The sequence below is a fragment of the Blastopirellula marina genome (assembly GCF_002967765.1).
In the GTDB taxonomy this organism is placed as follows: domain Bacteria; phylum Planctomycetota; class Planctomycetia; order Pirellulales; family Pirellulaceae; genus Bremerella; species Bremerella marina_A.
Genome location: NZ_PUHY01000004.1, coordinates 576,715 through 633,897, shown reverse-complemented (window position 1 = coordinate 633,897; position 57,183 = coordinate 576,715). Strand labels below are relative to the sequence as shown.

Sequence of the window (57,183 nt, the reverse complement as noted above, 5' to 3'; positions counted from 1 at the left end):
CGCCACCACGGGGATCGGCCTTCAACCGACCGACCGGCATCCCCTGGTGTCCGATCGTCCGCTTGGCGACTCGATTCTGGAAACGGCAACCGAGAATCTCTTCCTGGTTCCTGGAAGTCGCAGCTTCGAGGATGTCGAGCGATTGGCTGGTGGTGAGAAGTCGACCTCGACCGTCCTACAAGGGCACCTCGCCTCTGGGATGAATCAGTTCGACTATGTGTTGATCGACTGCCCTCCTTCCGTAGGCGCGATCACACAGACGGCTCTGGCTGCTTCTACCGAAGTCTTGATGCCGATTCAGGCGGAGTACTTTGCGATGGAAGGTCTCACACAGATGATTCGTGTGATCCGCGACGTCATGCGAAGGCCGCCCGGCAAGCTCGAGTTCGGCGGAATCGTACTCACCATGTACGATCCAACCCTTGAACTGACTCACGAAGTCGAACAAGAGGTTCGCGAGTTCTTTGGTGACATCGTGTTCGATACAGTGGTCCCGCGAGACCACTGGGTTTCCGAGGCACCTAGCTTCGGGCAATCCGTTATTACCCACGCACCTCGCAGCCGCGGGGCACGCGCTCATATGGAATTATGCATGGAGGTTTTAGATCGTGACTAGACAAAAGCGATTGGGGCGTGGTTTGGCAGCCCTGTTAGGCGACCCGACCGATCAGGCAGCCGAAGTGGAATTGCGAGAAGACGCTCCTGATTCGGAAACAGTTCCATTCCGACCTCGCCTGGCAGAATCAGACTTCACCGAAGAAGCTGCTCAGAAGAGCGATGCTTCGCGGATCGCGCTCGACCAGATCGATCGCAACCCCTATCAACCGCGCCACAACTTTGACGACGCGGAAATCGCTTCGCTGGCCGAAAGCCTCAAGCAGCACGATATCCTGCAACCGATTGTCGTTCGCCAGGTTGGTGAACGCTTTCAATTGATCAGTGGCGAGCGTCGCCTTCGTGCGGCCGGTATCGCCGGTTGGGATTCAATTCCAGCCTTGGTTCGAGAAGCAGACGATCGCTTGGTCGCGGAACTGGCCATTGTCGAAAATTTGCAGCGGCAAGATCTTAACCCACTGGAAAAAGCGATCAGCTTCCAGCGTTACCTCGAGCAGCACAACGCAACACAGGGCGAACTGGCCGATCGGATCAAAGTCGATCGCAGTACGATCGCCAACCTGGTTCGTCTGCTCGATCTGCCAGACGCGGTCAAAGCGTCGGTCCACAGTGGCGAGCTTTCGCAAGGCCATGCTCGTGCTTTGCTGCCACTCGGTGATGAAGTGACCCAATGCGAATTTGCAACGCGGATTGTCCGTGACGGTTGGAGCGTCCGATCCACCGAACAGGCCGTGCAGGACTTCTTAAATGGCGACGAAGCAACCGACATTCCTGCTCCGGCGAAGAAAGGTGCCCGCACCAAGTCGAAGCAAGTTGTCTCTTTGGAAGAAGATCTGCGAATGGCCCTGGGCACGAAGGTCGATATCAAGCAGTCGACCAAGGGTGGCAAGATCGTTATCCACTTCAAGAATGCCGATGAGTTTGATCGGCTGAACGAGTACTTGCTCGCCGACGTTGACTCCGACCGACGAGCCGCCTAATTAGGCGTGCGATCTAAATGATTAAATCAAAACGGGAGCCGATTGGCTCCCGTTTTTTTATGGTCTACGTTCTCGCTAATTGGTCTCATACCTTCCGGATCGTCGTCAGCAATTCATCGACGCTCTGGGATAGTTTCGTCGAAAAGCTCTGCAGCTCGGTTGCCGCGGTAACTAACCTCTCGGACGATTCTCGCGTTTCGGCAACAGCTTGGGTCGTCTGATTGACCGAGTCGGACACGCTGGAAGTTTCGGTTGCCGCTTCGGTAGCACTCATGCGAATTTCCGCGGTCGCACTCGCCTGCTCTTGGACCAGTTGGAAGACCTTTTCACTGAAGTCGTTGATCTCCGATATCATCTCCCCGCACGCCGTGATCGCTCGCGCGGCTTTGGCGGACGAGTCTTGGACGCAACCAATTTCATCTTTGGCGGCGTTTGTCGCATCACGAGTTTGTTCAGCTAGTTTACGCACTTCGGCGGCAACCACGGCGAATCCGAGGCCGGCCTCCCCTGCCCTCGCCGCCTCGATCGCCGCATTTAGCGACAAGAGATTCGTTTGCTTGGCAATCTCGGCGATGGTTTCAACTACCGTTCCGATCCGGGTCGAGGATTGCTCTAAACCGACAACAATCGTATTGGCTTCTTTCGATTCGCTAACCGCACGCTGGACGACTTGGTTCGTCTCAGCAACCTGCGTGTTTACTTGGCCGATGCTGTCGGCCAGCATTTGACTTGCCTGATCGACCTGAGAGACGATGGCTTTGGTTCGGTCGGCTGATTGCGAGGTTTCGTCGGCTTGGCGGGCCGTATGCTGTGCTGTTGCCGCAAGTTGACCACTCGTACCTCGAATATCATTCGCGGACGCGGCAACCGAAGTGGCAATCTCTTTGACCGTGGCCTCGAACTGGTCGGCAATCGCAAGTCGACGAGAATCGGCGTGCGCCAGTTCGTCCGCTGCGTGCTTCATTTCCTCGGTCGACTGATTGATGATTTGCGCGGCGTGCTTGAAGGTACCGACCATACCTCGCAAGATCACTCGACGGAAGAACTTTCCTTGAGCCGTGAATCCAAGCACCGCTTTTGCTTCGCGAACGAACGCGTCTGTGTAGTCGAGCAGACCATTGATGCTGAACATCAAGCGTGCCAGATCTCCCTCAGCGTCGACATGAAGAAGGCGAGTTTCGAGATCTCCATGGGCGGCGCGAATGCAGACTTCGGTGGCCCGTTCAATCCAATGGTCGTACTGCTCGAGACGTGCCTCGACTTCCTTGACTCGGGCCGCTAGCACTTTGTTTTCCGTGTTTTCAGAGACCTGATCGATTACTTGTGACATGACTTCCGACTCCTAAACACACTGGACCAGCGAGAAAGCGAATTCGTCGTACGACATTCCAACCGATTCGAGCAGACGGCCAAGTTCAGCCTCAGCCTCTCTCATGCCTTCCCGCCAGTCAGGGTTGGAATCTTCGATCTTCTTCAGCGAAGCGTAGATCGGAACAATCTTGTCGATCGCAGTACGGTCAGGTACTCGCCGGCTGGAGTGATAGCCAACGATATGGCCCTGGGCGTTGAAACTAGGCGTGACGTGTGCCAAGACCCAGTAATGATCACCGTTTTTGCAAAGATTGACGACGTACGCGAAGATTTCATTGCCGGCGGCAATCGTCTCCCACAGAAGTTTAAACACGCATCGAGGCATGTCGGGGTGGCGGATGACGTTGTGGGGAGCACCGAGAAGTTCTTCCTCGGTGTAGCCAGCCACTTCAATAAAAGTTTGGTTGGCGTATGTGATAATCCCTTTGGGATCTGTCTTGCTGACGATTATTTCATCGTCGCCAAACGTCACTTCATGCCCGGTCGGTTGAACATGTGGTTTGATCATCGGCTTTGCCCCTCGTCCGCCGAACACAACTTGGATTCGACGTTACATGCTTCCAAATATGCTTCCCATGCGATGATCAAATATGGGAACAATCTAGAAGAAAGCGCAAAGAGCGAGGCAGTTAACCCCTGCGCCTTACCGTAGTTTAGGGAGCTTGGGCGCGGTAATCGTTACGACCGGAGCATTGAGAAAAGCATGGAAAGAGATGGTTCGCACGCGAATAAATCTATTCGCGGAGCAATTACGCCAGCGAGGGTTCGTTTCGGGAGTTGCGATTTCTTCCCTCTTGGAGAGCATCCCACCAAGCTTCGTACTTTCGAAATGTAGCCATGACGGCAGCATCCAACCGAGTGAAGTCATTCAGCGGTTTAAAGATGTAAGCATCCGCTCCCCAACGCATCGATCGCAATATGGTGTTGGTGTCAGCACGCATTGAAAGCATGATCACCGACACGCCGCCGTCTTCTTTCTTGATCTCGCGAAGCAGGGTGAGACCGTCAATCGGTTCCATTTCGATATCGGAAATGACGACCTGGCAATTGTTTTCCATGAGGGCCGCCATCACTTCACGGGGATCGGCGATCGAGATCACCTGGTACCCGAGTTCGGTGTAGTGGTCGTGCACCAGTTGACGAATCATCGCGGAATCATCGACATGCAAGATCGTTCGATTGGTAGACTGCATCGAGTCGCTTTCGTGTGTTTCGAGTGATCGATAATGCCCCACAGAGATTCTGCCAGATGAGTCGCTCGGCAGCTGCTTGGGCCTGCCGTAGTTCGGGAACATCATCCATCGAAGTATGCGACACAAAAACGAAAGAGGCAAAAACGTAACCTTCGAAGATCACGGATTCACCACTAAAATGCCACCTATGAGCGGACGGACATGTGCCAAATACTGGTAGACTTCGCACGAAACATAAATCCCCCGTGTCTGACACAAGACGCCACGTGAACCCATTCCAACGTAGCGTCCCGGCTGCCACCCTGCGTTTATTCGTACTTTGCAGGAGTTCCGTCAGCTGGCAACGATTGCTTGACGAACTCGCGAATATCGTCGTTTGCCTGACGGAGATCATCGTTGCGAAGATACATCATGTGACCACTGCGATAGCCTTTGAATTGCAGTCGATCCTTCATCTTGCCACTGGGGTCTAAGTGCCACATGGTGTACTTGGCATTGAAGTACGTAGTCGCCCCATCGTAATAGCCCGATTGAATCATCACCTGAAGGTAAGGGTTCATGGCCATCGCTTGGCGGAGGTTCTCTCCGGTCTGATCACCATCCCAATCCCAACGTCCAACGGGACCGAACATGTTGTACTTCACGTCGGTCTTGAACTTCAGCTCATTGGGGAAGTACCAGTTAATCGCCGGTGTAAACGAGTGCAGCCATGAAGCTAGTTCGGCGTTAAAATCAGGCGAGTCGCCAGCATCTTGACGATCGATCCCTTGATAGCGAGAGTCAAGGCGACCGATCGTTCGTCCTTCCCCGCGGAGGAGTTCTTTCCAATAAAATCGCGTGGGTACATCGAGGTTGTATTGCTCGACCACACTTTCGCTGAGTCCCGAATATTTAGCGAAGCCCTTGATCGCTTCCGCACGATCTTCATCACTCGCCCAGGCCCCACGGGCCATTGTCGGTAGCAGCTTGTCGATCGTAAACTTTTCGGCTTGCTCCAGAACTTCCATCAAGTCTTGCTTTTGAAGTTCCTCGGAAAGCTTTTTGTGATACCACGCTGTCGCGGCGTAATAAGGTAAACGGTTGGCGGCATCGACGGCGCCATCTCGTTCGATCCCGAGTTCCGTTGGAGAAACCAGGATCACACCGTTGAGATACATCCATTGGCTGCTTTGAAGTTCATAGGCCAGGCCAGAGACACGCGTCGTTCCGTAGCTCTCGCCGATCAGGTACTTCGGCGATTGCCAGCGATTCACCCGGCTGACGAACGTATTGATCCATTCGGCCAAGTACGAGACATCTTGATTGACACCAAAGAATTGCTTGGGATCTGCTTTCTCGTTGACGATCCGCGAGTAACCGGTGTTAACCGGATTCACGTACACAATGTCGGCGATGTCCAAAATGGTATGTGGATTTTCGCGAACACCGTAAGGCTGGACCGGGTAACCTTCTTCGTCGATGTTCAGCATGCGCGGGCCAGTGTACGCCAAGTGCATCCATACCGAGGCAGAACCTGGACCACCATTAAACGAGATCAAGAGAGGGCGACGATCGGTATCTTCGACATCGGTGCGGCGGTAGAAGGTATAGAACAGAGTAGCGAGAGGCTTACCCTTGTCGTCCCAAACCGGTTGAGTTCCTGCGGTCGCTTCGTAGGGAATCGTCTCGCCGTTGACCGTCACTTCATGCTGCGTCACGACGGACGTTTCGGTTGGGATCTCGCGCACAAACTCCTTTGGCTTTTGTGACTTCTCTTCCGTCTTGGCTTGGTCCTGCTCCGCCGATTCCTGTGCCCACCCCTCGGAAGTTGGCATGAGGCCAAATTGGCTGGCGAAAACCAGTGCGGGGACAATCAAGAAAGACCAAGCGAATGTACGCGAGCGCTGCATCGGTGGATGCTCCTTATGCCAATCGTGTTCTGTACCTGCTGGCATTATAGTTGCGCCATTTCGCACGTCTGCGTCTGCTTGCCCATTATTTGGCTATCACCCGCTACTAAATGCCGAAAACGAGCAATTCGTACTAACGCTCTCACTTCAGATGAGTTAGGTATCGCGTCAGCGACTGCATCGGCGTTGTCTGGTAAAATTCAATGCCACCTTGAAGTCTTTCCGTTACTTCCTTGCCACTTGAATCACCATCATGAAATACGTCGGGCTCATTCTCGCGCTGTTGCTGGCTCCAACCTCAGCCTGGGCAGCAGATCATCACGAAGTCTTTGCGCACCGCGGGGCGAGCGGCTACCTTCCCGAACACAGTCTGCCAGCCAAAGCGATGGCATTCGCGCAAGGCTCTGACTTCCTAGAGCAGGATGTCGTCCTCACCAAAGACAATGTTCCCCTGGTGCTGCACGATATTCACTTGGATGGAATCACCGATGTGGCAACGCAATTTCCACAGCGAAAGCGAGAAGACGGCCGGTACTATGCCATCGATTTTACACTAGCGGAAATTAAGCAATTGAATGCGACGCAACGTGTCAATTACAGGACCGGCGAAGCTGTTAATCCAGGGCGTTTTCCAATCGACGGTTACTCGTATCAACTGCACACATTGGACGAAGAGATCCGGTTTATCCAAGGAATGAATATCAGTACCGGTCGCAATGTTGGTCTCTTCACCGAGATAAAAAACCCAACATTTCACCAGCAAGAAGGCCGCGACGTAACACTGGCGGTCTACAAAGTCCTTTTCCGTCATGGCTACGGCAATAATAAAGACTCCGCATGTTGGATCCAATGTTTCGAGCAATCGACGCTTAAACGTTTGCGTGAAGAATTGGGGTGGAAAGGTCGGCTGATGATGATCTATTCCGGGAAGAAGACCGGGGCCGACGGTTCTAATTACGACCAACTTGCCACAGCAGGCGCCCTTCAAGAACTGGCAACTTACGTTGACGGAGTATTTCCGAACTTGCCACGGGTTGTAACCTGGGATGAACATGGCCAGCCGCATGCCAGCGATTTCACGACGGCCGCGCATCAAGCCAGACTGCGAGTGATTACCGGTGTTGTTCGCCAGGACGACCTTCCCAAGAATTGCCCAACGATTGATGCCTTACACGATGCGTTATTCAACGTCGCAGACGTCGACGATGTTTGCACCGACTTCCCGGACCTGAGCGTTAACTGGCTTAAGTCGCAGCAGAAATAAGGTGATAAGAACGACGACATGGTACCGAGGTAGACCGGCAATGGTGACGCGTGATCAATGATGACCTGACCGTTCGTCACGTCAAATGTTGTTCGTACCCCTTCCTGCGTCGACAAACCGAACCTCAACGCATCCGAATCGAAAGCCGAATCTTCTGCAGATCTTCCCGATAAACGCGGCATCCGCTGCTCTCACCATGAGGTGAGATCGGCATACATGTAGGACGCCAACGGAATTCCCTTCCGGAAAAAGGTCACAGCGTGATCACTCTGATTACTCCACGTTGTCTCTCCGACGCTGGCAATAACGAGATGCTTCCCGTCCGGCCCCATGAAGACCTGATGCGTCCAGTCTTCGTACGGCAGCGTCCATAAAGGACTGGCGGTACCGTAGTTCCGGTACAAACCAGATTGCGAATAATTGGTGCGGATCTCTTCCGTTTCGCCCGCCTCGAAACTGCCTCGACTTGTCTCTTCATCGATAGGAAGTGGTGAAACCATGACGAGCACGAATCGCCCGTCCTGAGATACATGCCTCCACGATGCTAGTTGAGGTAACGCGGCCGTAACGACCGTTGGCGACAATGTGCGTGAATGAGCGATTGAGGCTATCGCAAGATTCCAGGCAGACCGCACGAGCTCACCAGTCTAGATTTGAAAAGATTCAGAGAGGCCGATTCCGGTGGAATGACAATCTCGATGGTGTCGCTACGATGGGAAATAGGGGAGCAATGGGATGGCCAAATTCCCTGGTCACTTTTCCGTCGAACCGGAATACAGCTAATTCCAAGAACAACAAAAGCCTTCGTACAAGTTATTGTTGCACAAAGGCTTTTGTTTAGTCGGGGTGACAGGATTCGAACCTGCGACCCTCTGCTCCCAAAGCAGATGCGCTAGCCAGGCTGCGCTACACCCCGAAGAAGTTAGATATTACCCACACGAGTCCAATCTGACAATGCGGGTAACGCCTACCAAAACGAATTTGGCAGATAACTTTTAAGAGCGGCCCCAGTTTAAAAGGTTCACGAGCAATTTGGCATATCGTCGCGGTTTGGCCACCGAGGCGATGCCACATTAGGGCGAGTGAAGCCCCATTGTTTCGGTCAGCCGCATAAGACTTTTTTTCCACCATGCCAGCACTCGAGGCGACCAACAAACATCCTGGTCTTTCCCTGAGGTATCATTGGGGCCTAGAAAACAGAGGAATCATTGGTCTCTCTCATGAAGTTATTGAAATATCTCGTACCCCACATCCGTTTGGCCGATTTGCCAGCAATGCTTGGCGTAGCAATCGTGGGGGGCATGATCGCTGGCCTTTATGGCATCGTTCATGATCAGGTGACCTACTCAATCTCGCCAGAGTACTTTACCAAGCTGAAGTTCGATCAGTTTCGCTATGCCGATCTCGGCTTGGGTAATCGAATGTTTGCCGGGACGATCGGCTTCCTGGCGACATGGTGGGCAGGGCTCTTTGCGGCATGGCTTCTCGCACGTCGATTGATTCCGGACCAGCCGAGATCGATCGCCCATCGACAGATTGGGAGAGGCATTGCGATCATCTTTTCGTGCGTGCTGCTATTCGGGATTGGCGGTTACCTTTACGGAATCTGGCGTGGACCGACCGCAGACTATTCTGCCTGGAAACCGATACTCCGAGTTCTCCGAATTGATGAAGAATGGGCGTTTGTTCGCGTTGCCTATATCCACAACGCAGGCTATCTCGGAGTTGTCGTCGGACTGATCCTGGCATTAGTCGTGATTCGCCCAGTCCTTTCGTCGAATGGGAAACCGCCTCCCGAGCACGACGTGACGTAGTTTGCTCTAAGGTACCAGATTAGGTTGTACGATGCGTAACGATTATTCCGTTCCTCGAGCGGCCGTCAACGAATTCCTCCCATGAACACCAATCCGCGACGTAGGCTGGCGTATTGTGAGTTTCTCACCAACGCTTCATATTGAGACTAAGAGATGTGGAACTGGCTCGTTCGTGACTGGCAGTGGCCTGCCGCTGCTTTGTTTAGTTCAATGTTTTTGTTCGCAGTCGCGCCACTGATCGCTTCCTCGGCAGGGCTCGCCTTAGCGCTGGTCTATCTCCAACTTCCCGCGTACATGCTGCACCAATGGGAAGAGCATCAGGGTGATCGCTTTCGCTTGTACATCAACCGAACGATCGGCGGAGGTCGAGAAGCCCTCACTCCAGCCGCAACGTTCTGGATCAATTCATTGGGAGTATGGGCGATTGATTTGATCGCTTTCTACGCGGCGTGGTTCTACTCTCCAGTGGCAGGATTGGTCGCGGGATACCTAGCCGTTGTGAACGCCGTTCCCCACATCGGAATGACAATCAAACGCCGAGAATATAACCCCGGCGTGATCACCGCCGTGCTACTGTTCCTACCGCTAGGCGGATGGTGCGTAGCGGTCGTCGGCGCAGATGCCAGTTGGTCAGCGCACCTTATTGCGGTAGGCGTCGCCGTGGGGGTACACGTCGCGATCATTGTGCATGTCGCACGACGCCTGACTCGCCTTAATCATAAGTCCTCGGAATTTCGCCCCAGCAATTCGGCTCAACCGACGTAGTGCTGGCGTATCGATAGGCGACTAACCGACAGGAAGTATCGCTTCCAGCTTATCGAACGATCCATTCCAGCCTTGTGTCATGCTCGAACGTAGGTTGAGGAACGCTTTGACTTCGGCGGCCGTAAACTTACCGCATGGTTCCCAGTTGACATTCACGCGCGAGCCATGCGGACCTTCGTCAAAGAACCGAATCGTAGTCAGTATCGTCGATGGCCAAATTGGAAGACTGGGATGATGCCCTGGCTCGCCATGTTCGTTGCAGAACGCTTGCTCATAGACCAGGAAATCTGGCGATTGGATCGCTTGGTACGACATCTTGGCGTACATCGTTACGTCTTTATTATTCGATGTGCGGAAAAAGATACTCGAACCAGGGACGATTTCTCCTTCCAGAATCTCCATCTCAAACCCTGCTGGGGGCAACCACTTTACGAAGTGTCCTGGATCGGTCCACATCGAAAAGACGACTTCCTTCGAGGCCTCAAAGCTGCGGTTGATCACGAACAAATCTCGCGAAGAATTCTGCTTCTCGAGGAACTCGGCCAAGCGATCCCAAGTCGCGTTCCCACCCGCTTCCTTTACGAACTTGCGGGTCGCTGCTGCTTGCTCGGCAGTAGCGAGGGCCATGGTCATCTCCATGGTCGTCTTGCCATCGTTCTCTGAGAACAGCACCGTCACTCGAAATAGAGGAGCACGGTCGGCCGTGGCTCCGTGATCGTAAACCAACTTCCTGCGCGGCGTGACCTCGTGATAGACCGTTCGGTTCGGATAGTCGGTCCCATCCGGGCCGTGCATCGTGTAGTTCCAAAAACCACCCGGCCGGAGTTCTTTGCTGTGGGTCGTTAGCGTGAAGCCGCGAGGTCCCCACCACTGTGCCACCTTTTCGGTATCGGTCCAAGCATCCCACACCACGGCAATTGGGGCATCGTAGACACGGCAGATGTAGATCTCGTTGGGCTTAGGATTGTCAAACATCGTTCTTCGAATTGCCTTGGTTAGGTTGATTGACCTGTGACGTTACGCTTTTCAAATAATCATCGAGTCGATCGAAACTCGCTTCCCAGAATTCGCGATAAGTCGACATCCAGTCGGCCGCTTCCTTGAGGGCTTCGGCATTCAGATGGCAAGACCGACGTTGAGCATCTGGCGTTTTCGTTACCAAGCCCGCACGCTCCAACACCTTCAAGTGTTTGGTAACGGCCGGAAGACTCATTCGATTCAAAAAAGGCTCGGCAAGTTCCGTTACGTTGGCTTGCCCCTCTGCCAGCCGAGCGAGCATAGCCCGGCGGGTCGGATCCGCCAAAGCGGCGAAAGTCTCACTCAAAGCATCTCGCATGAAATAAACCCTCCGGTTAATTAACCACAAGGTTACATTAATGGCCGAACAGAATTTAGTCAAGCGGCAGCCAAACAAGATAGAAAAATCCGAGGCCTGCAACGGATGCTCCCGGAACATCTGGCAAACCCCGGATCAAAATGTCTTGTGACCAGTGATGATCAAATGGAGCGACAGAGGGGTGACGACTTGATCTTCTGCACTTGGGCAGGGTTCAGGCTCGGTACGCTTCGTGCTATGTCGACGCTGTACATCAAGTTGCTCGTCGCTCCGATATGTACTGGTGAGAAGGACGAAGTTAGCAGGACGTGTCCGATTTCGTGAGCCACACACCATTTGGTGCCTGCCTTAGCAACAATACAGGCGGGGCGATTCTTCAAGTGCCCACCACAGCCGTTAAGTGCTTGAGAAAATCGATCCACGAAATAGACAACAATGTCATTTGTTGGAGCGGGACTCCCGATTTTCTGAAGTTCGGCATACTCGCCGGAGTTCACTTTCCAAGTACATTGGCCGTCGATTTGCTGAAACTTAGCAGCTTCCGCCGGTGTTAAAAGCAGCGACTCTCCCGAGCCGAACTCGACCTTAATGTTGTACTGGGCGTAAACTTCCTGGGTTCCTGCCAAGATCTGATTGAACGGTAAGTCGGTCAGCGTCAGGCTACGAAAATGAAGCCGGACGCGATGCGTGTACGCTTGCCCTGTGGTCGGCATTCCAAGAGCCGCTTTGGTTTGATTCCCAGCAATTCCATCGACCAGAATTACCGCCTGCTTCTGAAACGCAATCACGGCGGCTTCGGTCTTGGCTCCGAAGATGCCATCGACGACCAAGCGTGGGTTTGGGAATAGCTGACTGTTGAGGGCGGATTGAAGCGTCTTCACTTCGGGCCCACGGCTTCCACGTCTTAAATTAGCCATTTGAATTGCTCCGACCGGTGTGATGAGTTGTCGTAATTAGGTTATGGGTCGAAACAGTGAAGTGTTGCGTTCTGTTTTTTAGATTCCTGCTGAAATCACGATGAAATCAACGTTCACCCATCGTATAGTTTGCAGGCGGCAGCCGAATGTGAATCACAAAAGGTGACTCTGACTCCTGCCGACTTTTGTGTTGGATTTTGTTGTTTCTTTCGCGAAATCCGGCACTTAGAATTTTTCCTGGTCTTGCTGTCGAATTTGCATCTCGCGAATCGACTACCCGATGAAGCCTGCGGGAATACTGCGCAGATTTTAAAAGTTGAACTCTTTTGTTAGAAGTTTTGGCGATGCTCATCACCGTACAAATTCCGTCATCGTTAAGGGCAGAATGTGGCGGCTCGGCTCAGTTGGAGGTCTCGGCAGAGAACGTTCAACAAGCCCTCGACGAACTTCAGCGGACGCAGCCGCAGCTCTATCGCAATGTGTGTGACGAAACAGGGTCGCTACGGAAACACATGAACTTGTTCGTTAACGAATCTTTACTGAACCGCCGCGACGGACCTCAAACCGAACTACGCTCCGGGGATACGCTCTTCATCATGACCGCCGTTTCAGGAGGCTAACCATGGCCGATCGAGTTGTTTTGTGTATAGGGACCAAGAAGGGGCTGTTCGTTGCTGAGGCATCGAAGTCGCGACGGAAATTTGAACTTCGCGGTCCCTTCGGCTCAGGGGTTTCGGTCTATTCCGCACTGATCGATACGCGGAAGTCGACACGTATCTACGCTTCCAGTTGCAACGCCTTCTTCGGCATGAAGGTTCTTACGTCCACCGATCTTGGTAAGAAGTTTAAGGAAACGAAATCTGCTCCCGCATTTCCGAAAGAAGATGGCCGAGCGCTTGCCAATATCTGGTCGATCGAACCGGGTGAAGATGGCAAAGACCTCTGGGCAGGTGTCGAACCTGCCGCTCTGTTTCGCAGCGAAGACGGAGGCAACTCTTGGGAGATGATTGCTGGGATCAGTAACCACAAACATTCCAAGGATTGGCATCCGGGTGCGGGCGGTCTTTGCCTGCACACAATCGTTCGCGATGGAAACAGAATTCACCTGGGCATCTCGACCGGCGGGCACTACCTGAGTGAGGACGGAGGGACAACGTTCGAGGCAGCGAACAATGGCGTCGGCGCTGGCTTCGTTCCCAATCCTTACCCAGAGTTTGGTCAATGCGTTCACAAGATCGCTCGCCATCCCGATGCCCCAGGACGGCTTTACATGCAGAATCATGGCGGTTGGCCCGACCGGCCGGGCATCGGAGTTCTACGAAGTGACGATTTCGGCCATACCTGGCAATCGATTGCGGAAGGCCTTCCTTCCGACTTTGGCTTTCCAATCGTTGTCCACCCACACGATCCCGACACCATCTATGTCGTACCGCTAGAACCAATGACACGGACATGCCCGGAAGGCCAACCGGCCATTTGGCGAAGCACCAACGGCGGCAAGAAATGGAAACGATTGACCAAAGGACTACCCAAGAAAGAGAGCTTCTTCACGGTGCTCCGAGATGGCATGACCTTCGATCATTTTGACGCGCCCGCCGTTTACTTCGGAACCACCACGGGGCAACTTTGGATGGGGCATGACGGGGGAGATGAGTGGAGTTGTTTATTCGATTCGCTTCCACCAATCAACTGCGTGAAAGCAGCGATCGTTTAGTTTTCCGCCAACTTTTTATCGTGGCGTGTCGAATCGATTAGGCGAAGAGCGACTACCTGTAAGATCCACAACCAAGCGATTCCAGGAGGTCACACTTCATGCACCGTATCACTCCCTTTCTCTGGTTCGACAATCAAGCGGAAGAAGCTGCGAACTTTTACGTTTCAATCTTTCCCGACTCCAAGATCACCAAGACCGCCTATTACGGCGAAGTTGGTCCAGGACCCGACGGCTCAGTCATGACCGTAGAATTCGAGCTCCAGGGACAGCGATTTGTCGCGTTAAACGGTGGTCCTCACTTTCAAATCAACGAAGCAATCTCGTTTGTCGTCAATTGCGAGACTGCTGACGAAGTCGACCGTTACTGGGCAGAACTCTCCGCAGGTGGCGAGGAAAGCCGATGCGGCTGGCTGAAAGATAAGTTCGGTGTCTCATGGCAAGTCGTGCCCACGCTACTGGGCGAACTCATGAGCGGAGCTGATCCTGAGAAATCTCAGATGGTCATGGCTGCCATGATGCAGATGACCAAATTGGATGTGGCCGCACTTCAGACAGCTTACAACGACGCCTAGGGCGTAAATCAATCAAATCCGAATACGACTTTCACGAAAGCAAGAGCAATGAACCAAGCTGTACCACCAGGACCTAGCGGGCTGATTCCTCACCTGGTTTGTGACCCCTGCTGCGAAGCAGTCGATTTTTACAAGAAGGCATTCGGTGCCGAAGAGAAGTTTCGCTTACCCATGGAAGGCAGCAGCAAGCTGATGCACTGCGAGATGATGGTCGATGGGCACACTTTCATGATGGCAGACGACTTTCCGGAATACTGCGAGGGGACGTCGCAGTCGCCCAAGTCACTCGGCGGTACGCCGGTTACGATTCATCGTTACGTGCCAGACTGCGATGCTGCTTTTGCCCGTGCCGTAGAGGCAGGGGCAACCGTTAAGATGCCGCCGACCGACATGTTCTGGGGAGATCGCTATGGGGTTGTCATCGATCCGTTTGGACATGCATGGTCTTTCGCGACGCCACAACGAAGAGTTTTGCCGGAAGAATTGAGCGAAGCGATGAAGAACATGCCGCCTGGCAGCTAATCTCGAAACTTCCTTCTCTAAGATTCAGCGTATATAACGAATAACTCCGAGACTTCTTGGAGTTATTCGTGTAGGTATACAAACGATGAATCATGACGGTAGTTTAATCGAATGGACGGCCCAACGTATTGCCGCGATTGGTATCGCACTTTTCGCGGTTTTACTCACTTGGCTGACAACCTCGAACATTGAGCTCACAGCGAAAAAAGGATTCGTGCTCTTGTTGCCGCTGTCAGTTATTTTCTGGCCAGAGGTAATAGAGAGAATGCATCGTAAGCAGGGATTCTATCGACTGGGAGGAGAACTCGCACCAGCGACCATCCTGCAGGTTGTTGCCTGGATCTTGCTCTTAGCACTTGGATTTTGGCACCTATTGTTGCCATGGTTTGTGCCGATCAATTAGCCCACGAACGGCTGATGTCATCCAAGCAAAGTTCAATTACAGCGTGTGCCAAGCTATACTGAGTAATCTTCCCTCCCACGTCTTTGGAAGCTCTCCTCATGCGATTCCAATTCCCATTGCTAATCTGCTTGGTCCTATTCTCTCCCACTCTATTGCCGGCTCAGTCTCCGACACCGAGCGAGACTCTTGCCGCGATGAAGACCGCGGCGGAATTTTATCGAAATGATGTCGCTTCCCACGGCGGCTACGTTTATTTCTACACCGTCGACCTGAAAGGTAGGTACGGTGAGGGCTCGGCCTCCGAAGATCAAATCTGGGTGCAACCTCCTGGAACACCAACGGTCGGCATGGCGTATCTGGTAGCTTATGACGCAACGACTGATCGCTTCTATCTCGATGCCGCGACGGAAGCTGGCGAGGCACTCATCTATGGGCAACTGAAGTCAGGCGGATGGACCAATTGCATCGATTTCAATCCAAGTGGCGATCGAGTTGCCATGTACCACAACGGTAACGGCAAAGGGAAAAACAACTCATCACTAGACGATGATCAAACCCAGTCCGCCATCCGATTTCTCATGAAGCTCGATGAGGCGCACCAGTTCCAGAATAAAAAGATTCATGAAGCAGCTCAAATGGCACTCGACGCATTGTTGGCAGCTCAATACCCGAACGGGGCATTCCCTCAAGTCTGGACAGGTCCGGTCGATCAAACGCTTGAGATCACCAAGGCAGCATTCCCCAGTTACGATTGGCGAACCGAAGGCCGCATCAAGAACTACTGGGACATGTACACACTAAACGATGGCCTCGCGGGAAGCGTGTCGGCCGTGTTGATCGACGCCCATCAGATTTACGAAGATGAGCGGTACCTGACAGCGCTGAAGAAATTCGGTGACTTTCTGATCCTGGCACAACTTCCAGAACCGCAACCGGCTTGGGCTCAGCAGTATAGTTACGAGATGATCCCTATCTGGGCCCGACGCTTCGAGCCTGCCGCCGTTGCTGGTCGCGAGTCACAAGATGCCATCGAAACGTTGCTGACGATTTACGAAGTGACGCACGAAAGGAAGTACCTGGAACCGATTCCTAAAGCGGTGAAATACCTGGAGTCTTCGCTGCTGCCCGATGGTCGCTTAGCCAGATACTACGAACTGCAAAGCAATAAACCACTTTATATGAACCGCAACGGGAAGGACTATTACTTGACCTACGACGATGCCAACCTGCCAGATCACTATGGCTGGAAGACGGATGCCAATCTCGAGGAATTGAAAGATCGTTACCGTCGCTTGGTTGGTGGCAAGACGCGCGATCCCGTGACGCCATCCCCCTCCGAAATCCGTACGATCATCGATCGTCTAGACCGTGCAGGTCGTTGGATCGAAACTTTCCAAGACCAACGCCTTGTCGGCGATCAGAAATTCCGTCCTGGGGATCAGTATATTTCCAGCGAAGTCTTCGCGGACAACCTCACGACGCTGAGCCGGTACCTTCACGCGCCTGCGAAGTAAAAAGTGTTTTCCGCATCAGGAAGTTCTGCAAGACAACACCTGAGATCGTCACTTCTTGCGGTTTTTCCACGCGAAAGCCACGTGACTCAAAGAAAGGTCGGGCCGTGATGCTGACGTGCGAGTGAAGTTCCACGAGTCCAAGCTCGCTCGCCCGGCCGTCGATAACCTCGAACAGCCGCTTGCCAATCCCCTGCCCTTGCCACTGGTGATGGACGTAAAACATGTCGACGAGTCCGTCGGCCTGAAGATCGGTGAAACCAACCAATTGCTTGTTGATGATCGCGACCCAAGGGTCGATCTGCTCCATCCGCCGAATCCAGCGGGACATCTCGATCTTGTCAGGCGCCCACACGGCGATCTGCTCGGCGGAGTAGTCACGACAATTCACATGGTGAATCGTGTCATGAAACAACGGCCAAAGCGCCGGGTATTCATCCGGCTCGGCCTTACGAACTTCCACAGACGGCATTCGGCACCTAGGAATCTAACGTCACACCGCGATAGGTGATCTTCCGCGACTTAGCATTGAATCGCTCGGCCAATTGGGGAATATCATTCGTATGTCCCAGCACGATGACGGTATCGCCACTTTCGAGAATCGTCTCACCTGGCGGGTTGAGAACGGTGCTACCGTCGGGTTTTCTCACACCAACGATCAAGAATCCATGATTGCTGCGCAGTTCGATACTGCTAATCGTCTTGCCAATTAACGCAGCTCCGTCTACCACTGTCAGTTCGTCGAACTGCAAACCGATTCGCCCCAATTCGTCCTTCATGTCGCCCTGGGCCGTCATCTGCTCGAGCATATGTTCGGCGGACGGGCGAATGATCATCTGGGCCAACTTCTTCGCTCCGATAGCCGTGGGCAAAACGACTTTATTAGCACCGCAACCGAGTAGTTTCTTTTCGGTTTTCGGATTCTCGCCCCGCGCGATGATCATGATCTCTGCATTCATCCCTCGAGCGGTCACGGCGACGAATACGTTGGTCGTGTCTTCAGATAACACGGTCGCCAACACAGCCGCTTTTTTGATCCCGGCTTGTTCCAGGACGTGTTCGTCGGTGGCATCGCCGTTGATGAAGAGGTATCCCAATTCCTGGGCAGCATGCAGCCGCCGTTCGTCCGTATCGATCACGACGAACGGCTTGCCGGACGCGGCCAGTTCGCGGGCTAGGATCGAGCCCATCCGTCCCACGCCACAGATGATCGTGTGACGGTCGAGTCGATCGATTTCTAAGGACATGCGTCGTGCTCCCAATGCTTTCTGAAGTTCACCGTCGACCACCATCTGCATGAATCCGCCGACGGTGTAAATCACCGCTCCATAGCCCGCGATAATCACCATGATGGTCAGCGCCCTGAGCGCAGGTGATTCGACCGGTTGGACCTCCCCGTACCCCACTCCGAAGATGGTAATCACCACCATGTAAATCGAATCGTCGAGCCGCCATCCATGGGCCATGTAGCCAGCCACAGCAGTGATGCAAATCGCCAGAAATAGGGACGCCCCGACCACCATCTTCCGAATTGGTCCGGACATGGGCAGCTTGGGCTTCGGTGGCGGATGGTCCGGATCGAGATGCTGGGAAACCACGCGTGGAATACCTACTCCCGAAAGAGAACCTTCGGGATAATGAGCCTGGCACTTACCTAAGCATCTACCCAATCCGCCTAAGATGGTCGATGCTCGACAGTTAACACATTGGAGTCTAGCACTGAGAGTGTTTCCACGCCATTACGAAAAATCGCATATCGCTTCTTCTGCTGAACAATTGTCTTGACAACTGTTGTTTAGACGCACACAATTCGGCTAATCGGATAAGATTCGTGACTTCGCCATGATTGAAATTTGGGGGTTGTGAATCATCAATCCGTTTTCTTTGGACGTCACCCTCGATGGGGTTTCTTACGTTGAAATCGCTCCCTCGGCTCTGGCCATTTTATGCCTGGCTTGTCGCTTTTTATGGCACTTGGCTGGCGATCGTCTCGCTAAGTGAGGCTTGGTCGACGGTTGCCGCGCATTGGCCAATCGCATTGACGATGTCGGCAGGTTCGTACGTAGCCGGTGCGACCCCCATGGGTGGCGGCACGGTCGCGTTTCCCGTTCTGGTCTTGTTATTCGAAATGCCTGGCTCACTCGGTCGCAACTTTGGCTTAGCCATTCAGTCGATTGGGATGGTGTCGGCCAGCATCTACATTCTATCCTCAGGTCGAAGCGTCGATTGGAACCTGCTTCGCCCTGCCCTGCTCGGCGTATTAGTCGGTATGCCAATTGGAGCCGCTTGGGTAGCGCCGGCCATTTCTGATTTATGGGTGAAGTTGATCTTCGCCGTGATTTGGGCCAGTTTCGGCATCATGCACTTAGTGAAGCTGCGTGAATTAGTAGCCGCCACCGGCGTTAATAGTCGCTGGCGAGCTTACGATCTTCCGATTGGTCTGCTCATCGGAATCATGGGGGGCATCGCGTCTTCGATTACAGGTGTGGGGATCGACATGTTGATCTACGCTACGTTGGTTCTGCTCTACCGAGCGGATCTCAAGCTGGCGATTCCCACGTCGGTTATCTTGATGGCGTTCACCTCGGTCGTCGGAATTGCGTCGAATTCCCTCTTGGCAGCGTGGCAGCCAAGCACCTACGGAATTGATCCCGAGGTCTTCACCAACTGGCTGGCGGCGGCCCCGATCGTTGCCTTGGGTGCCCCATTCGGAGCTCTGGTAGTGAATCTGATCAGCCGAACCCCGACGCTAATCTTTGTGTCGCTCTTGTGTATTGGCCAGTTCATTTGGACGCTGATTCACGAGCAAGTGAATGGCTTGACTTTCGTTGGAGCAATTGCTGGGGTCCTTCTGTTCAACGTCTTGTTTCATGGTCTCTACCATTTGGGTCGAGGGGAAACGCCATTTATGATCGGCAATTCCGCGGAACTGGCGACGGACGAGAACAATCGCTGAATGGCCCCTCTTTCGAAGAACGGCTCGCTTTCGCACAATGAATGGCGTCCAAATGCTTGTTCCGTAGATCTGTGCCAGGAGTTCTCCGTATGAAATCGCCAGAGACTGTTTTCGAGGGAGTTCGATTCAATATCGAACGTGTCTGGCAAGGCGAACGCCCGCGCGATGTAATGCGGCATCCCGGGGCCGCGGTGATTCTGCCGCTGGTCGATGACCAGCATGTTTGCTTAATCAAAAATTATCGCATCGCGGTAGACGAGACGTTGTTCGAGTTACCTGCCGGAACGCTGGAACCCAACGAGCCGCCAGAAATCACCGCTGGTCGTGAACTCGAAGAAGAGACTGGCTACCGAGCGGACAAGATCGAACTACTGACCGTCTACTATCCATCGCCTGGCGTGATGGACGAAAAGATGTACACCTATTTGGCGACCGGTCTCACAATGCACGCACCAGCTCGCGAAGAAGGAGAAGAAATCGAGAACCATGTGGTGTCGCTAGATGAAGCGAAAGAGATGATTCGCGATGGACGGATCGCCGACGGTAAGACCATCGCCGGCTTGCTCTTCTATTTTCAGTTCAAGTAACGGACGATGATTAGTCGTTCGACTGCGGAGGCGTCAGTTTCTCTTGCGGCTTCGACTTGGCATCCTTGTCGGATGCTTGCACAAAGCCAGCTTCAACCATGTCGACATACGACTCGGTGATCGGAATGACTTCGATCCCCATCTTGCCGAGGACGCGTGCGGCAAGTTTCGCGCGGCCTCCGGATTTGCAGTGGCAGTAGATCTTCTGTTCCGGCTCGGCTTTGATTTTCTCGGTGGCCTTGGCACTACTCTCCCGAGAATTGATCTCCGAACCGGGCACAAGGATGGCATCGGCGAAATGGGCCTTCTTCCATTCCTCTTCTTCGCGAACATCGATCAGAATTGCCTTTCCGCTTTCGACCTCCTTCTTGACCTCTTTCAGGTCGACGGCAAACGCCGACGAAACGAGGCATAGGAGAGTGGCGACAGAAAGGACGAATGGGCGAAGTTCGTATTTCATCGTTTCGATTCTTCTAGTCGATGCGTTTTTCGTAGGGGCGGACGGGTTTTCACACACCTGTGAATATAACCAGAATAAGCCCGCAATGCACTCGTCGGCATCGCTACCACGCGGAAAACCACCGACCGACCACTATGGGGCAGACAACGGGATGCTGGGATCGTAATTGGGGTCGCCCGCCTTCTTTTCCTTGAATCCTGCATCGACGAAAGCCTGATAAGGCTGCGTGATTGGGATAACCTTCGCATCGACACGATTGAACATATCGGACGCAACGACGGCGACTTTGCCCTTCTCGCTGAAGCAATAAATCTTCAGACCTGGAACTTCCAGGTAAGGAGCGATGAACTTTCGTGCTTCGATGTCGAGCGAAACTTTGGAGAATGGGCACGGAACTGCGATTTCCAGGTGAGCCTTTTTCCACTGGACTTCTTCACGCACATCGAGCAAGACCGCCTTTTCTGCCTCGATCTCTTTTTTTAGCTCCCTCAAATCGACGCCGAACGTGGTCGATACGAGGGACAGAGTCCCTAGAAGAGTCAGAACGATCAATGCACGTCGATGATCCATGATTTCGGTTTCCTCAGGGCAATCGGCGGAAAATGAGCCGATTAAAACTCGGCCCAACCAGGAGTCCGGGGGAACGGAATCACGTCTCGAATGTTCCCCATGCCAGTAATAAACTGTAGGACGCGTTCCAGGCCAAGGCCAAAACCGGAGTGAGGAACCGTGCCGTATCGACGTAAGTCTAGATACCACCAGTAGTCTTGAGCATTCAATCCTTGCTCAGCCATGCGACTTTCGAGCACATCGAGCCGCTCTTCCCGCTGGCTGCCACCAATGATTTCGCCCACTTTCGGGACGAGCACATCCATCGCGCGGACCGTTTTCCCGTCTTCATTGCACCGCATATAGAACGGTTTAATCGAACGCGGATAATCGTGCAGGATGACTGGCCGCTTGAAATGCTGCTCGGTCAGGTACCGTTCATGCTCCGACTGAAGATCCATTCCCCAACTCACTGGGTATTCAAATTGATGCCCGGACTTTTGCAAGATCTCGACGGCATCGGTGTAACTGCATCGTAGGAACTCGGTCTCGACGATGCCTTGTAAGGTATCGAGGATGCCTGGCTCGATTCGTTCGTTGAAGAACGCCATATCGTCGGCGCAATCGTTCATCACGTCGGTGAAGATTCGCTTAAGGAATGCTTCCGCTACTTCCATGTTGGCTTCGAGATCCGCGAACGCGATCTCTGGCTCCACCATCCAGAACTCCGCCAAGTGACGCGAGGTGTTCGAGTTTTCCGCGCGGAAAGTAGGACCGAAGGTGTATACTCTGCCCAACGAGGTAGCAAAGATCTCTCCTTCCAACTGGCCACTCACCGTCAGAAACGCGGGTCGCGCGAAGAAGTCCTTGCTGAAGTCGACCTTACCGTTGACCTTCGGTGGTTCTTGGACGTCAAGCGTCGTCACCCGAAACATCTCACCAGCCCCTTCGCAGTCCGAGGCGGTAATGATTGGCGTGTTGACGTACAGAAAACCCCGTTCCTGAAAGAACTGGTGAATCGAGAACGAGACCCGATTCCGAACACGAAACACCGATCCAAACGTGTTCGAGCGAGTTCGCAGGTGAGCCCATTCCCTGAGCTTCTCGAAGGTATGCCGTTTCTTCTGCAGCGGATACGTTTCCGCATCCGCCGTTCCGTAGAGAAATACTTCCGCAGCTTGAACTTCGGTCGATTGGCCCTTGCCTTGCGATTCTTTGACCTCACCAACCACACGAATCGAGCACCCAGGCGTGAGGTGTTTAATCTCGTTCTCGTAGTTGGGCAACTTATCGTCGGCGATAACCTGAATATTGGCCAGGCAGCTTCCATCGTTCAATTCGATAAAGCTGAAGCCTCCCTTGGAATCGCGACGGGTACGGACCCAACCCTCAAGGCAAACTTGCTGACCAATTGTCTCCGCACCACGAGCTTCCAGAACGGACCGTTTCTGCATGGGACCTTCCCTGTTTATCGAATTACATCCGTCGCGATCCCTGGACTTTTGTATGAACAGGGATCGCTAGGAGTGATCTGAATTACGACGCGTCAGCGACTCCTTCTTCCGCCGCAGCCTCGTCGTGAGGCGATCGGAAGAAGAATCCGCCTACAAACAGGATCAGATAGCCGACCACAACGGTCAAGACGGTGTACTTCAACGGAAGCGGTGTACCCGCTCCAGTCACCTTGTCGTAAATAGCCACACTGGAGGCAGCAATGGCCCCCACAACCGATACGAGCATCAGCACATTCCAGATTAGCCAACTAATTCCCGTTGGCTTGTCTTTCCCGAGAATTCGGGTGCTATTCATCATCATGAAAAACGTCACGTAGGCAATCGGGAGGAACATTCCCGCAAAGCTCGACGCCAAAATACTAAGCCAAGTCTTCGCGTCTCCATTCCAGACGATAAACCAGGAAGCTCCCGAAAGCCCTGCCAAAGCACAACCGATGATGTGCACAACTCCGTTCGGTTTTACATTGGCCATTTCGGTGAAAGCATATCCGTTGATCATCATCAAGATCACAATCGTCGAAAAGCCCATTCCAAACACGCCCAGTCCGAAGATCCACTTCGATAGAAACTCACCCAAGAGTGGCTTCAGTGAGTCGGCGAGGACCGCTTCGTTACGTTTGACGAGCGATGCTGCGAGCGTCTTCTCCTCTTTCGAGAGTTTGGCCATCCGATCGAGCAGTGGCGGATACTTTTCGCCCGAAGCCAGCATGTTCGCAATCAGTTTGCCGTTGTCGATGTCGCCCGTTTCTGACTTCGCCCCTTCCAAGTAAGCATCAGGAATATCCAACGGCTGCTCCTTGTCCATCAGAACGCGCGTTGCGAGTAACTTTTCAGCTCCACCGTAGATAGGGCTTGTCGCCATTACAGCGGGATCATTCGAGAGAAAGTCTTCGCCAGGATTTGCATGGAAAGCGGACGACGCAGCAATCACCACGCAACTGGTCACCAAGATGTAAGGAATCGCCATACCAGTACAAAGGTCGAAGCGTGCCAAGCCGCGGAACGGACGATCCCACCCGCGAGCCAACATCGAGTACGGCATCATGAAAGTCATGTTGATACCGACGGCCGTGGCAGCCGCACCAATCATCGCGGCACGTTGGTCGGCCACGATCTTGTCCGTCCAAAAATTACGATATGGTTCGGCAACTTGAGCCGCGATTTCAGCGAGTTGCCCCGTCGGTTTGCTCCAACCAGATAAATCAGGAATGAAACCTTGGAAGACGTCCGACCAGGAAAAAGCATCGGACATGGCCAACTTGATTACCACGCCAAAGAAGCAGAGCACGATCATGCCGATGATCGCTTTCAGCAAGATATCGAAGATTTTCGATGGCAAACCAGGTCGCATGTTTAAAACAACCATCGCCCCACCGGCCACGAACAAGAGTGCCGAGACGACAATCTGCGAAGTGAGGCCATCGGTAAAGAGCCCCATATTCTTATTGAGCACGCCATAGCAGAGCCCGAACTGCGGCATCAGGAAGATCATGTTCGCCGCAACGGTTGCCAGCACCCAGCCCCAACCCAGCACCGGATTGATGTGCGAATTGATTTCGCGGAAGGGACGCTTGCCAGTCGAAAGCGTGACATAGCTGATCGCCGAGAGCATCACCACGCCCATCACAATGGCAACCAGTTGCAGCCAAAGTAGATTGAAACCACCCAAGATCCCGAGAAATACAGCCCCGGAAAGGGAACCACCACCCAGCGTAATTGCGCTTTGAATCCAGCCAGGCCCGGACAAGCGAACCCAAGCACCAAGCGTCGCTCCAGGGCCTTTTGCTTGAGCCTCTTCCAGAATCTCGCGATCTGTTTCGACTTTGGTTGTGGTTTCCGACATAGCGAATCCTTCGCCTAGATTTGGCGTAGATAAGGGGATGATGGAGAGGTGGGACCATGAAGAAGGGGAACTGTCATAGTTCCCCTTGCTTTGCTGTTTCAGTGTGCAAATCGAACCAGCAAGGTTCTCAGTGCATCTAATGATGGTTGCATTTTTGGCTTAATGCAAGCCCTGAGAGGCCAACCATCGTTCGGCATCCAAAGCAGACATACAGCCGGTTCCGGCCGCAGTAATTGCCTGACGGTAATAGTCGTCAGCGACGTCGCCTGCGGCAAATACCCCTTCCACGCTGGTATTGGTGCGGAACGGAACCGTCCACTTCAAATAGCCAGCATCGTTCATATCCAACTTCCCTTTCAGGAAATCTGTGTTGGGCGTATGTCCGATCGCCAGGAAGAAGCCGCTTGTCTCCAGTTCCTTCTTGGAATCATCCACGGTGCTATCAAGCTTTACGCCGGTGACGCCATTCTGATCGTCACCGAGAACTTCGGTCACGACATGGTTCCAGACGATTTCGACCTTCTTGTTAGCCATGATCCGATCGACCATCGCCTGTGAGGCTCGGAACTTGTCGCGACGATGGACCAAGTACACGACCGAACTGTATTTGCTGAGGTAGTCAGCTTCTTCGATGGCCGAGTCACCACCGCCCACCACGACACATGGCTTGTTGCGGAACCGAGGCAAAGCACCATCGCACACCGCACAGGCACTCACTCCACGGTTTTTGTAGATGTTTTCCGACTCCAGACCGAGGTAATTGGCCCGTGCTCCAGTGGCGATGATCACCGAACGAGCTTGAAGCCACTGTTCCCCTTCACGTGGTTTCAACTTGAAGGGACTGGTGGAGAAGTCAACTTCGACGATATCGTCGGTCACCACTCGTGTCCCAAAGTTCTTCGCTTGTTGACGCATCAGTTCCATCAGTTCTGGGCCGCTAACACCGTGCTTCTGGTGCGGAGCCATGTACTGGCGGAGGCTATCGTCGATCGCATTATCGAGATAACCGCTCAAGTCGCCCGCCGGGAAACCAGGGAAGTTCTCGACTTCGGTCGTCATGGCCAATTGCCCTAACGGACCGCGGCCCAGGTCGTAATGCTCTTGCAGGGCAGCGCCCTCATATAACAACGGATTTAGATTCGCACGCGCTGCATAGATTGCAGCCGTCCATCCAGCAGGTCCACTTCCGACGATAATGACGTTTTCAGTCTTGTCTGACACGATCAATCTAATCCTTATGAAATCGCAGCGAGTCGGTGTGGGTCGTCTCGTTCCGAAAAAAAATTCTTCTCAGTTTTTAACCAAGCTATTCACCCCGCTGGGAGAATTCATCATTATAGGGAGAGGCGGGAATGCCCACTATCCCCGCATCCGACCCCCTCCCTCATGTCTCCTTCTCCCCTTGGATGCACGGCCTCCGACGCCGTGACAAGCATTTTCGCTTATGTCGACCTTAATTGTTGCGGTCCTTTCGTTTGTTGGTTTCATCGTTGCCTATCACACCTATGGGCGTTGGCTATCGAAGAAGATTTTCAACCTAGACGACGAGCGCGAAGTTCCCAGTAGACAGCTGCAAGACGATATCGATTTCGTCCCCACAGACCGCCAAATTGTATTCGGCCATCATTTCACGAGCATCGCAGGTACGGGGCCAATCGTCGGCCCCGCGCTCGCCGTGTTCTGGGGCTGGTTGCCTGCCCTGCTGTGGGTGGTCTTTGGTTCGATCTTCGTCGGAGCGGTCCACGATTTGGGCTCGCTCATCGTTTCGCTACGAAATCGTGGCCAAACGGTTGGTGAAATCGCAGGTCGCATGATCAACAAGCGAGCAAAGTACCTTTTTTTGCTGGTTCTCGCTTCAGCGTTGATGGTGGTGCTGGCCATTTTCGGCTTAGTGGTCGCAGTAATCTTTGCTCAATACCCACAAACGGTTTTACCCGTATGGATCAGCATGCCGATCGCGATCGCGCTGGGGCTGTACGCACGAAAGAAGGACGCCCACTTGCTGGTCCCTTCATTGGTTGCCCTGGTGATTGTTTACGCCTCGATCCTCGTTGGTGTTTACTACCTACCGATCGATCTCGCGGCAATTTTGCAGAATGTTCTCGGCGGCGAACTGGCCCAGAGCCCTTACCTCAGTGCCTTGGTCATTTGGACCGTGATCTTGCTTGCTTACTGCTTCGTCGCGTCGGTTTTACCGGTTTGGCTGCTGCTGCAACCACGTGACTATGTGAACAGCCACCAACTATTGGTCGCGCTTGGTTTGTTGTTTATCGGCTTGCTGGTGGCTAGTGTCACCGGTGCGGCTGATCTAATGGTGGCGACCCCGACGGTCGCGAATGAACTTCCGGCAGGCACGCCGCCTCTGTTTCCGTTCCTGTTTATCACGATTGCATGTGGTGCCTGTAGTGGCTTCCACTGCCTGGTGAGTAGCGGCACATCGAGCAAGCAAGTCGCCAAGGAATCCGACGCTCAGTACATCGGTTATGGTGCCATGCTGCTGGAAGGTGGCCTCGCCGTGATCGTGATCCTGGCCTGCTGTGCTGGCGTTGGGATGGGGATCTTTGAACGGAGTCCACTAGAAGATGGCGGCTTCGCTTATACCGCAGTTACTGATGCCGAGGGACTGCCGATCGTGGGTCGTGCGGCCTGGGAGACACGCTATGACATGCAGAAAGGCTGGGACGCATTCGGTCTGGCCGACTTGGTCGCGGCATTTGTCGAAGGAGGTGCCAACTTCCTGACGGCAATCGGCATTCCTCTGGAAGTCGGGATCAGCATCATCGCCGTCCTGGTGGCGAACTTTGCTGCGACAACGCTAGATACGGCAACACGCTTGCAACGTTACGTCCTGCAAGAGTTATTGGCCTCAACGCCGGTGACTCGCGCGCTATCCGGCAAGTACACTGCGACAGGCTTAGCGGTGATTTCCGCACTGGCGATCGCCGTTTTCGCTGGCCCCGTTCCCGGAGCAGGTGGCAAGATCCTTTGGCCCTTGTTTGGTGCGATGAATCAGCTTCTTGCGGGTCTGGCGATGATGGTCACGGCCTTCTACCTCTGGCGTCGCAATCAGCCAATTTGGTTTGTGGTGATTCCAATGATCGGCATGCTGATCTTCCCGGCTTGGGCGATGTACTACAACCTTTTCAACGAGCATGGCTACCTGGCCAAGCATAAAACACTGCTCAGTATTCTCGGTATCAGCGTCTTGGTACTACAGGCCTGGATGGTTGTTGAAGCGATTCTGATGTGGCCGCGAGTACGTGGCGTGCTTGAGGAGTCACTGCCCCCTCTTCCTGAGAAGACGTTGGCTTCGAACAAAACGGAAGTTCCCGTGACCTAGCACTGGAACGTATCGAACAATAAAAAAAGGCCTACGTTCAGAGGGAACGCAGGCCTTCCTATTTGATTCAAAGATTCGGAAACCGTCGTTCTTAGGTTTCCGACTTGCCACCGAGAACAACAGCAGTGGCGACCGATTCACCTTCGGTGCCGCCAGCGAGATCGGTCTCGATCACGATCTTTTCAGCGACCTTACCACCGTCGACGCCTGCGGTGAAGGTGAGTGGCAGGAAGTGCATTTTCTTGGCTTCGCTTGGCAGTTCAGCGAACTTGAAACACTCGTTGTCACACTTGACTCCGGTGATCTTGAATGGCTTATTAGCTCGCACGATCAATTTCTTTTCGGTCGACTCACCTGGCTTGAGTTCGCCCAACTGAAGGGCACCTGGGCTGACGTTCAGCGGCGATTCGACTTTACCTTCGACGTTCAAGGGAATCGAAGGTGCCCGACCGTCGTTGGTGATCAATGCCAACTGACTGGAGATGAATCCGACCGGGGCGTTTTCCTTCAAACGCACCGTCAGGTCGTAACCCACACGGCCGCCGCCACGGTTGGTTTCCAGCATCTCAACACCGAGGAAGTCATCGTTACTACGAACGTCGGTGATTGTCCAATCGCTGCGGCCAGCCTGGCTGACATGCACCTTAGCGACACCACCTTCTCCCTTTTCAACCGTGCCGAATTGAACCGAACCTGGCTCGAACACAACGTCGCCGCGGATATTGGTCGAAACGTTCAACTGGACTTCCGCGTAGAACGGTTTATCGATCGTAACCGTAACGGTCGCTGACTTATGGCCCAGGAAGCTATCGGTATTCAGCTTGGCGACGATGGCGCCCTTATCCCATGTTTTCAACGTGTCGTTCTTGATCGAGGGGCTAGTGCAGCCGCAACTCGAGCGAACGCTTGCGATATGGACATCTTCTTCGTAGATGTTTTGCAGTTCGAACTCGTAGAAAACTTTGGCCCCTTTCGCCACGTTGCCAAAATCGTGCGTACGCACTTTGAACATCTTGTTCGCCCAGTCCTGACTCATTCCCAGTGTTGCAAACATGGGTACCAGACAAACAGCGAGCCATAGCTTTCGATACACGGTTGGATCCTCCGATATTTGGCGGGTAGGTTAAAAGAGGTAGGGGGTCACGGAATCGACTTAGTCCCGTCCGCTTATCGACCATTCCACCAAAGATAGCACGTTCATGGGGGCACGTTCGAAAATATCGTTTCCGGCTGATGCCAGATTAATCGCTATAATCGTTATACTTTGTCGGCTAAATTCTATGCCCACCCCAGTATTTTTTTAAGTTCCTCGCTGCCAGCTTGGCCTTGATGCGATAGCAACCTAGTTAGTTTGCGGGAATCGAAAGAAACATTGATGTCCCTTTGCCGGTAGGCTATCTGGTATTGTACGAATACATACAGCCTTTTTCCGCTCAAATCGGTCCAATTCCATTGGAACCCCGCCCCCAAATTCGGAAGGTAACATCCATGACCACCCTGGATAATTTTTTCTTGCCGAGCTTGCGCAAGCTAGCCATAGCTGCTTTGGTGCTTTTGCTAGTTGGCTGTAGTAACTCAACCACCAACTCATTCGCCATGGCGGAAGAGCAAGAGCCTCAACCGATGGCAGGTGACGCGCAATTCGTTGCCAAGGAGATGGACAATCCGTTCAAAGTCCGGATCCCAGCACCTCCCTTCCCACGCGACATGGAATGGCTGAACACCAAAGGCCCCGTTGAGCTGAAGGACCTTAAAGGAAAGTTCGTCTTGCTCGACTTCTGGACCTACTGCTGCATCAACTGCATGCACATCCTCCCAGAACTAAAGGAGTTGGAGCACGATTATGCGAACCAATTGGTCGTCATTGGTGTTCACTCTGCGAAGTTCGAGAACGAAAAGGATGCCAAAAACATCGAGGAAGCCATCCTCCGCTACGAGATCGAGCATCCCGTGGTCAACGACAATAACTTGAAAATTTGGAACAACTACTCCGTTAGTAGTTGGCCGACGATGTACCTGATCGATCCGGAAGGAAATGTCGTTTACCTCCGCCGAGGCGAGTTCCTGGCCGACGATATTCGCGGCATCCTGGATGGGGCAATTCCTTATTACCGTGCGAATGGTTCGCTCGACGAAAAGCCGATTCAATTTGATTTACTGGCTTACAGCCAAAAGCCAACTCCGTTGCGTTTTCCGGGAAAGATCCTTGCGGACGAAAAGTCGGGACGCCTGTTCATCGCGGACTCGAATCACAATCGAATCGTAATCTCCAGCCTGGATGGCGAACTGCAAGAGGTCATCGGTACGGGCGAGATCGGCGCGGCAGACGGAGCCTATTCCGAAGCCCAATTCGATCACCCGCAGGGGATGGCGCTCGTCCAGGACACTTTGTATGTGGCCGACACCGAGAATCATTTACTGCGAAAAATCAATCTCGCAGACAAGAAAGTCGAGACGATCGCTGGTGTTGGCCGTCAAGGCAGCAGCAATGAAACGTGGCCCGGCATGGGTGAGAACGCCAGCCTCGATAATCTTCCGCCACGGTTCATAGGGACACCGAAGACAACGGCCATCAACAGTCCCTGGGCACTCTGGCCTCATGGCGATAGCCTTTACATCGCCATGGCAGGTCCTCACCAGATCTGGAAAATGAAGCTCGACGAGTCAGAAATCGGCCCTTACGCCGGTAACGGACGAGAAGATATCGTCGACGGCCCTCTGCTCCCTGCGATCCCGTACCAACAAGGGTTTTCCTCGTTCGCTCAGCCCTCGGGGCTTACCTCTGACGGGAAAACGTTGTTCGTCGCCGATAGCGAAGGTAGCTCCATTCGCGAAGTCCCCTTCAACCCACGTGGATCTGTGGGCACGTTAGTGGGAACATCCAAGCTTTCGTCAGCTCGTTTGTTTACGTTCGGCGACATCGACGGAACTGCTCGCAGGGCGAAGCTTCAACACGCTCTGGGCGTCTGCTACGTCGACGGAATCATTTACACCGCCGACACTTACAACAACAAGATCAAGTCGATCGATGCCAAAACAGGCTTCGTCAAGACGATCGCCGGAACCGGCAAGCCAGGCACAGCCGACGATCCTGCCCAATTTGACGAACCGGCAGGCTTAACTCATGCTGGAGGCAAGCTTTACATCGCGGACACCAACAATCATTTGATTCGTGTCCTCGATTTGAAGACGAACCAAGTTTCGACGCTGACCATCAATGGTCTCGAACCACTACCAGTTAAACAGCGTCCCGAAGCCCCGGCAGAAGCGGTCCAAAAATAGGCAGTTCCCGCCACCTTATGAATTTCCGCTCGGCGGATCTGACCCTCGTTATGGGGGCGATCCGCCGGAAATCGCCGCTCATCGTCCTATTACCAATTGCCAATCTGGCGTTGGGTTCGCTAGAATACGCGTTTCGACCCATCTCTCGGGAGTGGTCCGTAGATATGTTTCGCCGATAAAACGGCCAAGATATCCGGACTAAACGCGAACTTCCCCGATGAACCAGAAATCTCGACCCTAAGCGAAATTTCCTATGTTTGATTCGTTACAAGACGGCTTACGATCGGCGTTTAAGACGCTGCGCGGACAAGGCCGATTGACCGAAGCGAACATGCGGGAAGGCCTGAAGATGGTCGAGAACGCGCTGCTCGAAGCAGACGTAAGCTACACGGTCGTCAAAGATTTCATGAAAGACGTGTCCGACAAAGCAATCGGACAAGACGTTCTGAAATCGCTCAAACCCGAACAACAGCTCGTCGGTATCGTTCAGGAATCCCTGGTCGATATCCTCGGTGGCGATTCCGATCCTTCGCTGCACCTGAAACCCGATGTCACCGTGCTGATGATGTGCGGTCTGCAGGGTGCCGGTAAGACCACCACCTGCGGTAAGTTAGCTCGCTTGATCGGTCAAGAAGGCAAAAAAGCCTTGCTGGTCGCGGCCGACCTTCAGCGTCCCGCAGCTGTGCACCAGTTGCACGTTGTCGGCGAAAGTGTCGACACGCTCGTTTACAGCGAAGAGGGTGCATCCGACCCGATCGCCGTCTGCCAGAACGCGGTAAAGCATGCCCGCGATAATGGCATCGACGTGGTGATCCTTGATACGGCAGGCCGTTTGGCGATCGACGAAGAGCTGATGAACCAGCTCAAAACGATCGACCTAAAAGTTCAGCCCGACCAGGTTTACCTGGTGGTCGACGGCATGACCGGGCAAGACGCGGTCAATAGTGCTAAAGCATTTAATGATGCTTTAGAGCTGGACGGCGTGATGATGACCAAGCTTGACGGTGACGCCCGTGGTGGTGCGTTGCTTTCGGTCAAGCATGTCACCGGCGTGCCCATCAAGTTCATTGGCGTCAGCGAGCACATGGACGGTCTGGAACCGTTCCATCCTGATCGTATGGCCAGCCGCATCTTGGGGATGGGCGATATCCTCTCGATGTTTGAACTGGCCCAGCGCGAGTTCGATCAGGAACAAGTTCAAAAGACGCAGGAACGTCTCCAAAAGGGGCAGTTCACCCTGGACGACTTCCGTAAACAGCTCAATCAGATTGCCCGCCCTGGCCTGATGCAGAAGATGCTCGGCTTGATGCCCGGCATGGGGGAGCTTGGCAAGCTGTTGCAAGGTGGCGACCACGAGAAAGAGATGCGTCGCCTGGGCGGCATGATCGATTCGATGACCCCAGACGAACGATCCAATCCAAAGCTGATCGACAATAGCCGTCGTCAGCGAATCGCCAAAGGCTCAGGCGTTTCCCCTCAAGAAGTGAACGAGCTGCTCAAGCAGTTTGATTCGATGGCCACCATGATGAAGGGGATGGCCGGGGGCGGCATGGGCGGTGCAATGGATATGATGCGGAAGCTTCGCAGTGGCGAGCTCATGGATCCGACCGGCCGTGTCAAAAAACAGAAACAAAGTACCGGTAAACGGATGACCTCGAAGGACATCCAGAATCACAAGAAACTCAAAAAGAAGCTCAAAAAGCGGCGTCGTTAACCTCGTCGTTGAGCATGTTGTGCTAACAGATTTACCTTAGGAGTAACGTTAAGTGGCAGTTCGCATTCGCATGAAGAAGATGGGCCGGACTCATCGTCCGTTCTATCGTATTTGCGCCATGGATTCTCGCAGCCCGCGAGATGGTAAGGCCATCGAGTACCTCGGCACCTACGATCCTTTCATTAAAGAAAAGGATGCTCGGGTTAGCCTTAAGACCGAACGCGTCGACTATTGGATCGGCGTTGGTGCTCAGCCTTCCCCAAAGGTTGCCGTTTTGATTCGTAAGTACGGCACCAACGGCTCCCATGTGGCTGCCCAAGAAGAAGCCTTGGCTCGTATGGCGACCAAGACTGCTTACGTTCCTCCGAAAGTGGAAATCAAAGAACCCGAACCAGAAGCTCCGGCTCCTGCTGAAGGAGAAGCACCGGCCGAAGAAGGCGCCGAAGCTGCTGCTCCTGCTGAAGGCGAAGCCGTGGAAGCCGCTGCCGAAGGTAGCGAAAACAAAGAGGATGGCGCGTAAGCTGCCATGCGGTTCGATCTCCTCACCTTGTTCCCCGAGATTTTCACGGGCTACCTGGGCGAAAGCCTATTGAACAAGGCGATTGATAAGCAGCTAGTTGAGGCCCATGTCCACAATTTGCGGAACTGGGCCAACGACAAACACAATCGAGTCGACGACCGGCCCTTTGGCGGCGGACCAGGAATGGTCATTCGCGTGCAGCCGGTAGTCGAAGCGATCGAACAAATCCGGCCGCTGGCCCCTTCTCCTGGACGTTTGATTTTGCTGAGCCCCCAAGGCAAAACGCTCGATCAACCACTGGTAGAGGAACTCGCCCAAGAGCAGCGGTTGACCCTGATATGTGGGCGGTACGAAGGCTTCGATCAACGCGTGATCGACCTTCTGCACCCCGAAGAGGTTTCGCTGGGTGACTTTGTTCTCAATGGAGGCGAAGTCGCAGCCATGGCGATCATCGACAGTGTGATCCGCCTAATCCCCGGCGTCCTTGGTGACGAACAAAGTGCAGTGGACGATTCCTTCAGCGAAGGCAATCGTTTGCTCGAGTTTCCCCAGTACACGCGACCTCGTGAATATCGAGGACTCAGCGTTCCAGAGGTACTTCTCGGTGGTAATCACCAGGAAATCCTCGCTTGGCGGAAACAACAGTCGCTAGAAAAAACAAGAGTGCGTCGCGCCGATCTGCTGAACAAGCCGTCGGACGACCCCAATGAAAATAAACGTTAATTCGCTGTAGTAGAAGGAACCTGGCAATGAGCCAAGAACTAATGAAAAAGGTCGAACAGACCTATCTGAAACCTGAAGTCGACTTCTTCGAAATCGGCGACACCGTCGAGGTCCACACCAAGATTCTCGAAGGTCAAAAAGAACGTATCCAGAAATTCATCGGTACCGTGATCGCCAAGAGCGGCAGCGGCACTCGTGAAATGTTCGTCGTCCGCCGCATCGTCGCCGGCGAAGGCGTCGAAAAGAAGTTCCCAGTCCACAGCCCTCAAATCGCGAAGATCGAAGTGACTCGTCGAAGTGTCGTTCGCCGCGCCAAACTGTACTACCTCCGCGATCGCGTTGGTAAGGCAACCCGCCTGCGAGAACGTCGCGTTTAGTTCACCGCGTCGATTTCTCTCCTACAGCGAGAAAATCCAAGAAGCTCCGTGCGCTTACCAGCGACCGGAGCTTTTTTTGTTTCGAAGCGGATATCTCTGCTTGCTTTGCCGACAATGAAGTGTATACATGTACACTACTCACTCGCTGACATTGAGGCATGGCTATGATGACGCAAATGAATTGGATCATGCAGGATATGAACTCCTTCTTTGCGTCGGTCGAGCAATTTCTGCGACCGGAGCTTCGGGGTCGGCCGGTCGGTGTGGTTCCGCTGAAGTCGGAATCAACTTGCCTGATTGCGGCCAGCTATGAAGCAAAGCGGTTTGGACTTCGGACCGGCACGAAGGTATACGACGCGCGGCGTTTGTGTCCCGACGTCGTTTTAGTCCGCGCTCGACCCAACATCTACGTCCAGGTTCATCACCAACTGCTCGCAAGCGTCGATCAATGCGCGGAGGTACACCACGTTTACTCCATCGATGAGTGGACGATTCGTCTTCGCGGCCAGTATCAACAGCCCGAGCGGGCTCGCGATTTGGCGGAAGCGATTCGAAGGCAGATTCGAAACGACTTTGGGCCTTGGCTAACGAGCTCGATCGGTGTCGCCCCAACCCGGCTTCTGGCCAAGATCGCGAGCAATCTAAAGAAGCCAGATGCCGTGACCGTACTGCCGATTGATGAAGTGGCTGAGCGTTTGATGCAGGTACCTCTGGGCGATTTGCCAGGAATTGGCCGTTCGATGGAAACTCGATTAGCGAACGCAGGCATTCATGATTTTTCTCAACTGTGGGCGATCGATCGCCGCCGAGCCTTGCAAATCTGGGGCTCAGTGTCCGGGGCAAGTTGGTGGGATGGATTGCACGGCATCGATAATCCCGAACCAGCCACGCAGCGCCGTTCGCTCACGCATGGTCGCGTGCTTGACCCTCGATTTCGCAATGCGCCGGGAGCCCACTGCATCTTGGTACTCTTGGCTTGTAAATTGGCGCGAAGACTTCGGCTGACGGGCTACCATGCTCGTAGTTTGCAACTCACCCTGACCGGCAACAGCAAGCCGATCTTCTCATCCCAGATCGAATTGCCTTGCGTTCAGGACACGCTGACCATTTTGCACCAGTTGGAAAAGCTGTGGAAGCGGCGACCTTATGACTTGAGGGGACTCAAGAAGGTAGACGTTACTGTGGGACAACTCGTTGCCCAGACCGAAGTATCAGGATATCTCTTCGAGGAATTCTCGCAGTCGCAACGTCTTTCCCACGCGCTAGACGCGATTAGCGATCGATGGGGTCCAACCTCAATTTATTTTGCAAATACCCACGCATATCGAGACGCCCTGGAAGACAAAATCGCCTTTGGACGCATTCCCGAACTTACCGACAAACCGAAAGCGTACAACACAATCTCCTAAGCTTTCGGTTAACTTCTCTATGTTGCGATGCATCCAACGTCATTCCGTTCGGCCGGAGTACCTCTCTTCTGGTCGGCAGTGTGAGGCGACGGTGGAGCGTGTTCTGACGTTACGCAATACCGAGCGAACACAAATATCCCGGGCAATCAAATTGCCGGCCGATTGCGGAAGGCGGACTATCGTTTACGTCGCCACTGTCGATAAATGAATTTCGAATGGTCTTCTTCGCGCGTGATTTCCCATTCGGCGAGATCAAACTCGGGAAAGTAACTATCGCCATCATACTCTTTCTTGATTTCGCTAAGATACATTCGATCAGCGTGCGGTAATCCAAGGCGGTAGATCTGGGCGCCGCCTGCGATGAAAATTTGTTTTCTATAGGAACGTGCTTGTTCGAGTGCCGCTTCGATCGAGGAAACAACCAAAACTCCGAGACTTGGCCGACTACGCGAGATCACGACGGTATGCTCGCTCGTTAGATCCGCGCCAAAGATCTCGTACGACTTACGTCCCATGATGACCGTTTGCCCACGAATACTATCCACGAACGTCTGATATTCTTCCGGGATGTCCCATGGCATGTGATCGTCTTGGCCAATGACTCGATCGCGAGTCATCGCGCCGATCAGGATTACAGGAAGCTGGGAGTCGGTATTTTCTGTCACGTTCGCCCCTATCTGGTGAGCTGGAAACAAGAAACGAAAAAAGCGACCCGAGACCGAAGTCTCGAGCCGCTATACTACCAGGCCAGTGCCTTAGACTCTCCGGCAGAGAGTCCAAGGAGCCGGTTTTGCAACGTTACGCACCACAGCCGCAATCGCTGGCAGCTGCTTCGCCGCAGCACGGATCACAAGGAACCGGGCAGCAGACCGTGACGGGGACCGTCTTGCAGACGACCTTCGGCACGCAGCGGGTGACGGTGTAAGCAACCTGCTTAGGCACACACTTGCAGACCTTGACAGTCTTCGTGGTGTGGACAGGCTTCTTCACGCAGTAAGGAACCTGCTTGGTGTGGGTCTCTTGGACCATCTTGCACACCTTGTAAGGCACTTCCTTCGTGTGGCATTCCTTGACCATCTTGCAAACCTTGTAGGTGCAAGTCTTGACTCGCTGTTCAGGCACCATCTTGCAAACCTTGTAGGTGCAAGTCTTGGTACGCTGCTCAGGAACCATCTTGCAGACCTTGTAGGTGCAAGTCTTGGTCTTGTTTTCCTTCACCATGTGGCAGACCTTGTAAGTGCAGGTCTTCACGCGTTGTTCCGGAACCATCTTGCAGACCTTGTAGGTACAGGTCTTGGTGTGCTGCTCAGGCACCATCTTGCAAACCTTGTAGGTGCAAGTCTTGGTACGCTGTTCCTTTTCCATACGGCACACTTTGTAAGGAACTTGCTTGGTGATGGTTTCGTGTTCGTAGCGAACGCAATCCACTTGCTTTTCAGTCACTTCTGGAACCCAGACCTTTTTGCAGCAGGTCTTAGGTGGGCACTGAACTTCCACAACCTTGGATTCACCAGGGCAGTAGACGCACTTGCAGCAGCAAGGATCCCAAGTCCAGCAACCAGGTTCCTGGATGCACTTCTTCACAACCGGACCAGGAATGGTTTCGGTCTTGGTTTCCCAGTGACCGCCACAAACCTTCACGGTCTTGGTGTAGTGAACTGGCTTGCAGATCGTTTCGCAAACGTCACGATACTTCGTTTCGTAGACAGGCTTGCACACGGTGTAGCAGATGTCCTTGGTCTTGGTTTCCCAGACTGGCTTGCACACGGTGTAGCAAATGTCCTTGGTCTTGGTTTCCCAGACTGGCTTGCACACGGTGTAGCAGATGTCCTTGGTCTTGGTTTCCCAGACTGGTTTGCACACGGTGTAGCAGATTTCCTTGGTCTTGGTTTCCCAAACTGGCTTGCACACGGTGTAGCAAATTTCCTTGGTCTTGGTTTCCCAGACTGGCTTGCACACGGTGTAGCAAATGTCTTTGGTTCGGGTTTCCCAGACTGGCTTGCACGTCGTGTAGTTCACGGTGCGGGTCTTGGTTTCCCAAACTGGTTTGCACGTGGTGTAGGTGCAATCTTTGTAGCGTGTTTCCGTTTCGTAGGTCACGCAATCGATCGTCTTATCTTCCCACACCTTTTCGTACACGGTCTTGTAGCAAGTTTGTTCTTGCTGTTCGTACACGACCTCTTTGCAGGTCTTGTTGACCGTGTAGCACTGCTTTTTGCAGCATTCATACGTGGCTGGCTCGCAACAGCCACAATTTCGGAAGCTGAACAAACCGCCATAAGCGGCTTCAGCCGAGTTCGCCGTGAAAGCAGCCAACATGACTGCAAGCAGCGGCAATCCCAATACAGCTCGCATTTTCCTTCTCCTTCGATGACAAAACGCCGTACGACTAAGGGCCTGGCCTGGTTTGGGCAAATCCTTGCCGTGTCCTGTGCCCTCAAACATTGATTCGTGCAATATCTCCTGCTATCGCCCGTTCACCTGGACACCGCATTCGTGGCATCTTTTGTGTCATGCACTGACTACCCAAGCCACCTAATTGGCATCCAGATGTCCTTCTGTATCGTCAATTTGGGATAGATGCTTGAGAGTGAACAAATAGGTGTTCTCCAAAAGATAGGAAGATGTCTCCGCGTGAATAACATGCAAGCATTGCGACGGATGCGCCTTTGACGCACGGCATTTACAATCATGCCGGCTGTACTAAATAACCCGTTCATCCCGAACAACCTAGTTTTTCCGATGCGTTCGCTGGTTTATTGCTGACACCGCAGATGACGTTTTGTTAAGACGAGGCTCAGATGATGACGCTAGCACAGCAATTACTCCATACTTTTGGAGGGTTCTGATAGCGATACATCAAAATCTTCTTGACCGGCAATTTCCGTGACGTATCTACCTTCAGAAGGCGAAAAACCCTTTCGCTTTCCAACCAACAACACGAACGTCAAAAAGAAGAAACAACCGCTGAAGCCCCTGTCGCTACTCTCGGGCATGCAGCAAATTCTGACTTGGAGTCAAAACGAAATGTCACAATTCAAGAAAGCCGGTTTCACGCTCATCGAGGTACTGATCGTGGTCGTGATCCTGGCCGTACTGGCGGCGACTGTGATCCCGCAGTTTACGGATTCGACCACGGATGCGAAGAAAAGTAGCGTCATGCTGAACCTACACACATTGCGTTCGCAGATTCAGCTTTATCGTGCCCAGCACGAAGGTGATGTCCCCTCCGCCACGCTCAACGAGCTGACCATTGCCACTGATGTTGACGGAAATGCTGGTGGCACCTTCGGACCTTACATCACAAAAATCCCCGTCAACAGCTTCACCAACAGCAACTCGGTGAAGACCCTGACGGCAGCTCCGACGTCGACCGATTTCAACACCACCGACGGATGGCTGTACAACACGAACACGGGCGAGATCTGGATCAACTACGAAGACCTGAAAGACGAATAAGCCCACTCAAACAACGTGTTGTTGAATCATCGCAAAGCCTGGTTAGGTTTCCTGACCAGGCTATTGCTGCTTCTTGACTGGTCTTCCTGGACGAAACCACCCTTGTTGGGCAGTTAGCCGACAGGTTAGAGTTGAGGGCTCATCCATACGCGTAGCCCGAAACCCCGGTCGCTGCCTAGCGAACGTTCGACGTAGACCATGGCGAAGAGCAAAGACAATAAAAAGAGTTCCAGCGATAATCGCGTATCAAAAGCGGTTGTTAGTCGCTTGAGTCTTTACCTGCGTGAACTTTCACGCCTCGAACGTGCAGGCATCGAGACAACCAGCAGCACCAAGCTGGGTGAAATGCTGGGCTTCTCCGATGCTCAAGTCCGTAAAGATCTCGCGAATTTCGGTCAATTTGGCTACCCCGGTGTTGGCTACCGCTGCTCAGAATTGATCGCCACGATCCGGCAAATCATGGGGACAGATCAGCGTTGGCCAGTGGCTTTGGTTGGCGTTGGTAATCTCGGCCGTGCCCTGTTGGGATACCGAGGCTTCTCGCATCAAGGCTTTAATACGGTCGCCGCGTTTGATTTAGATCAGCGAATCGTAGGTACGGAAATTGAAAGTATCCCGGTCTACAATTTGGACGACCTCGATAAGATCGTTCAGGAAAAATCAATCCAGCTGGCAATTCTCGCCGTGCCGGCCACGGCCGCCCAGGAAGTCGCCGAGAAATTAGTTGCCGCCGGTATTTGTGGCATCCTCAACTTTGCTGCGGTTACCTTAAAACTGCCTGATCATATAACGGTGATCGGCGTCGATTTGGCAATAGAAATGGAACAACTTTCATTCGCGATGACTTCGCGGATGTCGTCCTAAACCTAGGCGAACCTAACGAATGTTACTGGGGTCCTCTTGTCGGAGACGCCATGTTTCCGCTACTATCTATTCTCCCTTGAACGGGAATTACCCCCTAGTGTAATGGTAGCACTACAGATTTTGGCTCTGTCAGTCGAGGTTCAAATCCTCGGGGGGTAGCTTAAGCACGTCCTTCATGGCGTGCTTTTTTAATGCGCTAAGTGGTTTTGGTAAGATTCCATACATTACTTAGCCCGCGACCAAGTTTCTCTCGTGAAGCCCCGAATTCCGTGTAACTGGGGCACTTCAAGTGGCATCGAAGCTTCCAACCACTGAATTCAAATTGCCTCTCACCTTATTTTGGGGCAATGACCGGCCCACGAGAGGAAGACTCATGTCAGGACAGCTTTGGTACCTGAAAGCTTGCCGCCTTTTTGAATCGTGCACCCCTGAGCAACTTCGACGTTTGGAAGCAAATTCGCGCGTCAAGAATGTTTCAAAGGGCTCGCCGGTCTATTTGCCGGCGGATGAAGCGGATTCTGTGCTCGTGCTTGCAAGTGGCCGCATTAAAATCTGCCACCTAACTGGCGACGGCAAGCAATCGATCCTCGCGTTTATCGAACCTGGCGAGATTTTCGGCGAGCTCGCTATTTTGAATGTTGGCAATCGAGACGAATACGCTGAAGCCGTCGAAGATGCCCGCGTGGTGGCGATATCGGGCGATGCGCTCTGCCAACTTATGGAAGAACATCAAGGACTTTGCCTCGGCATTACGAAGATCATTGGAGTTCGCCGCCAGCGGATCGAACGCCGCGTGAAGCATCTGCTGTATCTATCCAACCGCGAGCGAATTTGTCACCTCCTTCTTGAACTGGCCGAGCAATACGGACGCGATACCGTTCGTGGACTAGAGATCACGCTTCGTCTTTCGCACCAAGATTTGGCCAGTCTCGTGGGAAGCACGCGAGAAACCGTCACAGTGGTATTGGGCCAACTTCAGAGCGAAGGTTTAATTGAGTTGGGGCGACGTAAGGTCATCCTGAAAGCACCCGATCGACTAGCTCACCAGGTCGGTGCTCCTCCGATTCAAACTAAAGAGGCCAGCCCGCAACAGTCACCTTCCAATGTCTACCTAAGACATTCCTTTGGAAGCTGATCCATCCCGTCGAAAGGAATTCGCCTGGGCTTTCCCTGATTCCTATCCATGCTCGGGTTATCACGCAATGTCCGATCCTGAAACGTGGTCTCCTTGTCCTTCTGGAGAACTCTCGAAGCTCCAGAAGTCGCTAGAACACGACATAAACCGGCGAAGCCGGCGGCGATTTCTCGCCGCAGGTGGCGTTTTCTTCTTGGCTACGGGAAGTCTCGTTACGTGGGGCATACTTGAGAGCAACTCGCGATACGCTCACAAGATCAGCTGCCGAGAAGTTCTCGATCTCAGGTCAACCTATCTAGCTGGTCGCATCGAGTCAGACGAGAAACGCAAGCTAATCCAAGCCCACCTTGCGCATTGTCCAAAATGCCGCATCGCCTACGAGGCCTGATCTGTCAATGATGGATCTCGATAGGACCGGGGTTCTTGACGATTTCCGGGGGAACTGGTACTTTCATTAGCTTGCTTCCCCCTCATTTAGTTCCCTAGGGGGAAAACCCAAGAACCGGGGAGGTCTTTCAACCATCGAAGGCCGGCCAAGGTTCGAGTATTCAATCTCCGCGATCTCTCCGAAAACTGTGCGGGAAGTGAGGTTTTCGGTCTCTAGAGACGTGGCGACACAGGTATCGCTTCCACTTGCTTGGCATGGCGCCAATTTAAGAGCCTCGAGTACTTGTTCCATTAGGCAACCCCATACACGCAAGGAGTTTGCGCCATGTCCAACGGACAACAGTTCGTTCAAGAACTCGTAGAATGCGGTATTCACTTCGGTCACCGAACCAGTCGGTGGAACCCGAAGATGGCCCCTTACATCTACGCCAAAAAGAATCAAATCCACATCATCGACGTTCGCGAAACGATTCGCGGACTTCTGCGTGCCAAGAAGTACCTCGCCCAAGTCTCTGAGGGTGGTAGCTTGGTCTTGTTCGTCGGCACCAAACGTCAAGCGGGTGCCGCTGTCGAACGTGAAGCCGAACGTTGCGGAATGCCGTTCATTAACGAACGTTGGCTCGGTGGCACGTTGACCAATTTCCGCACCATTCGTAGCCGCCTGAGCCGTCTGGAAGAACTGGAACGGATCATCGAAGGTGATGAACTGGCCAAGTACTCCAAGAAGATGCAGTCTTCGCTGAACCGCGAGTACCGCAAGATGTACCGCAACCTGAATGGTTTGCGAACGATGAATCGCCTGCCGGAAGCTTTGGTGATCGTCGACCCGAAGAAAGAAAAGAACGCGATCAAAGAAGCCCAGTCCCTGGGAATCACCACGGTTGCTTTGACCGATACCGACTGCGATCCAGACCAAGTCGATCTGCCGATCCCAGGCAATGACGACGGTATCCGTTCGATCGAAATGTTCCTGAAGCTGATGGCCGACGCGGCCATCGACGGCAAGCATCACGCTGCCCAGCAAACGGAACAAGCGGCCAAGTAGGATTCGCTGCCTGGTCCCTCGGTGAACCTTGAAGGTGCGTGAAATCTCCTTCAAATGTTAACCAAATCGGTCTTCGCCGAGGGAAACCCGCAGCGGTAGAATTTTTCACGCACAGCTCCTGACCTATTTAGAGCGACGAATTTCGAGCATTTGGAGAAAAGAAGATGACGGCAATCACCGCCGGAGCGGTCAAAGCACTTCGCGAAAAGACCGGCCTTCCCATGATGGAATGCAAAAAAGCACTTACCGAGTCGAGCGGCGACGAGGAAAAGGCAATCCTGTGGCTCCGTGAAAACGGCAAGGTCAAAGGTATCAAACGGGGTGATCGTGCTACGGAATTCGGACGCGTCAGCATCTTCACCGAAGGTGGCAAGGGCGCCATGGTCGAGTTCAAGTGCGAAAGCGCTCCGGTCACGAAGCTGGACGAGTTCATCGCCCTGGCAGACGACTTGGCTCGCGTTTACGCCAACGATCCGAGCATCACGACTGCCGAAGAGTTGCTCGCCAAGCCTTCCACAATCAAGGAAGGTCAAACGCTGGGCGACCTGAAGGACGACATGTTCAATCGTATCCGCGAAGTCTTCAATATCGGTCGCATGATCCGTATTGAAGGTTCCGCTGGCGGTTATAGCCACAACTCGAGCACCGTTAGCGGTGTTTTGGTTGAGTACGACGGCGACAACGAAGATGCGGTTCGCGACATCGCAATGCACGTCGCAGCCATGAATCCTTCCGTGCTGAGCAAGGATGACTTGGATCCAGCCGTGGTCGAAAAGGAACGTGCCATCCTCAAGGCTGCTGCGATGAACGAGGATTCGAGCAAGCCGGAAAACATCATCGACAAAATGGTCGAAGGTCGTCTCCGCAGCTTCTACGCTCAGGAAGCTTTGCTGGAACAACCGTTCGTGAAAGAACCAAAGCAAACCGTTGGCCAGTACGCCAAAGATAACGGCGTGACCGTCAAAGCGTTCACCCATTGGGTGATCGGTGACGACGCTGCTCCGTCCGAGGAATCGGCTGAAGGTTAACTTCTCGAGTCGATGCCCTTCAAGGGCGTGCACGGGCTAATTCAAATAGCGAAAATCCCTTGGGTTTGAAACCCAAGGGATTTTTTTATGCTCGTCGTTCTCCTGCACATTGAAACGAAACTTGGGTAGAATCTAGCGCAAGCCTGTCAATTTGCCTCCAGTGTCCGAAGGACCGATCAACGATGACTGATAGCACCGCGCCGAAGTACAAGCGAATCATCCTCAAACTCTCTGGCGAAAGCTTCTCGCGTGCCGGTGAGCGTGGCATCGCAATGGACGAGGTCGTCAGCATTTCCAAGCAAATCAGTCAAGCAGCAGAATTGGGCTGCCAGATTGCTGTGGTGATCGGTGGCGGTAATATCTTGCGGGGCGGTCAATTCAAGAACGAGAGCGCCTCGATCCAAGAAGCCACAGCTCATTACATGGGCATGTTGGCCACCGTGATCAACGGCCTGGCACTGCAAGACGCGCTGGAAAGTCTCGGCATGCAGACCCGCCTGATGACGGCGATTCACATGCATGGTGTGGCCGAACCCTATATCCGTCGCAAGGCGAGCCGACACTTGGAAAAGGGGCGCGTTGTTATTCTCGCTGCCGGAACAGGTAGCCCATTCGTGACGACCGATACGGCCGCCGCGCAACGAGCACTCGAGCTTGAAGCCGATATCTTGATGAAGGCCACGCGTGTCGATGGCGTCTACAGCGACGATCCCGAAAAGAACCCTCACGCCGTCTTCTACCGCACACTTGGCTTTGAACAAGTCGTCAAAGAAAACCTACGCGTCATGGATTCGACGGCAATCAGCCAATGCCGTGAGCATGGAATGCCGATTCTCGTTTTCAACTTCAAGATCAACGGCAATATCCAAAAGGCTGTTCTGGGCGACCAAGTCGGCACGTTAATCTCGCCAGATCGATAGCAAGAACGTTCTGGCAGCGGCGAATCACTTCCAGGACTAAGCCTGGAAGTGAACGATGCGGAGACATCGCCGGAGACCAGTTCGATGCCAACTCAAAGATTTCCGGCCAAGGTCGATTTCGCAGTCGCGATGCTACTTAGCAGCATGGCCACGATCTTCATTGGCATCGGTCTAGCATCAATGCTCCTCGCCAATGCATCCGTTTTTGGTGGCGTCATGTTGATACTCACCGCCGCCATGCTGTTGTGGATCTGGCGGGGAACTTTCTACCAAATCACTGACAAGTACGTCGTGATGCGATCAGGCCCAATTCGCTGGCGAATTCCCCTTCGCAAGATTACCGAGGCCCGAATAACGGCTAACGGGTGGCTTCTCGTTGGTGGCAGCTATCTTCGGCTTGCACTCTCTGCCGACGCAATCATGATTCGATATCAAGGGAAGTGGTTCGGCTTGATCGAGCCAGCCGCGTTGATTTCGCCAGAGGATCGAGAAGCTTTCCTACATCGACTCGTCGAGGGGTGCCCCGATTTGGAACTCACGGCCGATGGAAAGGTGATGCGGCGCCCGTCGGCACAATAGGCCCCAAACTCGCAATCGGAAGCCTCGTCGTTATCTTTTCATGCCCCGACGAGTGGTGTACGTTATTCTCGGAGGCTCATCGATGCCTCGACAGGCAATAGCGAGGATCAATCCTGCGAAAAAGGTAATCACGATGAACGCGGATCAAATCATTGAAGACGCTACGCAGCGTATGGAAAAAGCGATCGACGTCCTGAAGAACGGCCTCAGTGGCGTTCGCACCGGTCGGGCCACACCCGGCTTGGTCGATTCGCTTCGTGTCGAAGTCTACGGATCGCTCCAACCGATCAAACAGATCGCTTCGGTAAGCGTGCCGGAACCCAGCCAGTTGTTGATCCGCCCTTACGACACCGGCGCCATCAAGGACATCGAAAAGGCGATCGTCGCCAGTGATCTTGGCATGGCCCCGCAAAGCGATGGTCGCGTGATTCGTTTGAACGTCCCGCCATTGTCGACGGAAGTGCGTAAGAAGCTGGTTTCGCGCATCAAAGAACTCGCGGAAGAATCGCGCGTTTCGATTCGCAATATCCGTCGCGATGCCAACAAAGCAGCTGATACGTCGGAAAAAGACAAAACGATCAGCGAAGATATCCGCGACGACATCAAGACCGACGTACAGGACTTGACTAAGAAGTACGAAGATCAGGTGAACGAACTCGCCAAGGAAAAAGAAAAGGACGTGATGGAAGACTAGTCCATCGTCTCTTTGTTAACGATCAAAGCCCTGAAAAGGATCTGATTCGCAAAATGCTAATCAGGCTTCTGCTCAGGGCTTTTTTTCTGCCTGAACCGACCTTGGCATATTGCTACGAATGATCGCCAGAGCTCGGACGGCGTATTTTCGAGGCGATCATGCTAGCAGCGAAAAGTAATTCTAGCAGGAACTACATTCCTTCAGCATCCATCTTCTGAATCGATCTTGACCCGCTGCTGGCAACGTTCGTATATTCCCCTGCCCGAACTTAATGTTATCGGAATTGCGAACATCTCTCCTTGAGAAAATCTTGCAGAATTTTTTGGAGCAAGCGGAATGACTGGCAAGGATGCTACTCGCCGACTTCCCCTGGGTAAGTCCTGGGTTTTGGCCGCGGCGGGATTTGTTGTACTAATTGGCGGCGTCGTCGCCTGGCGACAGATCACTGGCGGTCCGCAGAACGCGGAAGCCCAAGCCCCCGTTCAACAGCGAGCGGCTCAACAACGACCTGTTCAACGTCCGGCCGCTGCGGCCCCTGCAGCTACTCCGGTCGAAGAAGTTGCCGCACCAGCAACGCAAAAGATTCAGACCGTCGCGGTCGTGAATCGTGAACCGATCACGCGTTCTTCCCTGGCCGATGAAACGCTTCGCCGCCATGGGGAAGAGGTTTTGGAAAGCCTGCTCAATCGTCACCTGATCGCGATGGCTTGCCAACAGCAAGGTATTCAGATCACCGAAGGTGACATCGACGTCGAAATCAACAACATCGCCAAGAAATTTGGTCTTTCGGTCGATCGCTGGTTGGGCCTCCTGAAGGAAGAACGAAACGTTTCTCCTGGTCAGTACCGCCGCGACATTATCTGGCCCACCTTGGCCCTGCGTCGTCTGGCTGCCAGCGAACTGGAAGTCACGCCGGAAGAGATCCAAGTCGAGATGGAAAAGAACTACGGGCCCAAGGTCAAAGTTCGCATGCTCTCGGTCAACGATCGCGGCCTGGCAGAAGAACTGCGAGCTAAAGCAGCTGCAAACCCAGAATCGTTTGCTGACCTTGCCAAAGACTACTCGCAAGACATCAACAGCGCGGCGGCCCGCGGTTTGATTCCGCCGATTCGTAAGCACATCGGTAACCAAGAAATTGAAGACACGGTTTTCGCGATGAAAGCAGGCGAAATCTCGCCAGTGCTATTCGTTGCCAGCCAGTACCTGGTCTTCAAGTGTGAAGAACAATTGGCAGCGGACTACGACAAGATTCCGGCCGGAAGCCTTGAGGGCATTCGCAATCAATTGGCCGAACAGGTCCGTGAATCGAAGATGCGTGATGCGGCTGCAACAATCTACGAAAAGCTGCAAGCCAACGCTCAGATCGTGAACGTCTACAACGATCCTGCAAAGGCCAGCCAAATGCCTGGCGTCGCTGCCACGCTTAACGGCCAGCCGGTCAGCCTGCGGGAGTTGCAAGAGGAATGCATCAACCGTCACGGCGTCGAGGTGCTAGATGGCGAAATCAATCGCAAGATTTTGCAGCAAGAGCTAACCCGTCGTCAGTTGTCGGTCACCGAAGCAGATCTCGAAGCCGAGATCGTCCGTGCTGCTGACTCGCTAGGCTTCCTGACCAAGGAAGGCAAGCCTGACATGGAAGCTTGGTTGAAGCAAGTTACCGAAGAGCAAGGCGTGTCGGTCGAACTCTATGTTCGCGATGCCGTCTGGCCAACCGTTGCTTTGAAAAAGTTGGTCGATCAACAGGTTCAAGTCAGCGAAGAAGACATCACCAAGGGTTTCGCTGCCAACTACGGCGAACGTGCTCAGGTTTTGGCCATCGTGGTTGATAGCCAACGTCGTGCTCAAGAAGTTTGGGAAATGGCCCGTCGCAACCCAACTGAGAAGTTCTTTGGTGAGCTGGCTCGTCAGTACTCGATCGAACCCGTCTCGAAAAACAACGACGGTCAGGTACCGCCCATTCGACGTCATAGCGGTCAGCCAACGCTGGAAGAAGAAGCTTTCAAGCTGAAACCGGGACAGATCTCGGGCATCATCCAAGCAGGTAACCAGTCGATCATCCTTTACAGCCTCGGACTCACCAAGCCGGTCATCACGAACATCGAAGACGTCCGTGATGAGTTGGTGAAAGAGCTGCATGAAAAGAAGTTGCGTTTGGCCATGGCTGACGAATTTGAACGATTGCGTGACAACGCCCAGATCGACAACTTTCTGGCCAACACCACGCAAGCTGGCAAAGCCTACGAAGCAGCTGTTCGCCAACAAATGCAACAGCAACGCAAATAACCGGGGCATTGCTCTCTCACTGGGAAGAGCAAGCATCGGGGGAATGCTATCCGGAAAGAGGGCCGCGAAAAATCGCGGCCCTCTTTTTTTATTTGCGGGCTTTTCTAAAAGACGGGCTCGACCACGACCTCGCTCTTCACCGAATTCGCAATAAAGCAGAGATCGTGAGCTTCGTGATGGAGATCTTGAATCTGCTGGTGGCTCGGCTGCACGTCACCGCAGAAATCGACCTTGGGACGCAAAGTTACCTTAGTGACCGATGTCTTCCCCTCGGCATTCTTACTCATTTGGCCAAACGGGGCGTCGTGGTAGCGATCGACACAAAACTTATGTTTGGCGGCCAACGCGAGAAACCACAACATGTGACAGCTCGAGATCGAGGCCACGAACGCTTCTTCGGGATCAACTCCGAAAGGATCCGACATCGGGACTGGGATTGTATTTGGCGACGACGATGCCACCACCACCGCTCCACCGTCGAAGTGCCACTCGTGTCGGCGACTATACTTCTTATCCAGAAACGGTTCTTCGTCCCGCTCCCAGATGATCCGAGCCGTGTATTCCGCCATGTTGATCCTCGATCGGGAATGGATTCCCGCTCCTAAAGGGTGAACTCGCCTTGGTTTCTGTTGTCTATTCGTAAACAATCAGTGCTTGCCGAAGATGCGACTCGCCTTGGCTTCACGGATTTCCGATTTTAGAATAAATAATTCGGCTGGCTTTTTGCCAGTTGGAACAGTCCCACCATTCCCCAAACAGCTGAAACACGACCTCCATGTCCGATTCGCCCAATCCGACCGACGACCAACAGGATCCTCCATTTGAGGTGCAATTCGCGCAGCGGGTTTACCGTTTGCCGCCTTACATGTTCGGGCGAATCAACGCATTGTTGTACGAGAAGCGAGTCGCCGGCAACGATGTTATTGACATGGGCATGGGCAACCCATCGGACCCCCCGGCCGATTATGTCATGGAAAAGATGTGCGAAGCCGTGCAGGACGTTCGCAACCATGGATATAGCAAGTCCAATGGGATTCGCAACTTACGTCGCGAAGTAGCTTCCAAGTACCTGAAAAAGTATGGTGTGCGACTCGACCCGGAACACGAGGTCATGGTCTGCCTCGGCTCGAAGGAAGGGTTCTCGCACATGTGCCTGGCCATGATGGGCCCTGGCGACACGGCGATTGTCCCTGCTCCTTACTTCCCAGTTCATACCTACGCCGTGGCCTTGGCTTCCGGCAACGTGATTTCGCTAGACGTCGCCAATAGCGAGAAATTCCTCTCCAACATCGCTTACACCTGCGAGCATCTGTATCCCAAGCCAAAGCTGCTGATCATTTGCTACCCGCACAATCCGTCGACCGTCACCGTCGAGCCGGAATTCTTTGTCGATGTGGTCAAAATTGCCAAGAAATATGGCCTGATGGTGATCAGTGACTTCGCCTACGCGGACGTCGCGTTCGATGGCTACAAACCACCTAGCTTCCTGTCCGCTCCGGGTGCCAGCGACGTTGGTGTCGAATTCACCACGATGAGCAAGGGTTACAACATGGCCGGTTGGCGTGTTGGCTACTGTGCTGGTAACCGGGAAATGATCCGTGGGCTGGGTACCATCAAGGGTTACTACGACTACGGAATGTTCCAGGCCATACAGATCGCGTCGATTATCGCCCTTCGCGAGGGAGACGCAGCGGTGGAAGCCCAGAGCATGATTTACCAGACCCGCCGCGATGCCCTAGTCGATGGCTTGCACCGACTTGGCTGGGACGTAACTCCTCCACGAGCTGGCATGTTTGTGTGGGCCAAGATCCCCGACCAATGGCTAAAGCGAATGAATACCATGGACTTCGCCATGATGCTGCTCGAGAAAGGTGACGTTGCCGTCAGCCCAGGCAGCGGGTTTGGTCCTAGTGGTGAAGGTTATCTCCGCATGAGCTTGGTCGAGAACGAGAATCGACTTCGCCAGGCCGTTCGCCAGATCAAAGGCTGCCTAAAGGAAGCGGAAGCGGTCATGGCTTAGCAACACACACGGCTACGCTGGAAACTTTGCCGTTAGGTATACCGGCCGCTTGATCTGACCTACTTCGAGAACGCTTGATATGGCAAGCGTTCTCTTTTTTTGAAAAATCCGCACCGCGAATCGTTGCGGAGGTGTGGAAACCCGGAACAAGGTTCGTTAAGCCCCTATACGCTGGCGGAACCGGGTCTATAATAGCGGAAATTTGCCCGCATTCAGGGTCTGCACCTGGAGACAGGTTGTAGAAAAAGGAAAGCACTTGCTCGCCGAAACAAGTGCTTTCCAAGGCTGTCCAAACTTTCGCTTGGAGACCCACAGCCGTACTCCTTGATATCGGGCCTTGTTTCGGGAAGACTTTAACCGCGTCGCAAACGACGCGCATCACTTTCTGAAATCGTCCCTGAAGGTCCGCCGCGAAATCTAACGAGAAGACACAAAACGCTATGTCGCAGCCAGCCAAACTCGCACTGGAAGATGGAACCGTTTTCACGGGAATCGCGTTTGGGGCCATTGGCGAAGTCAGTGGAGAAGCTTGCTTCAATACCTCCATGACTGGCTATCAGGAAATCCTGACCGATCCTAGCTATCGCGGTCAGATTTTGACGATGACGTATCCGCAAATCGGCAATTACGGTGTGAACGCCGAGGATATGGAAAGCGCCAAGGTTCATATGGCAGGCTTCATCGTGCGCGAAGTAAGCCGCGTGGTAAGCAACTTCCGTTCAAATGGCTCGCTCGACGAGTTTCTCAAGAAGAACAATGTGGTCGGCATGACCGACATCGATACCCGCGCACTTGTCCGACGCTTGCGAAGCAGTGGATCGATGAAAGCTGTTTTGTCCAGTGTCGACTTGGATGATGCTTCCTTAATCGAGAAGGCAAAGAACAGCGCCGGGCTAGTAGGTCGCGATTTGGTACAGGAAGTTCTGCCAGCACAGCAATCGATGTGGGAAGAAGACCTGAGCCCCTGGATCAAGATGGGGGACAAGACCCGTGCAATGAATGCCCGCAAAGATCAGGACCTGCATGTCGTCGCATTGGATTACGGCATGAAATGGAATATTCCCCGCCATCTGCGAGACATGGGCTGTAAGGTCACGGTCCTTCCAGGCACCGTTTCTTCCGAAGAAGTCCTCAGCCACGATCCCGACGGCATTTTTCTTTCCAATGGACCTGGCGATCCGGAACCACTGACCGGCCCGATCGAAACCATCCAAGGGCTGTTAGGTAAGAAGCCAATCTTCGGCATCTGCCTGGGCCATCAACTGCTGTCGCTCGCTTGCGGCGCGAAGACCTTCAAGCTGAAGTTCGGTCACCGTGGTGCTAACCAGCCGGTTCTCGATCTGGGAACGGAAAAGGTTGAGATTACCTCGCAGAACCATGGCTTCGCTGTCGAAGAGGATAGCCTGCCTGGCTGCCTAGAGATTACCCATCGCAATCTAAACGACAACACGATTGCTGGCGTTAAGCATAAAGAGCTATCAGCTTTCAGCGTTCAATATCATCCGGAAGCTTCGGCTGGTCCGCATGATAGCGAGTACCTCTTCTCGCGATTCCGAGAAGCCATGGACCAGCAGAAGGGCGCCGCCGTTTAAGGCCGCCCTAATCTTCCTCAGACTTCGCAGCGACTTCTGGGCTGGTTTGCCGCATGTAGACCAAGGCAAACCAGTCATAAAGTGCGTGGATGACGATCGGGACGATAATATCCCCCGTCCACCAGAACCAGATGCCGAGGTACGCTCCCATGATTGAAGCGATGATGAAGTACTCCTTCGTCATGTAGTGCACCACGCCAAACAGCAAGCTGGTCAAAGCAATTGGCACTACCGGCCCTGCCCCGCTTCCCATGAGCTGCTGCAGGAACGTCTGGATCACGCCGCGGAATAAGGCTTCCTCTCCCAGCCCAGCTGCCAGGCTTACCAACCCAAGCTCGAAGATCGTCGCCTCGCGGAAGAGGGGAGCAATGTAACGATCCATGTATTCTTGCAGATCGTCCAGCGAGCTAAACGACGAATACTGCATCGCCATGAAGGCAATTAGTAACGGAATCGTCCCAAGTGCACCTAAGCCGAGCGAGGTTAGGATCGGCACGACACCTCCGGTATCCCAGCTCGAGCTTATCCACGGGGCCACCCCAATCAGCGCACCAATCCCGACCGCCACGAATGCCAGAGCCGACTCAAAGAGAACTGCCTTGAGAATGAAACCTTCGGCTCGTTCGCGGGCCGTCATCTCGTTGCCGCCGTACGGGTCTTCAAAATCGTAGTCGTCTTGGTCGTCAAACACGATGAACCGGACTGATAAGGGAAAAAAGGAAGCAAGAGGCAGGCAAACGTTCATACTTTCGTACGACCGAGATGGCTTACTGCCGGATACCATTGTCCACTCTACTATGCTTCGCGCCAAACCGCTATTGCGGTGCGAATGCCCCAAATTGGGAATTCCCTAGGCGTAATCGACGCAAGTTGGGGTCTGGTTGACGGTTGCTTGCAGTCTCAAGTAAACTTTGCTGCATATATTCGGTCGAAATCCAATCCTTCTATGCAAGGGCCAATCGGGCGACCCCGGTTGTTTCGACCGACAGAATGGACCTTTCCCCCTAAACCGACACAACACTCCAGCGTTTGCGATATTCAAAGGTTTCAAGACATGGCCAAGAAAGCGGCAGCTAAGAAATCCAAATCCTCGAAGATGGTTTACTACTTCGGCAAAACCAAGACCGAAGGTAAGGGAGTCGGTAAGGATCTGCTCGGCGGTAAAGGTTTGAACCTGGCAGAGATGACCAGCATCGGCCTGCCAGTCCCTCCAGGCATCACCATCACCACCCAAGTCTGTGCGGACTACTACAAGGGTGGAAAGAAGCTGCCGAAGGGCCTGATGGACGAAGTTCACGAAGGCATCTCGACGCTGGAAAAAGAACTGAAGAAGACCTTCGGCGACAATAAAAACCCACTGCTGGTTTCGGTTCGCTCAGGTGCTGCCGTTTCGATGCCCGGTATGATGAACACGATTCTCAACCTGGGTCTGAACGACGAATCGGTTGTTGGACTGGCCAATGCCACGAACAACGAACGTTTCGCTTACGACGCATACCGCCGCTTGATCGACATGTTTGGCGACGTCGTGATGGAAGTGGATCGCGATCACTTCGAGCACGCTTTCTCGGCAATCAAGAAGAAGTACAACGCGACCCTGGACAACGAAGTGCCAGCCGCTGGGTTGATCGAACTGTGCAACGAGTACAAGGCCATCTACCAGAAGTACACCGGCGAAGCCTTCCCTCAAGATCCAATGAAGCAATTGGAATTGGCGGTTGAAGCTGTGTTCAAGTCTTGGAACACCACGCGTGCCGTCCGTTATCGCGAAGTGGAAGGCATCCGTGGTCTGCTCGGTACGGCGGTCAATGTTCAATCGATGGCCTACGGCAACATGGGCCAAGATAGTGGTACCGGTGTGGCATTCACCCGTAACCCATCGACCGGCGAAAACAAGTTCTACGGCGAGTTCCTGATCGACGCTCAGGGCGAAGACGTTGTGGCTGGTATTCGTACCCCACAGCCAGTCGCTGAAATGAGCAAGTGGAATCGTGCCGTCTACAAGCAATTGCTTGAAATCAAAGATACCCTGGAAACCCACTACAAAGACGTCCAGGACATCGAGTTCACCATCGAAAAGGGCGAGCTGTTCATGCTGCAGACTCGTAACGGTAAGCGAACCGGTGCGGCTGCTGTGAAGATCGCATGCGATATGGTGAAGGAAGGCTTGATCGACGAGCAAACTGCTTTGCTCCGTATTCCAGCAAACGACCTGACCCAGTTGCTGTTGCCAAGCTTCACCACGGAGTCGAAGTCGAAGGCCAACGTCCTGACCCGCGGCTTGCCAGCCTCGCCAGGTGCGGCAGTTGGTGTTCTCGCTTTCACCGCCGAAGAAGCGGTTGAACGCACCCACAACGGCGAGAAGGTCATTCTCTGCCGTAAGGAAACCAGCCCCGAAGACATCGATGGTATGCACTCGGCCGTTGGTATTCTGACCTCGACCGGTGGTATGACCAGTCACGCTGCCGTGGTCGCACGTGGTTGGGGACGCTGCTGTGTGGCCGGTGCTGGCGAAATCGAAATCGACGAAAAGGGTCGTAAGATCAAAGTCGCCGGTAAGACGTTCAAGCACAGCGACACCATCTCGATCGACGGTTCGACCGGCGAAGTGATGGAAGGTACCGTTGAAACCAGCGAACCAAAGCTTTCCGGTGACTTTGCGAAGGTCATGAAGTGGGCCGATCAGTACCGCACCTTGGGTGTTCGCACCAATGCCGATGCACCTGCCGACTCGCAGCGTGCTCGTGACTTCGGTGCCGAAGGGATTGGCCTTTGCCGTACCGAGCACATGTTCTTCGAAGAAGACCGCATCATCATCATGCGGGAAATGATTCTGGCTGAATCGGAAGCCGACCGTCGTGCGGCATTGGCGAAGCTGCTGCCGTTCCAGCGAGAAGACTTCGTCGGCATTTTCACCGCCATGAAGAACCTGCCGGTTACCGTTCGTCTGTTGGATCCACCACTGCACGAATTCCTTCCTCACGAAGCCAAGTCGCAGAAAGAAATCGCCGAGATCCTCGGTATCAGCCCTGCGAAGGTCAAGTCGCGTGTTGCTCAACTGCACGAGTCAAACCCAATGCTCGGCCATCGTGGTTGCCGCTTGAGCGTGACCTACCCAGAAATCCTGGAAATGCAGGTCACCGCGATTGTCGAAGCCGCAATCGAATGCAAGAAGAAGCGTGTTAACGCGATGCCGGAAATCATGATTCCGCTCGTTGGAACCGCGGCTGAGTTGCAAGTCCTGCGAGCCAAGGCCGAAGAAACCATCGAAAAGGTCAAGTCGGAATCAGGCTATAACGGCGAACTCGACATTCTCATCGGTACGATGATCGAAATCCCACGGGCCGCTTTGACCGCAAATGAAGTCGCCGAATACGCCGAGTTCTTCAGCTTCGGTACGAACGACCTCACGCAGATGACCTTTGGTTACAGCCGTGACGATGTCAACACGTTCCTGCCAGACTACACCCGCCTGGAAATCCTACCATCCGATCCGTTCCAAACTTTGGACGCGACCGGTGTCGGCCAGTTGGTCGAAATGGGCGTTGCCAAGGGTCGTAAGGCTCGCAAGGATCTGAAATGCGGTATCTGTGGCGAACATGGTGGTGACCCTGCTTCGATCGATTTCTGCCACAACGTTGGTCTGGACTACGTGAGCTGCTCGCCATTCCGCGTGCCGATCGCTCGCTTGGCCGCTGCTCAAGCCGCAATCCGCGCTGCGAAGTAAGTAAGCGAAGCGTGCTTCCCGGTAAATTGAACTAATAGAAAAGCTGGTCTGAGAACTCAGGCCAGCTTTTTTGTTCCGACAGGTCGTCAATTGCGAATTTTAGACGCTCGTGAGAGTTAGCCCTTCTCGCTCGGCCCAAAATCTGAGCACTTGCTTCGACTCTAGCGTCGGTGTGCTGTTACATTTTCCCCGGGCTTGCACAATCTTCCTCGTCTTCGGATCGACCTCGATCGTCACCATGCGTTTGGGAGTACCGCTTCGTTGAATCCTCACCGACCAAATTGAGGATGTTCGTTCAAGGCACTCTCCCACGTAATCGTAAACACAATGATTCATGGCGTTGCCCTCGAGCTTAAGGGCACGATCACTGAGCAGTTCAAAGATTAGCCATTTTGCATCTCCGTCATGATGGACAAGCGGCGCGAACTCGGACCGTGGCCAATCAAAAGACTTTTTGGCCAACTCTGGGCGTTTCTTCAGGATGTCTTGCCGCCAATTTGCCATGTGCCGCCGGAGGGACCGCAGCGTCCGACCTTTCAGTGTCAATTCTGGCTGAAGAGGCGAAGTCCCTCCACCGTGACCCCAAGCATATTCACCAGCCTCGAACTTCTGTTCGTTTACAAAGTTCACGATCTCTTGCACTTCGTCCAAACACAACGGCATGTTACGAATCAAGAACCGTAGCACCGATTCCCAGAACGGTTCATCACTCGTCTCGTAATCCAAGATCGAGTTTTTCGCGAGGCAGTTCGCAAGTTCTCTCGTTCCCCCGAGGCCACAAATTTGCGCCCAGCGAATTCCCGGGTAAGGTTCGAGGTGGGGAGGGACCTGCATGATCCAACGTGCCGTTTGAGGGCTAATCGGAATCGCAGACCGTGGGCTGAATTGCCGAATACTGAACCCTTGTGCCATGTGCAAATAGAGTTGGCGACTCCAATCGCTCTGACATGGTTCGAGCCAATCGTTGGCTAGGAAATCAGGTACCGGATATCTTTCAAAAAGATGCCTCAGCAAAGAACGAAACTGGCGTCGGTATCCCAATTCTTTTGGGCTCCAAAACTCCGGCATATTAGTCCAGTGCTTTCGATGCTGCGTCAACTTGGCAATTGCGCATATCACGGTTCTGAGTTGCGTAAAGTCCGTTGGAGATGCACCACTGGGAATCGCGAGCAGGGAAGACTTCGACCTTATGTCGTTTACGAGGTTCCAATAATACATGCGATAACGTGACCGCGGCGCGTGATTTACCAACGCGCAGTCCAGCCATCGCTTCGCTGATTGTTTGCGAGCGTATGCTGACATGACTCATG

General features: G+C 53.5%; 55 protein-coding genes and 1 tRNA gene (1 of these 56 only partly in view). 33 read left to right on the top strand and 23 right to left on the bottom strand.

What is annotated here, in order from left to right:
* Positions 1–616 carry the 3' portion of a ParA family protein gene (locus C5Y83_RS03970; protein ID WP_105328336.1) on the top strand. Its footprint begins 131 nt before the window's first position, so only the last 616 of its 747 coding nucleotides appear in the window; its start codon lies beyond the left edge, outside the window; its stop codon occupies positions 614–616.
* Positions 609–1,595, top strand: a complete 987-nt coding sequence (locus C5Y83_RS03965; RefSeq protein WP_105328335.1) for a ParB/RepB/Spo0J family partition protein — start codon at positions 609–611, stop codon at positions 1,593–1,595. The genes C5Y83_RS03970 and C5Y83_RS03965 overlap by 8 nt, the downstream gene beginning before the upstream one ends.
* Before the next feature lie 85 nt (positions 1,596–1,680).
* Here the strand turns inward: C5Y83_RS03965 and C5Y83_RS30055 are convergent, their stop codons facing one another.
* From C5Y83_RS30055 to C5Y83_RS03945, 4 genes are all read right to left on the bottom strand, one after another.
* A complete protein-coding gene (locus tag C5Y83_RS30055) occupies positions 1,681–2,925 on the bottom strand; it encodes a methyl-accepting chemotaxis protein (RefSeq protein WP_105328334.1) in 1,245 nt (414 codons plus the stop codon).
* A gap of 12 nt (positions 2,926–2,937) precedes the next feature.
* The gene (locus C5Y83_RS03955; protein ID WP_105328389.1) at positions 2,938–3,474 is read right to left on the bottom strand and encodes a PAS domain-containing protein; all 537 of its coding nucleotides are present in this window, start codon (positions 3,472–3,474) and stop codon (positions 2,938–2,940) included.
* A gap of 241 nt (positions 3,475–3,715) precedes the next feature.
* A complete protein-coding gene (locus tag C5Y83_RS03950; RefSeq protein ID WP_158262222.1) occupies positions 3,716–4,159 on the bottom strand; it encodes a response regulator in 444 nt (147 codons plus the stop codon).
* 308 nt (positions 4,160–4,467) lie between these two features.
* Positions 4,468–6,048, bottom strand: coding sequence for a S10 family peptidase (locus C5Y83_RS03945; protein WP_199194975.1), 1,581 nt, complete (start codon positions 6,046–6,048; stop codon positions 4,468–4,470).
* Positions 6,049–6,301: 253 nt separating this feature from the next.
* Here C5Y83_RS03945 and glpQ point away from each other — a divergent pair, with 253 nt between their 5' ends.
* On the top strand, positions 6,302–7,312 hold the full coding sequence (gene glpQ, locus C5Y83_RS03940) for a glycerophosphodiester phosphodiesterase (RefSeq protein WP_105328332.1): 1,011 nt from the start codon (positions 6,302–6,304) through the stop codon (positions 7,310–7,312).
* 191 nt (positions 7,313–7,503) lie between these two features.
* Here the strand turns inward: glpQ and C5Y83_RS03935 are convergent, their stop codons facing one another.
* Entirely contained in the window at positions 7,504–7,821 is a 318-nt protein-coding gene (locus C5Y83_RS03935) for a hypothetical protein (RefSeq protein ID WP_146117612.1), read from the bottom strand.
* A gap of 332 nt (positions 7,822–8,153) precedes the next feature.
* Positions 8,154–8,228: transfer RNA gene (locus C5Y83_RS03930), tRNA-Pro, on the bottom strand.
* Between the two features lie 304 nt (positions 8,229–8,532).
* On the opposite strand from C5Y83_RS03930, the gene C5Y83_RS03925 reads away from it, so the two are divergent.
* A complete protein-coding gene (locus C5Y83_RS03925; RefSeq protein ID WP_105328330.1) occupies positions 8,533–9,126 on the top strand; it encodes a hypothetical protein in 594 nt (197 codons plus the stop codon).
* A gap of 153 nt (positions 9,127–9,279) precedes the next feature.
* Complete coding sequence (locus tag C5Y83_RS03920) at positions 9,280–9,891, top strand: HXXEE domain-containing protein (protein WP_105328329.1); 612 nt, start codon at positions 9,280–9,282, stop codon at positions 9,889–9,891.
* A 21-nt stretch (positions 9,892–9,912) separates the two neighbouring features.
* Here C5Y83_RS03920 and C5Y83_RS03915 read toward each other — a convergent pair whose 3' ends face one another.
* From C5Y83_RS03915 to C5Y83_RS03905, 3 genes are all read right to left on the bottom strand, one after another.
* Positions 9,913–10,866, bottom strand: a complete 954-nt coding sequence (locus tag C5Y83_RS03915) for an SRPBCC family protein (protein ID WP_105328328.1) — start codon at positions 10,864–10,866, stop codon at positions 9,913–9,915.
* A complete protein-coding gene (locus C5Y83_RS03910; RefSeq protein WP_105328327.1) occupies positions 10,859–11,227 on the bottom strand; it encodes an ArsR/SmtB family transcription factor in 369 nt (122 codons plus the stop codon). Before C5Y83_RS03910 ends, C5Y83_RS03915 begins: the two co-directional genes overlap by 8 nt.
* Positions 11,228–11,388: 161 nt before the next feature.
* Positions 11,389–12,144 carry a peptidoglycan-binding domain-containing protein gene (locus C5Y83_RS03905; RefSeq protein WP_105328326.1) on the bottom strand — a complete coding sequence of 252 codons (756 nt, stop codon included), beginning with the start codon at positions 12,142–12,144 and terminating at the stop codon, positions 11,389–11,391.
* 344 nt (positions 12,145–12,488) lie between these two features.
* On the opposite strand from C5Y83_RS03905, the gene C5Y83_RS03900 reads away from it, so the two are divergent.
* The 6 genes from C5Y83_RS03900 (at position 12,489) to C5Y83_RS03875 (ending at position 16,869) form a co-directional block, all read left to right on the top strand.
* Positions 12,489–12,764 (top strand): MoaD/ThiS family protein, encoded by a 276-nt coding sequence (locus C5Y83_RS03900; RefSeq protein WP_105328325.1) that lies wholly within the window; start codon positions 12,489–12,491, stop codon positions 12,762–12,764.
* A gap of 2 nt (positions 12,765–12,766) precedes the next feature.
* Positions 12,767–13,858 carry a WD40/YVTN/BNR-like repeat-containing protein gene (locus tag C5Y83_RS03895; RefSeq protein ID WP_105328324.1) on the top strand — a complete coding sequence of 364 codons (1,092 nt, stop codon included), beginning with the start codon at positions 12,767–12,769 and terminating at the stop codon, positions 13,856–13,858.
* Between the two features lie 98 nt (positions 13,859–13,956).
* Complete coding sequence (locus tag C5Y83_RS03890; RefSeq protein WP_105328323.1) at positions 13,957–14,430, top strand: VOC family protein; 474 nt, start codon at positions 13,957–13,959, stop codon at positions 14,428–14,430.
* A 48-nt stretch (positions 14,431–14,478) separates the two neighbouring features.
* Positions 14,479–14,952: a VOC family protein gene (locus C5Y83_RS03885; RefSeq protein ID WP_105328322.1), complete on the top strand. Its 474-nt coding sequence runs from the start codon at positions 14,479–14,481 to the stop codon at positions 14,950–14,952.
* A gap of 85 nt (positions 14,953–15,037) precedes the next feature.
* Positions 15,038–15,355, top strand: a complete 318-nt coding sequence (locus tag C5Y83_RS03880) for a hypothetical protein (RefSeq protein WP_105328321.1) — start codon at positions 15,038–15,040, stop codon at positions 15,353–15,355.
* A 98-nt stretch (positions 15,356–15,453) separates the two neighbouring features.
* Positions 15,454–16,869: a pectate lyase gene (locus C5Y83_RS03875; protein WP_105328320.1), complete on the top strand. Its 1,416-nt coding sequence runs from the start codon at positions 15,454–15,456 to the stop codon at positions 16,867–16,869.
* Here C5Y83_RS03875 and C5Y83_RS03870 read toward each other — a convergent pair.
* Together C5Y83_RS03870 and C5Y83_RS03865 are read right to left on the bottom strand one after the other, a co-directional pair.
* The gene (locus tag C5Y83_RS03870; protein WP_105328319.1) at positions 16,829–17,338 is read right to left on the bottom strand and encodes a GNAT family N-acetyltransferase; all 510 of its coding nucleotides are present in this window, start codon (positions 17,336–17,338) and stop codon (positions 16,829–16,831) included. The two genes, C5Y83_RS03875 and C5Y83_RS03870, sit on opposite strands and share 41 nt — an antisense overlap.
* A 7-nt stretch (positions 17,339–17,345) precedes the next feature.
* On the bottom strand, positions 17,346–18,410 hold the full coding sequence (locus C5Y83_RS03865; protein WP_199194974.1) for a potassium channel family protein: 1,065 nt from the start codon (positions 18,408–18,410) through the stop codon (positions 17,346–17,348).
* A 356-nt stretch (positions 18,411–18,766) separates the two neighbouring features.
* On the opposite strand from C5Y83_RS03865, the gene C5Y83_RS03860 reads away from it, so the two are divergent.
* Positions 18,767–19,822, top strand: coding sequence for a sulfite exporter TauE/SafE family protein (locus C5Y83_RS03860; protein WP_105328318.1), 1,056 nt, complete (start codon positions 18,767–18,769; stop codon positions 19,820–19,822).
* A gap of 89 nt (positions 19,823–19,911) precedes the next feature.
* Positions 19,912–20,409, top strand: coding sequence for an NUDIX hydrolase (locus C5Y83_RS03855; RefSeq protein ID WP_105328317.1), 498 nt, complete (start codon positions 19,912–19,914; stop codon positions 20,407–20,409).
* A 10-nt stretch (positions 20,410–20,419) separates the two neighbouring features.
* Here C5Y83_RS03855 and C5Y83_RS03850 read toward each other — a convergent pair whose 3' ends face one another.
* From C5Y83_RS03850 to C5Y83_RS03830, 5 genes are all read right to left on the bottom strand, one after another.
* On the bottom strand, positions 20,420–20,869 hold the full coding sequence (locus tag C5Y83_RS03850) for a rhodanese-like domain-containing protein (protein WP_105328316.1): 450 nt from the start codon (positions 20,867–20,869) through the stop codon (positions 20,420–20,422).
* A gap of 132 nt (positions 20,870–21,001) precedes the next feature.
* Positions 21,002–21,439 carry a rhodanese-like domain-containing protein gene (locus tag C5Y83_RS03845; RefSeq protein WP_105328315.1) on the bottom strand — a complete coding sequence of 146 codons (438 nt, stop codon included), beginning with the start codon at positions 21,437–21,439 and terminating at the stop codon, positions 21,002–21,004.
* A gap of 41 nt (positions 21,440–21,480) precedes the next feature.
* Positions 21,481–22,872, bottom strand: coding sequence for an asparagine--tRNA ligase (gene asnS, locus C5Y83_RS03840; RefSeq protein WP_105328314.1), 1,392 nt, complete (start codon positions 22,870–22,872; stop codon positions 21,481–21,483).
* Between the two features lie 82 nt (positions 22,873–22,954).
* A complete protein-coding gene (locus tag C5Y83_RS03835) occupies positions 22,955–24,775 on the bottom strand; it encodes a divalent metal cation transporter (protein WP_105328313.1) in 1,821 nt (606 codons plus the stop codon).
* Positions 24,776–24,934: 159 nt separating this feature from the next.
* Complete coding sequence (locus C5Y83_RS03830) at positions 24,935–26,002, bottom strand: NAD(P)/FAD-dependent oxidoreductase (protein WP_409994577.1); 1,068 nt, start codon at positions 26,000–26,002, stop codon at positions 24,935–24,937.
* 217 nt (positions 26,003–26,219) lie between these two features.
* Here C5Y83_RS03830 and C5Y83_RS03825 point away from each other — a divergent pair, with 217 nt between their 5' ends.
* On the top strand, positions 26,220–28,115 hold the full coding sequence (locus C5Y83_RS03825; protein WP_105328312.1) for a carbon starvation protein A: 1,896 nt from the start codon (positions 26,220–26,222) through the stop codon (positions 28,113–28,115).
* A 91-nt stretch (positions 28,116–28,206) separates the two neighbouring features.
* Here the strand turns inward: C5Y83_RS03825 and C5Y83_RS03820 are convergent, their stop codons facing one another.
* Positions 28,207–29,208 carry a DUF1573 domain-containing protein gene (locus C5Y83_RS03820; RefSeq protein WP_146117611.1) on the bottom strand — a complete coding sequence of 334 codons (1,002 nt, stop codon included), beginning with the start codon at positions 29,206–29,208 and terminating at the stop codon, positions 28,207–28,209.
* A gap of 395 nt (positions 29,209–29,603) precedes the next feature.
* On the opposite strand from C5Y83_RS03820, the gene C5Y83_RS03815 reads away from it, so the two are divergent.
* The 6 genes from C5Y83_RS03815 to C5Y83_RS03790 all read left to right on the top strand — a co-directional run bounded on the left by C5Y83_RS03815 (position 29,604) and on the right by C5Y83_RS03790 (position 36,140).
* Complete coding sequence (locus C5Y83_RS03815; RefSeq protein ID WP_233207077.1) at positions 29,604–31,397, top strand: thioredoxin-like domain-containing protein; 1,794 nt, start codon at positions 29,604–29,606, stop codon at positions 31,395–31,397.
* Between the two features lie 253 nt (positions 31,398–31,650).
* Positions 31,651–33,111, top strand: coding sequence for a signal recognition particle protein (ffh, locus tag C5Y83_RS03810; protein WP_105328310.1), 1,461 nt, complete (start codon positions 31,651–31,653; stop codon positions 33,109–33,111).
* A gap of 52 nt (positions 33,112–33,163) precedes the next feature.
* Complete coding sequence (gene rpsP, locus C5Y83_RS03805; RefSeq protein ID WP_146117610.1) at positions 33,164–33,631, top strand: 30S ribosomal protein S16; 468 nt, start codon at positions 33,164–33,166, stop codon at positions 33,629–33,631.
* 6 nt (positions 33,632–33,637) lie between these two features.
* Positions 33,638–34,354: a tRNA (guanosine(37)-N1)-methyltransferase TrmD gene (trmD, locus tag C5Y83_RS03800; RefSeq protein ID WP_105328309.1), complete on the top strand. Its 717-nt coding sequence runs from the start codon at positions 33,638–33,640 to the stop codon at positions 34,352–34,354.
* A gap of 26 nt (positions 34,355–34,380) precedes the next feature.
* A complete protein-coding gene (rplS, locus tag C5Y83_RS03795) occupies positions 34,381–34,731 on the top strand; it encodes a 50S ribosomal protein L19 (RefSeq protein WP_105328308.1) in 351 nt (116 codons plus the stop codon).
* A gap of 197 nt (positions 34,732–34,928) precedes the next feature.
* On the top strand, positions 34,929–36,140 hold the full coding sequence (locus C5Y83_RS03790; protein WP_233207076.1) for a Y-family DNA polymerase: 1,212 nt from the start codon (positions 34,929–34,931) through the stop codon (positions 36,138–36,140).
* A 176-nt stretch (positions 36,141–36,316) separates the two neighbouring features.
* Here C5Y83_RS03790 and C5Y83_RS03785 read toward each other — a convergent pair whose 3' ends face one another.
* Entirely contained in the window at positions 36,317–36,805 is a 489-nt protein-coding gene (locus tag C5Y83_RS03785; protein ID WP_105328307.1) for a dihydrofolate reductase, read from the bottom strand.
* Between the two features lie 133 nt (positions 36,806–36,938).
* Positions 36,939–38,495, bottom strand: coding sequence for a hypothetical protein (locus tag C5Y83_RS03780; RefSeq protein WP_105328306.1), 1,557 nt, complete (start codon positions 38,493–38,495; stop codon positions 36,939–36,941).
* 672 nt (positions 38,496–39,167) lie between these two features.
* Between C5Y83_RS03780 and C5Y83_RS03775 the strand changes: the two genes are divergently transcribed.
* The 10 genes from C5Y83_RS03775 (at position 39,168) to C5Y83_RS03725 (ending at position 48,534) form a co-directional block, all read left to right on the top strand.
* On the top strand, positions 39,168–39,599 hold the full coding sequence (locus C5Y83_RS03775; protein WP_105328382.1) for a prepilin-type N-terminal cleavage/methylation domain-containing protein: 432 nt from the start codon (positions 39,168–39,170) through the stop codon (positions 39,597–39,599).
* A gap of 198 nt (positions 39,600–39,797) precedes the next feature.
* Positions 39,798–40,463 carry a redox-sensing transcriptional repressor Rex gene (locus C5Y83_RS03770; protein WP_105328305.1) on the top strand — a complete coding sequence of 222 codons (666 nt, stop codon included), beginning with the start codon at positions 39,798–39,800 and terminating at the stop codon, positions 40,461–40,463.
* A 373-nt stretch (positions 40,464–40,836) separates the two neighbouring features.
* The gene (locus tag C5Y83_RS03760; RefSeq protein WP_105328304.1) at positions 40,837–41,598 is read left to right on the top strand and encodes a Crp/Fnr family transcriptional regulator; all 762 of its coding nucleotides are present in this window, start codon (positions 40,837–40,839) and stop codon (positions 41,596–41,598) included.
* A gap of 67 nt (positions 41,599–41,665) precedes the next feature.
* On the top strand, positions 41,666–41,986 hold the full coding sequence (locus tag C5Y83_RS30115) for a zf-HC2 domain-containing protein (protein ID WP_105328303.1): 321 nt from the start codon (positions 41,666–41,668) through the stop codon (positions 41,984–41,986).
* A gap of 324 nt (positions 41,987–42,310) precedes the next feature.
* On the top strand, positions 42,311–43,030 hold the full coding sequence (gene rpsB, locus C5Y83_RS03750; RefSeq protein ID WP_105328302.1) for a 30S ribosomal protein S2: 720 nt from the start codon (positions 42,311–42,313) through the stop codon (positions 43,028–43,030).
* A 164-nt stretch (positions 43,031–43,194) separates the two neighbouring features.
* The gene (gene tsf, locus C5Y83_RS03745; protein WP_105328301.1) at positions 43,195–44,058 is read left to right on the top strand and encodes a translation elongation factor Ts; all 864 of its coding nucleotides are present in this window, start codon (positions 43,195–43,197) and stop codon (positions 44,056–44,058) included.
* A gap of 182 nt (positions 44,059–44,240) precedes the next feature.
* Positions 44,241–44,978 carry a UMP kinase gene (pyrH, locus tag C5Y83_RS03740; RefSeq protein ID WP_105328300.1) on the top strand — a complete coding sequence of 246 codons (738 nt, stop codon included), beginning with the start codon at positions 44,241–44,243 and terminating at the stop codon, positions 44,976–44,978.
* 84 nt (positions 44,979–45,062) lie between these two features.
* Positions 45,063–45,557, top strand: coding sequence for a PH domain-containing protein (locus C5Y83_RS03735; protein WP_105328299.1), 495 nt, complete (start codon positions 45,063–45,065; stop codon positions 45,555–45,557).
* Between the two features lie 133 nt (positions 45,558–45,690).
* The gene (gene frr, locus C5Y83_RS03730; protein WP_105328298.1) at positions 45,691–46,251 is read left to right on the top strand and encodes a ribosome recycling factor; all 561 of its coding nucleotides are present in this window, start codon (positions 45,691–45,693) and stop codon (positions 46,249–46,251) included.
* Positions 46,252–46,587: 336 nt separating this feature from the next.
* Positions 46,588–48,534, top strand: a complete 1,947-nt coding sequence (locus C5Y83_RS03725; RefSeq protein WP_105328297.1) for a peptidylprolyl isomerase — start codon at positions 46,588–46,590, stop codon at positions 48,532–48,534.
* A 104-nt stretch (positions 48,535–48,638) separates the two neighbouring features.
* Here C5Y83_RS03725 and C5Y83_RS03720 read toward each other — a convergent pair whose 3' ends face one another.
* Positions 48,639–49,103 (bottom strand): OsmC family protein, encoded by a 465-nt coding sequence (locus C5Y83_RS03720; protein ID WP_105328296.1) that lies wholly within the window; start codon positions 49,101–49,103, stop codon positions 48,639–48,641.
* A gap of 206 nt (positions 49,104–49,309) precedes the next feature.
* Here C5Y83_RS03720 and C5Y83_RS03715 point away from each other — a divergent pair, with 206 nt between their 5' ends.
* Positions 49,310–50,554 carry an aminotransferase class I/II-fold pyridoxal phosphate-dependent enzyme gene (locus C5Y83_RS03715; protein ID WP_105328295.1) on the top strand — a complete coding sequence of 415 codons (1,245 nt, stop codon included), beginning with the start codon at positions 49,310–49,312 and terminating at the stop codon, positions 50,552–50,554.
* A 440-nt stretch (positions 50,555–50,994) separates the two neighbouring features.
* The gene (carA, locus tag C5Y83_RS03710) at positions 50,995–52,146 is read left to right on the top strand and encodes a glutamine-hydrolyzing carbamoyl-phosphate synthase small subunit (RefSeq protein ID WP_105328294.1); all 1,152 of its coding nucleotides are present in this window, start codon (positions 50,995–50,997) and stop codon (positions 52,144–52,146) included.
* Positions 52,147–52,153: 7 nt separating this feature from the next.
* Here carA and C5Y83_RS03705 read toward each other — a convergent pair whose 3' ends face one another.
* Positions 52,154–52,837: a CPBP family intramembrane glutamic endopeptidase gene (locus C5Y83_RS03705; RefSeq protein WP_158262221.1), complete on the bottom strand. Its 684-nt coding sequence runs from the start codon at positions 52,835–52,837 to the stop codon at positions 52,154–52,156.
* A 363-nt stretch (positions 52,838–53,200) separates the two neighbouring features.
* Between C5Y83_RS03705 and ppdK the strand changes: the two genes are divergently transcribed.
* Complete coding sequence (ppdK, locus tag C5Y83_RS03700; RefSeq protein WP_105328292.1) at positions 53,201–55,873, top strand: pyruvate, phosphate dikinase; 2,673 nt, start codon at positions 53,201–53,203, stop codon at positions 55,871–55,873.
* Between the two features lie 99 nt (positions 55,874–55,972).
* Here ppdK and C5Y83_RS29310 read toward each other — a convergent pair whose 3' ends face one another.
* Together C5Y83_RS29310 and C5Y83_RS29305 are read right to left on the bottom strand one after the other, a co-directional pair.
* Positions 55,973–56,599, bottom strand: coding sequence for a PcfJ domain-containing protein (locus tag C5Y83_RS29310; RefSeq protein ID WP_158262220.1), 627 nt, complete (start codon positions 56,597–56,599; stop codon positions 55,973–55,975).
* 343 nt (positions 56,600–56,942) lie between these two features.
* Positions 56,943–57,182: a hypothetical protein gene (locus C5Y83_RS29305; RefSeq protein WP_158262219.1), complete on the bottom strand. Its 240-nt coding sequence runs from the start codon at positions 57,180–57,182 to the stop codon at positions 56,943–56,945.
* Position 57,183 lies beyond the last annotated feature (1 nt).

Excerpts from the sequence above, each read along its gene's own strand:
- C5Y83_RS30115 (WP_105328303.1), top strand. The coding sequence starts at position 41,666 with ATGTCCGATCCTGAAACGTGGTCTCCTTGTCCTTCTGGAGAACTCTCG.
- C5Y83_RS03870 (WP_105328319.1), bottom strand. The coding sequence starts at position 17,338 with ATGCCGTCTGTGGAAGTTCGTAAGGCCGAGCCGGATGAATACCCGGCG.
- glpQ (WP_105328332.1), top strand. The coding sequence starts at position 6,302 with ATGAAATACGTCGGGCTCATTCTCGCGCTGTTGCTGGCTCCAACCTCA.
- C5Y83_RS03725 (WP_105328297.1), top strand. The coding sequence starts at position 46,588 with ATGACTGGCAAGGATGCTACTCGCCGACTTCCCCTGGGTAAGTCCTGG.
- C5Y83_RS03770 (WP_105328305.1), top strand. The coding sequence starts at position 39,798 with ATGGCGAAGAGCAAAGACAATAAAAAGAGTTCCAGCGATAATCGCGTA.
- C5Y83_RS29305 (WP_158262219.1), bottom strand. The coding sequence starts at position 57,182 with ATGAGTCATGTCAGCATACGCTCGCAAACAATCAGCGAAGCGATGGCT.
- tsf (WP_105328301.1), top strand. The coding sequence starts at position 43,195 with ATGACGGCAATCACCGCCGGAGCGGTCAAAGCACTTCGCGAAAAGACC.
- C5Y83_RS03775 (WP_105328382.1), top strand. The coding sequence starts at position 39,168 with ATGTCACAATTCAAGAAAGCCGGTTTCACGCTCATCGAGGTACTGATC.
- C5Y83_RS03715 (WP_105328295.1), top strand. The coding sequence starts at position 49,310 with ATGTCCGATTCGCCCAATCCGACCGACGACCAACAGGATCCTCCATTT.
- C5Y83_RS03955 (WP_105328389.1), bottom strand. The coding sequence starts at position 3,474 with ATGATCAAACCACATGTTCAACCGACCGGGCATGAAGTGACGTTTGGC.
- C5Y83_RS03880 (WP_105328321.1), top strand. The coding sequence starts at position 15,038 with ATGAATCATGACGGTAGTTTAATCGAATGGACGGCCCAACGTATTGCC.
- C5Y83_RS03945 (WP_199194975.1), bottom strand. The coding sequence starts at position 6,048 with ATGCAGCGCTCGCGTACATTCGCTTGGTCTTTCTTGATTGTCCCCGCA.
- C5Y83_RS03905 (WP_105328326.1), bottom strand. The coding sequence starts at position 12,144 with ATGGCTAATTTAAGACGTGGAAGCCGTGGGCCCGAAGTGAAGACGCTT.
- ffh (WP_105328310.1), top strand. The coding sequence starts at position 31,651 with ATGTTTGATTCGTTACAAGACGGCTTACGATCGGCGTTTAAGACGCTG.
- C5Y83_RS03875 (WP_105328320.1), top strand. The coding sequence starts at position 15,454 with ATGCGATTCCAATTCCCATTGCTAATCTGCTTGGTCCTATTCTCTCCC.
- C5Y83_RS03815 (WP_233207077.1), top strand. The coding sequence starts at position 29,604 with ATGACCACCCTGGATAATTTTTTCTTGCCGAGCTTGCGCAAGCTAGCC.
- C5Y83_RS03920 (WP_105328329.1), top strand. The coding sequence starts at position 9,280 with ATGTGGAACTGGCTCGTTCGTGACTGGCAGTGGCCTGCCGCTGCTTTG.
- carA (WP_105328294.1), top strand. The coding sequence starts at position 50,995 with ATGTCGCAGCCAGCCAAACTCGCACTGGAAGATGGAACCGTTTTCACG.
- C5Y83_RS03925 (WP_105328330.1), top strand. The coding sequence starts at position 8,533 with ATGAAGTTATTGAAATATCTCGTACCCCACATCCGTTTGGCCGATTTG.
- rplS (WP_105328308.1), top strand. The coding sequence starts at position 34,381 with ATGAGCCAAGAACTAATGAAAAAGGTCGAACAGACCTATCTGAAACCT.
- frr (WP_105328298.1), top strand. The coding sequence starts at position 45,691 with ATGAACGCGGATCAAATCATTGAAGACGCTACGCAGCGTATGGAAAAA.
- C5Y83_RS03885 (WP_105328322.1), top strand. The coding sequence starts at position 14,479 with ATGAACCAAGCTGTACCACCAGGACCTAGCGGGCTGATTCCTCACCTG.
- C5Y83_RS03780 (WP_105328306.1), bottom strand. The coding sequence starts at position 38,495 with ATGCGAGCTGTATTGGGATTGCCGCTGCTTGCAGTCATGTTGGCTGCT.
- C5Y83_RS03835 (WP_105328313.1), bottom strand. The coding sequence starts at position 24,775 with ATGTCGGAAACCACAACCAAAGTCGAAACAGATCGCGAGATTCTGGAA.
- C5Y83_RS03950 (WP_158262222.1), bottom strand. The coding sequence starts at position 4,159 with ATGCAGTCTACCAATCGAACGATCTTGCATGTCGATGATTCCGCGATG.
- C5Y83_RS03825 (WP_105328312.1), top strand. The coding sequence starts at position 26,220 with ATGTCGACCTTAATTGTTGCGGTCCTTTCGTTTGTTGGTTTCATCGTT.
- C5Y83_RS03720 (WP_105328296.1), bottom strand. The coding sequence starts at position 49,103 with ATGGCGGAATACACGGCTCGGATCATCTGGGAGCGGGACGAAGAACCG.
- C5Y83_RS03890 (WP_105328323.1), top strand. The coding sequence starts at position 13,957 with ATGCACCGTATCACTCCCTTTCTCTGGTTCGACAATCAAGCGGAAGAA.
- C5Y83_RS03855 (WP_105328317.1), top strand. The coding sequence starts at position 19,912 with ATGAAATCGCCAGAGACTGTTTTCGAGGGAGTTCGATTCAATATCGAA.
- trmD (WP_105328309.1), top strand. The coding sequence starts at position 33,638 with ATGCGGTTCGATCTCCTCACCTTGTTCCCCGAGATTTTCACGGGCTAC.
- C5Y83_RS03860 (WP_105328318.1), top strand. The coding sequence starts at position 18,767 with ATGGGGTTTCTTACGTTGAAATCGCTCCCTCGGCTCTGGCCATTTTAT.
- asnS (WP_105328314.1), bottom strand. The coding sequence starts at position 22,872 with ATGCAGAAACGGTCCGTTCTGGAAGCTCGTGGTGCGGAGACAATTGGT.
- C5Y83_RS03760 (WP_105328304.1), top strand. The coding sequence starts at position 40,837 with ATGTCAGGACAGCTTTGGTACCTGAAAGCTTGCCGCCTTTTTGAATCG.
- C5Y83_RS03845 (WP_105328315.1), bottom strand. The coding sequence starts at position 21,439 with ATGGATCATCGACGTGCATTGATCGTTCTGACTCTTCTAGGGACTCTG.
- C5Y83_RS30055 (WP_105328334.1), bottom strand. The coding sequence starts at position 2,925 with ATGTCACAAGTAATCGATCAGGTCTCTGAAAACACGGAAAACAAAGTG.
- C5Y83_RS03895 (WP_105328324.1), top strand. The coding sequence starts at position 12,767 with ATGGCCGATCGAGTTGTTTTGTGTATAGGGACCAAGAAGGGGCTGTTC.
- rpsB (WP_105328302.1), top strand. The coding sequence starts at position 42,311 with ATGTCCAACGGACAACAGTTCGTTCAAGAACTCGTAGAATGCGGTATT.
- C5Y83_RS03910 (WP_105328327.1), bottom strand. The coding sequence starts at position 11,227 with ATGCGAGATGCTTTGAGTGAGACTTTCGCCGCTTTGGCGGATCCGACC.
- C5Y83_RS03865 (WP_199194974.1), bottom strand. The coding sequence starts at position 18,410 with ATGTCCGGACCAATTCGGAAGATGGTGGTCGGGGCGTCCCTATTTCTG.
- C5Y83_RS03790 (WP_233207076.1), top strand. The coding sequence starts at position 34,929 with ATGAACTCCTTCTTTGCGTCGGTCGAGCAATTTCTGCGACCGGAGCTT.
- C5Y83_RS03735 (WP_105328299.1), top strand. The coding sequence starts at position 45,063 with ATGCCAACTCAAAGATTTCCGGCCAAGGTCGATTTCGCAGTCGCGATG.
- pyrH (WP_105328300.1), top strand. The coding sequence starts at position 44,241 with ATGACTGATAGCACCGCGCCGAAGTACAAGCGAATCATCCTCAAACTC.
- C5Y83_RS03900 (WP_105328325.1), top strand. The coding sequence starts at position 12,489 with ATGCTCATCACCGTACAAATTCCGTCATCGTTAAGGGCAGAATGTGGC.
- ppdK (WP_105328292.1), top strand. The coding sequence starts at position 53,201 with ATGGCCAAGAAAGCGGCAGCTAAGAAATCCAAATCCTCGAAGATGGTT.
- C5Y83_RS03915 (WP_105328328.1), bottom strand. The coding sequence starts at position 10,866 with ATGTTTGACAATCCTAAGCCCAACGAGATCTACATCTGCCGTGTCTAC.
- C5Y83_RS03850 (WP_105328316.1), bottom strand. The coding sequence starts at position 20,869 with ATGAAATACGAACTTCGCCCATTCGTCCTTTCTGTCGCCACTCTCCTA.